This is a genomic window from Aeromonas sp. S41-2, from assembly GCF_027705845.1.
Lineage (GTDB): Bacteria > Pseudomonadota > Gammaproteobacteria > Enterobacterales > Aeromonadaceae > Aeromonas > Aeromonas hydrophila.
Genome location: NZ_JAPDCG010000005.1, coordinates 170,330 through 226,031, shown reverse-complemented (window position 1 = coordinate 226,031; position 55,702 = coordinate 170,330). Strand labels below are relative to the sequence as shown.

General features: G+C 63.4%; 54 protein-coding genes (2 of these 54 cut by a window edge). 18 read left to right on the top strand and 36 right to left on the bottom strand.

Annotated features, from left to right (window positions below):
• From truB to OKC44_RS13845, 4 genes are all read left to right on the top strand, one after another.
• Positions 1–617, top strand: the 3' portion of a protein-coding gene (gene truB / locus OKC44_RS13860) for a tRNA pseudouridine(55) synthase TruB (RefSeq protein ID WP_016351717.1). It extends 343 nt beyond the left edge of the window; the window shows 617 of its 960 coding nt (coding positions 344–960); its start codon lies beyond the left edge, outside the window; the stop codon is at positions 615–617.
• 144 nt (positions 618–761) lie between these two features.
• Complete coding sequence (gene rpsO / locus OKC44_RS13855) at positions 762–1,031, top strand: 30S ribosomal protein S15 (protein ID WP_005298162.1); 270 nt, start codon at positions 762–764, stop codon at positions 1,029–1,031.
• A gap of 167 nt (positions 1,032–1,198) precedes the next feature.
• On the top strand, positions 1,199–3,337 hold the full coding sequence (pnp, locus tag OKC44_RS13850; protein ID WP_011707071.1) for a polyribonucleotide nucleotidyltransferase: 2,139 nt from the start codon (positions 1,199–1,201) through the stop codon (positions 3,335–3,337).
• A gap of 48 nt (positions 3,338–3,385) precedes the next feature.
• Entirely contained in the window at positions 3,386–4,681 is a 1,296-nt protein-coding gene (locus OKC44_RS13845; protein ID WP_270813489.1) for an MFS transporter, read from the top strand.
• Positions 4,682–4,684: 3 nt separating this feature from the next.
• Here the strand turns inward: OKC44_RS13845 and OKC44_RS13840 are convergent, their stop codons facing one another.
• Both OKC44_RS13840 and OKC44_RS13835 read right to left on the bottom strand, forming a co-directional pair.
• The gene (locus OKC44_RS13840) at positions 4,685–5,767 is read right to left on the bottom strand and encodes a protoglobin domain-containing protein (protein ID WP_043121007.1); all 1,083 of its coding nucleotides are present in this window, start codon (positions 5,765–5,767) and stop codon (positions 4,685–4,687) included.
• 134 nt (positions 5,768–5,901) lie between these two features.
• The gene (locus OKC44_RS13835) at positions 5,902–6,255 is read right to left on the bottom strand and encodes a DsrE/DsrF/TusD sulfur relay family protein (protein ID WP_049048204.1); all 354 of its coding nucleotides are present in this window, start codon (positions 6,253–6,255) and stop codon (positions 5,902–5,904) included.
• Between the two features lie 178 nt (positions 6,256–6,433).
• Between OKC44_RS13835 and OKC44_RS13830 the strand changes: the two genes are divergently transcribed.
• On the top strand, positions 6,434–6,808 hold the full coding sequence (locus tag OKC44_RS13830; RefSeq protein ID WP_045789162.1) for a DUF1090 domain-containing protein: 375 nt from the start codon (positions 6,434–6,436) through the stop codon (positions 6,806–6,808).
• A 69-nt stretch (positions 6,809–6,877) separates the two neighbouring features.
• On the opposite strand, the gene fumC is transcribed toward OKC44_RS13830, so the two are convergent.
• The 6 genes from fumC to OKC44_RS13800 form a co-directional block, all read right to left on the bottom strand.
• Positions 6,878–8,272 (bottom strand): class II fumarate hydratase, encoded by a 1,395-nt coding sequence (fumC, locus tag OKC44_RS13825; protein WP_270813488.1) that lies wholly within the window; start codon positions 8,270–8,272, stop codon positions 6,878–6,880.
• A gap of 72 nt (positions 8,273–8,344) precedes the next feature.
• Positions 8,345–9,073: a dipeptidase PepE gene (pepE, locus tag OKC44_RS13820; protein WP_219253771.1), complete on the bottom strand. Its 729-nt coding sequence runs from the start codon at positions 9,071–9,073 to the stop codon at positions 8,345–8,347.
• 192 nt (positions 9,074–9,265) lie between these two features.
• The gene (locus tag OKC44_RS13815; protein WP_270813484.1) at positions 9,266–11,074 is read right to left on the bottom strand and encodes a carbon starvation CstA family protein; all 1,809 of its coding nucleotides are present in this window, start codon (positions 11,072–11,074) and stop codon (positions 9,266–9,268) included.
• 203 nt (positions 11,075–11,277) lie between these two features.
• Positions 11,278–12,015: a two-component system response regulator BtsR gene (btsR, locus tag OKC44_RS13810; RefSeq protein ID WP_270813480.1), complete on the bottom strand. Its 738-nt coding sequence runs from the start codon at positions 12,013–12,015 to the stop codon at positions 11,278–11,280.
• Entirely contained in the window at positions 12,009–13,703 is a 1,695-nt protein-coding gene (locus tag OKC44_RS13805; RefSeq protein ID WP_270813477.1) for a sensor histidine kinase, read from the bottom strand. The genes btsR and OKC44_RS13805 overlap by 7 nt, the downstream gene beginning before the upstream one ends.
• 203 nt (positions 13,704–13,906) lie before the next feature.
• Positions 13,907–15,271, bottom strand: coding sequence for an endonuclease/exonuclease/phosphatase family protein (locus tag OKC44_RS13800; protein WP_270813474.1), 1,365 nt, complete (start codon positions 15,269–15,271; stop codon positions 13,907–13,909).
• Between the two features lie 141 nt (positions 15,272–15,412).
• Here OKC44_RS13800 and OKC44_RS13795 point away from each other — a divergent pair, with 141 nt between their 5' ends.
• The 5 genes from OKC44_RS13795 (at position 15,413) to OKC44_RS13775 (ending at position 21,154) form a co-directional block, all read left to right on the top strand.
• Positions 15,413–16,249 (top strand): patatin-like phospholipase family protein, encoded by an 837-nt coding sequence (locus OKC44_RS13795; RefSeq protein WP_270813472.1) that lies wholly within the window; start codon positions 15,413–15,415, stop codon positions 16,247–16,249.
• A gap of 556 nt (positions 16,250–16,805) precedes the next feature.
• On the top strand, positions 16,806–17,780 hold the full coding sequence (locus tag OKC44_RS13790; RefSeq protein ID WP_011707054.1) for an L-tyrosine/L-tryptophan isonitrile synthase family protein: 975 nt from the start codon (positions 16,806–16,808) through the stop codon (positions 17,778–17,780).
• Between the two features lie 10 nt (positions 17,781–17,790).
• The gene (locus OKC44_RS13785; RefSeq protein WP_270813470.1) at positions 17,791–18,666 is read left to right on the top strand and encodes a TauD/TfdA dioxygenase family protein; all 876 of its coding nucleotides are present in this window, start codon (positions 17,791–17,793) and stop codon (positions 18,664–18,666) included.
• Positions 18,666–19,949, top strand: coding sequence for a glycosyltransferase (locus OKC44_RS13780; RefSeq protein ID WP_270813467.1), 1,284 nt, complete (start codon positions 18,666–18,668; stop codon positions 19,947–19,949). The genes OKC44_RS13785 and OKC44_RS13780 overlap by 1 nt, the downstream gene beginning before the upstream one ends.
• A 278-nt stretch (positions 19,950–20,227) precedes the next feature.
• The gene (locus OKC44_RS13775) at positions 20,228–21,154 is read left to right on the top strand and encodes a L,D-transpeptidase family protein (RefSeq protein ID WP_270813465.1); all 927 of its coding nucleotides are present in this window, start codon (positions 20,228–20,230) and stop codon (positions 21,152–21,154) included.
• 75 nt (positions 21,155–21,229) lie between these two features.
• Here OKC44_RS13775 and OKC44_RS13770 read toward each other — a convergent pair whose 3' ends face one another.
• The 4 genes from OKC44_RS13770 to fldB form a co-directional block, all read right to left on the bottom strand.
• Entirely contained in the window at positions 21,230–21,622 is a 393-nt protein-coding gene (locus tag OKC44_RS13770) for a VOC family protein (protein WP_270813463.1), read from the bottom strand.
• Between the two features lie 175 nt (positions 21,623–21,797).
• Positions 21,798–23,138 (bottom strand): TldD/PmbA family protein, encoded by a 1,341-nt coding sequence (locus OKC44_RS13765; protein WP_270813460.1) that lies wholly within the window; start codon positions 23,136–23,138, stop codon positions 21,798–21,800.
• A 106-nt stretch (positions 23,139–23,244) separates the two neighbouring features.
• A complete protein-coding gene (locus OKC44_RS13760; protein ID WP_130631837.1) occupies positions 23,245–24,645 on the bottom strand; it encodes a TldD/PmbA family protein in 1,401 nt (466 codons plus the stop codon).
• 313 nt (positions 24,646–24,958) lie between these two features.
• Positions 24,959–25,477 carry a flavodoxin FldB gene (gene fldB, locus OKC44_RS13755; RefSeq protein ID WP_011707047.1) on the bottom strand — a complete coding sequence of 173 codons (519 nt, stop codon included), beginning with the start codon at positions 25,475–25,477 and terminating at the stop codon, positions 24,959–24,961.
• 187 nt (positions 25,478–25,664) lie between these two features.
• Between fldB and xerD the strand changes: the two genes are divergently transcribed.
• Positions 25,665–26,564: a site-specific tyrosine recombinase XerD gene (xerD, locus tag OKC44_RS13750; protein ID WP_039215876.1), complete on the top strand. Its 900-nt coding sequence runs from the start codon at positions 25,665–25,667 to the stop codon at positions 26,562–26,564.
• Here xerD and OKC44_RS13745 read toward each other — a convergent pair.
• A complete protein-coding gene (locus OKC44_RS13745; RefSeq protein ID WP_270813456.1) occupies positions 26,561–28,099 on the bottom strand; it encodes a sensor domain-containing diguanylate cyclase in 1,539 nt (512 codons plus the stop codon). The genes xerD and OKC44_RS13745 overlap by 4 nt on opposite strands.
• 196 nt (positions 28,100–28,295) lie before the next feature.
• A complete protein-coding gene (mscL, locus tag OKC44_RS13740; protein ID WP_017409264.1) occupies positions 28,296–28,703 on the bottom strand; it encodes a large-conductance mechanosensitive channel protein MscL in 408 nt (135 codons plus the stop codon).
• A 260-nt stretch (positions 28,704–28,963) separates the two neighbouring features.
• On the opposite strand from mscL, the gene OKC44_RS13735 reads away from it, so the two are divergent.
• The 6 genes from OKC44_RS13735 (at position 28,964) to nqrE (ending at position 34,634) form a co-directional block, all read left to right on the top strand.
• On the top strand, positions 28,964–29,680 hold the full coding sequence (locus OKC44_RS13735) for a disulfide isomerase DsbC N-terminal domain-containing protein (protein ID WP_029304260.1): 717 nt from the start codon (positions 28,964–28,966) through the stop codon (positions 29,678–29,680).
• Positions 29,646–31,376: a single-stranded-DNA-specific exonuclease RecJ gene (gene recJ, locus OKC44_RS13730; RefSeq protein ID WP_016351690.1), complete on the top strand. Its 1,731-nt coding sequence runs from the start codon at positions 29,646–29,648 to the stop codon at positions 31,374–31,376. Before OKC44_RS13735 ends, recJ begins: the two co-directional genes overlap by 35 nt.
• Positions 31,377–31,526: 150 nt before the next feature.
• Positions 31,527–32,708, top strand: a complete 1,182-nt coding sequence (locus OKC44_RS13725) for a MerR family transcriptional regulator (protein ID WP_130631840.1) — start codon at positions 31,527–31,529, stop codon at positions 32,706–32,708.
• Positions 32,709–32,747: 39 nt separating this feature from the next.
• Entirely contained in the window at positions 32,748–33,251 is a 504-nt protein-coding gene (locus OKC44_RS13720) for a GNAT family N-acetyltransferase (protein ID WP_270813451.1), read from the top strand.
• A 218-nt stretch (positions 33,252–33,469) separates the two neighbouring features.
• Positions 33,470–33,880, top strand: coding sequence for a hypothetical protein (locus OKC44_RS13715; protein WP_162901822.1), 411 nt, complete (start codon positions 33,470–33,472; stop codon positions 33,878–33,880).
• Positions 33,881–34,034: 154 nt separating this feature from the next.
• The gene (gene nqrE, locus OKC44_RS13710; RefSeq protein ID WP_270813449.1) at positions 34,035–34,634 is read left to right on the top strand and encodes an NADH:ubiquinone reductase (Na(+)-transporting) subunit E; all 600 of its coding nucleotides are present in this window, start codon (positions 34,035–34,037) and stop codon (positions 34,632–34,634) included.
• A gap of 44 nt (positions 34,635–34,678) precedes the next feature.
• On the opposite strand, the gene OKC44_RS13705 is transcribed toward nqrE, so the two are convergent.
• The 18 genes from OKC44_RS13705 to leuS form a co-directional block, all read right to left on the bottom strand.
• Positions 34,679–35,248 carry an RBBP9/YdeN family alpha/beta hydrolase gene (locus tag OKC44_RS13705; RefSeq protein WP_270813446.1) on the bottom strand — a complete coding sequence of 190 codons (570 nt, stop codon included), beginning with the start codon at positions 35,246–35,248 and terminating at the stop codon, positions 34,679–34,681.
• 138 nt (positions 35,249–35,386) lie between these two features.
• Positions 35,387–35,884, bottom strand: a complete 498-nt coding sequence (locus tag OKC44_RS13700; protein WP_270813443.1) for a GNAT family N-acetyltransferase — start codon at positions 35,882–35,884, stop codon at positions 35,387–35,389.
• Between the two features lie 153 nt (positions 35,885–36,037).
• Entirely contained in the window at positions 36,038–37,003 is a 966-nt protein-coding gene (gene lipA, locus OKC44_RS13695; protein ID WP_011707035.1) for a lipoyl synthase, read from the bottom strand.
• Positions 37,004–37,088: 85 nt separating this feature from the next.
• The gene (gene lipB / locus OKC44_RS13690; protein ID WP_029304254.1) at positions 37,089–37,793 is read right to left on the bottom strand and encodes a lipoyl(octanoyl) transferase LipB; all 705 of its coding nucleotides are present in this window, start codon (positions 37,791–37,793) and stop codon (positions 37,089–37,091) included.
• 96 nt (positions 37,794–37,889) lie between these two features.
• Positions 37,890–38,153 (bottom strand): DUF493 family protein YbeD, encoded by a 264-nt coding sequence (ybeD, locus tag OKC44_RS13685; protein WP_005298227.1) that lies wholly within the window; start codon positions 38,151–38,153, stop codon positions 37,890–37,892.
• A gap of 292 nt (positions 38,154–38,445) precedes the next feature.
• Positions 38,446–39,636 carry a D-alanyl-D-alanine carboxypeptidase family protein gene (locus tag OKC44_RS13680; RefSeq protein WP_011707032.1) on the bottom strand — a complete coding sequence of 397 codons (1,191 nt, stop codon included), beginning with the start codon at positions 39,634–39,636 and terminating at the stop codon, positions 38,446–38,448.
• A 195-nt stretch (positions 39,637–39,831) separates the two neighbouring features.
• Positions 39,832–40,803, bottom strand: a complete 972-nt coding sequence (locus OKC44_RS13675; RefSeq protein WP_270813439.1) for a septal ring lytic transglycosylase RlpA family protein — start codon at positions 40,801–40,803, stop codon at positions 39,832–39,834.
• The gene (gene mltB, locus OKC44_RS13670) at positions 40,745–41,743 is read right to left on the bottom strand and encodes a lytic murein transglycosylase B (protein ID WP_041216677.1); all 999 of its coding nucleotides are present in this window, start codon (positions 41,741–41,743) and stop codon (positions 40,745–40,747) included. The genes OKC44_RS13675 and mltB overlap by 59 nt, the downstream gene beginning before the upstream one ends.
• Positions 41,743–41,880: an FtsW/RodA/SpoVE family cell cycle protein gene (locus tag OKC44_RS13665; RefSeq protein WP_011707029.1), complete on the bottom strand. Its 138-nt coding sequence runs from the start codon at positions 41,878–41,880 to the stop codon at positions 41,743–41,745. Before OKC44_RS13665 ends, mltB begins: the two co-directional genes overlap by 1 nt.
• The gene (gene rodA / locus OKC44_RS13660; protein ID WP_016351680.1) at positions 41,877–42,980 is read right to left on the bottom strand and encodes a rod shape-determining protein RodA; all 1,104 of its coding nucleotides are present in this window, start codon (positions 42,978–42,980) and stop codon (positions 41,877–41,879) included. Before rodA ends, OKC44_RS13665 begins: the two co-directional genes overlap by 4 nt.
• Positions 42,973–44,895: a penicillin-binding protein 2 gene (mrdA, locus tag OKC44_RS13655; RefSeq protein WP_044800587.1), complete on the bottom strand. Its 1,923-nt coding sequence runs from the start codon at positions 44,893–44,895 to the stop codon at positions 42,973–42,975. The genes rodA and mrdA overlap by 8 nt, the downstream gene beginning before the upstream one ends.
• A gap of 156 nt (positions 44,896–45,051) precedes the next feature.
• Positions 45,052–45,519: a 23S rRNA (pseudouridine(1915)-N(3))-methyltransferase RlmH gene (gene rlmH / locus OKC44_RS13650; protein WP_005298242.1), complete on the bottom strand. Its 468-nt coding sequence runs from the start codon at positions 45,517–45,519 to the stop codon at positions 45,052–45,054.
• A gap of 22 nt (positions 45,520–45,541) precedes the next feature.
• Positions 45,542–45,883, bottom strand: a complete 342-nt coding sequence (gene rsfS, locus OKC44_RS13645; RefSeq protein WP_011707026.1) for a ribosome silencing factor — start codon at positions 45,881–45,883, stop codon at positions 45,542–45,544.
• Positions 45,884–46,068: 185 nt separating this feature from the next.
• Complete coding sequence (nadD, locus tag OKC44_RS13640; RefSeq protein ID WP_270813429.1) at positions 46,069–46,713, bottom strand: nicotinate-nucleotide adenylyltransferase; 645 nt, start codon at positions 46,711–46,713, stop codon at positions 46,069–46,071.
• A gap of 41 nt (positions 46,714–46,754) precedes the next feature.
• Positions 46,755–47,786, bottom strand: coding sequence for a DNA polymerase III subunit delta (gene holA / locus OKC44_RS13635; protein ID WP_270813427.1), 1,032 nt, complete (start codon positions 47,784–47,786; stop codon positions 46,755–46,757).
• Entirely contained in the window at positions 47,786–47,929 is a 144-nt protein-coding gene (locus OKC44_RS13630; protein ID WP_045789187.1) for a hypothetical protein, read from the bottom strand. Before OKC44_RS13630 ends, holA begins: the two co-directional genes overlap by 1 nt.
• Before the next feature lie 27 nt (positions 47,930–47,956).
• A complete protein-coding gene (locus tag OKC44_RS13625) occupies positions 47,957–48,439 on the bottom strand; it encodes an LPS-assembly lipoprotein LptE (RefSeq protein WP_016351676.1) in 483 nt (160 codons plus the stop codon).
• 117 nt (positions 48,440–48,556) lie between these two features.
• A complete protein-coding gene (gene leuS / locus OKC44_RS13620; RefSeq protein WP_270813425.1) occupies positions 48,557–51,136 on the bottom strand; it encodes a leucine--tRNA ligase in 2,580 nt (859 codons plus the stop codon).
• Positions 51,137–51,281: 145 nt separating this feature from the next.
• Here leuS and OKC44_RS13615 point away from each other — a divergent pair, with 145 nt between their 5' ends.
• The gene (locus OKC44_RS13615) at positions 51,282–51,770 is read left to right on the top strand and encodes a zinc ribbon-containing protein (RefSeq protein WP_270813423.1); all 489 of its coding nucleotides are present in this window, start codon (positions 51,282–51,284) and stop codon (positions 51,768–51,770) included.
• Positions 51,771–51,985: 215 nt separating this feature from the next.
• Here the strand turns inward: OKC44_RS13615 and lnt are convergent, their stop codons facing one another.
• The 4 genes from lnt to OKC44_RS13595 all read right to left on the bottom strand — a co-directional run.
• Positions 51,986–53,530, bottom strand: a complete 1,545-nt coding sequence (lnt, locus tag OKC44_RS13610; RefSeq protein WP_039215572.1) for an apolipoprotein N-acyltransferase — start codon at positions 53,528–53,530, stop codon at positions 51,986–51,988.
• Positions 53,531–53,740: 210 nt separating this feature from the next.
• On the bottom strand, positions 53,741–54,625 hold the full coding sequence (gene corC, locus OKC44_RS13605) for a CNNM family magnesium/cobalt transport protein CorC (protein WP_011707019.1): 885 nt from the start codon (positions 54,623–54,625) through the stop codon (positions 53,741–53,743).
• Positions 54,626–54,720: 95 nt separating this feature from the next.
• Positions 54,721–55,185 carry an rRNA maturation RNase YbeY gene (gene ybeY, locus OKC44_RS13600; protein WP_254201014.1) on the bottom strand — a complete coding sequence of 155 codons (465 nt, stop codon included), beginning with the start codon at positions 55,183–55,185 and terminating at the stop codon, positions 54,721–54,723.
• On the bottom strand, positions 55,182–55,702 hold the 3' end of the coding sequence (locus OKC44_RS13595) for a PhoH family protein (RefSeq protein ID WP_270813411.1). 523 nt of this gene lie beyond the right edge of the window; 521 of the gene's 1,044 nt are visible here — the last part of the coding sequence; the start codon falls outside the window, past its right edge — the gene reads right to left on this strand; the stop codon is at positions 55,182–55,184. The genes ybeY and OKC44_RS13595 overlap by 4 nt, the downstream gene beginning before the upstream one ends.

The window sequence follows — 55,702 nt, the reverse complement described above, 5'->3', positions numbered from 1 at the left end:
AGTTCCGCGGCCCCATCATGCAGGTGCCGTCCATGTACTCAGCCCTCAAGCACAACGGTCGCCCACTCTACGAGTACGCCCGTGAAGGCATCGAGATCGAGCGGGAAGCCCGCCCCATCACGGTGTTCGAGCTCAAGCTCATCAGCTTCGAAGGGGATGAGGTCAAGCTGGAGGTGCACTGCAGCAAGGGCACCTACATCCGCTCCCTGGTGGACGACTTGGGGGAGGTGCTGGGCTGTGGCGCGCACGTCACCCAGTTGCGCCGTACCCAGGTGGCCAGCTATCCCTATGAGCGGATGCTGACCCTGGAACAGCTCGAGTGCATCTTCGAGCAGGCCAAGGCCGAAAGCATTCCGCCGCGCGAGCAGCTGGATCCGCTGCTGCTGCCGATGGACACCGCCGTGGCAAGCCTGCCCGAGGTGAACATGCTGGCTGCCGTGGCCGCCTATGTGAACCAGGGCCAGGCCGTGCAGGTCGCCGGAGCGCCGCAGAGCGGTCAGGTGCGCATGACGGTCGGTCCGGAGCGCGAGTTCATCGGCGTGGGCGAGATCGACGACGAGGGGCGCGTGGCGCCCAAGCGTCTGGTGCGTTATCACGACGAACACGACGAGGAGTGATCCTCAGGCGGTATCGACGGGTGTTGGCCGTTGTGGCTCTTTCCCGTTGCGAAAAGTGACGGGGACGATTATGATACCGCCCTCATTTCACGGCTGAATTAGAGATTGGCTGTGAACCTTTAAACACTCTACTGGAGTAATACCATGTCTCTAAATGCTGAGATCAAAGCTCAAATCGTTGCTGACAACGCTCGTTGCGCCAACGACACTGGCTCCCCCGAAGTGCAAGTTGCCCTGCTGACTGCCCAGATCAACCATCTGCAAGGTCACTTCAAGGAGCACTCCAAGGATCACCACGGTCGTCGCGGTCTGCTGCGCATGGTTTCCCAGCGTCGTAAGCTGCTGGACTACCTGAAGCGTAAAGACGTTCAGCGTTACGCTGCTCTGATCGCCAAGCTGGGTCTGCGTCGTTAATCGACCATCAGATTTCGCGAAAAAGGGGAACCTCCGGGTTCCCCTTTTTTATTGCGCGTCAGGCTGTTGCCGCCCTCACAGAATTTGTGTCGCTGCTTACCTTTTGCATCGAATCAAGTATACTTGCACGCGAATTTAAAGCGCCAAATTGTAAAAAGGAAATTCACGTGAATCCTATTGTAAAGTCATTCCAGTACGGTCAACACACCGTCACTCTGGAAACCGGAGTGATGGCCCGTCAAGCCACTGCGGCCGTCATGGTCAGCATGGACGATACCTGCGTATTTGTGACCGTGGTTGGCAAGAAAGAGGCCGATCACGGCCGTGATTTCTTCCCGCTGACCGTCAACTACCAGGAGCGTACCTATGCTGCTGGTCGTATCCCGGGTGGTTTCTTCCGTCGTGAAGGCCGTCCGAGCGAAGGCGAGACCCTGATCTCCCGTCTGATCGACCGTCCTATTCGTCCGCTGTTCCCGGAAGGCTTCCTCAATGAGGTTCAGGTGGTTGCCACCGTCATGTCCGTGAACCCGGCCGTTTCTCCCGACATCGTTGCCATGATCGGTGCCTCCGCGGCGCTGGCCATCTCCGGTATCCCGTTCGGCGGCCCGATCGGTGCAGCCCGCGTGGGTTACATGAACGGTCAGTACGTGCTGAACCCGACCACTACCGAACTGCCGCAGAGCGATCTGGACCTGGTAGTGGCCGGTACCGCCAACGCCGTGCTGATGGTTGAATCCGAAGCGGCCATCCTCTCCGAAGAGGTGATGCTGGGTGCCGTGGTGTTCGGTCACGAGCAGATGCAGGCCGTTATCAACGCCATCAACGAATTCGCTGCCGACGTCGGTACCAAGCCGTGGAACTGGACTGCTCCTGCCGTCAACGAAGCGCTGAAAGCCAAGGTTGCCGAGCTGGCGACAGCTGAGCTGGGTGAAGCCTACCGCATCACCGAGAAGGCCGTGCGTTACGAAACCATCGGCGCCATCAAGGCTCGCGTGGTTGAGCAAGTCATCGCTTCCGGCGTGGAAGAAGATGCCAAGAAGATCGGCGAAGAGTTCCACAGCCTGGAAAGCCGCATCGTCCGTGGTCGCGTCGTCCGTGGCGAGCCGCGCATCGATGGTCGCGATCCGGAGATGATCCGCGCCCTGTCCGTCGCCACCGGCGTACTGCCGCGTGCCCACGGCTCCGCCCTGTTCACCCGTGGTGAGACTCAGGCCATGGTCGTTGCCACCCTGGGTACCGAGCGTGACGCCCAGAACATCGACGAGCTGACCGGCAACCGCGCCGATCGCTTCATGCTGCACTACAACTTCCCGCCATACTGCGTCGGTGAGACCGGCATGATGGGTAGCCCGAAGCGTCGTGAAATCGGTCACGGTCGTCTGGCCAAGCGCGGCGTTGCTGCCGTGATGCCGAGCGCCGACGAGTTCCCGTACGTGGTACGCGTGGTGTCTGAAATCACCGAATCCAACGGCTCCTCCTCCATGGCCTCCGTCTGTGGTTCCTCCCTGGCGCTGATGGACGCCGGTGTGCCGATCAAGGCCTCCGTTGCCGGTATCGCCATGGGTCTGGTGAAGGAAGAAGAAGGTTTCGTCGTGCTGTCCGACATCCTGGGTGACGAAGATCATCTGGGCGACATGGACTTCAAGGTTGCCGGTACCACCGAAGGTGTGACCGCACTGCAGATGGACATCAAGATCGAAGGCATCACCAAAGAGATCATGGAGATTGCCCTGAAGCAAGCTCGTGGTGCTCGCCTGCACATCCTGAAAGTGATGGACGAAGCCATCCAGGCACCGCGTGCCGAGATCTCCGATTTCGCCCCGCGCATCCACACAATCAAGATCAACCCGGAGAAGATCAAGGACGTCATCGGTAAAGGTGGCTCCGTGATCCGTGCGCTGACCGAAGAGACCGGCACCAACATCGAGCTGGATGATGACGGTACCGTCCGCATCGCCGCCGTTGACGGTGATGCCGCCAAGGAAGCGATTCGCCGTATCGAGGCCATCACCGCCGAGATCGAAGTGAACCGCATCTATGAAGGCAAGGTTGTCCGTCTGGCTGACTTCGGTGCCTTCGTCAACATCCTGCCGGGCAAAGACGGTCTGGTGCACATCTCCCAGATCACCGATGCACGCGTGCAGAACGTGGCCGACTATCTGAAGATCGGTGACGTGGTGAAGGTGAAGGTACTGGAAGTGGACCGTCAGGGCCGCGTGCGTCTCTCCATCAAGGAAGCGAACGCCCCGACTGAAGCCGCCGCCGAGCCGGCTGTTGCCGCCGTCGAAGAGCCGGCCGCCGAATAAGCCGCCGAGCCGTGAAAAAGCCGACCTCAGGGTCGGCTTTTTTTATATTTGTGGCTTGATGTTGTCTCTTTTGAGACCTCTTGTTATAACGAAAGGCTTCCCGCGCGACGGGCAACAAGGAGCAGTGTGATGTCGTGGGCCCTCCTCAGGCAGTTTCCTCCCCTGGTCTGGACCGTGATCCTGGGCACCTTCATGGTGCGCACCAGCTATTACATGGTTTGGCCGTTTCTCTCCATCTTGCTCTATCGGGAGTATGGCCTCTCGGCGACCGCCATCGGCGCCATGCTGGGGGCGACTGCGGCCATCTCCACCCTGGTCAGCTTCTATGGCGGCTGGCTGTCCGACAAGCTGGGGCGGCGCAACATCCTGCTGGCGGGTTGTCTGGTCTCGGTGCTCTGCTACGGCCTGCTCGGCTTCTCCCATTCGGTGCTGTGGCTCGGACTAGGGGTACTCGGCAGCGGCCTCTCCTCCGGGCTCATCGATGCGCCCGGCAAGGCGCTGATGGCCGACAGCCTGGCCTCGGCCAAGGCGCGCGAGCTGGCGCTGCACCTGCGTTACTTCCTGCTCAACTTGGGGGCGGCTCTGGGCCCCCTGCTGGGGGTGACCCTCGGCATCAGTGCCCAGCAGCAGACCTTCCTGCTGCTCAGTGGCAGCTATCTGCTGCTGGGGGCTGCCTTCCTCTGGGGATTTGCGCAAAGCAGGGTAATAGCGACCCACGGCAGCGAGCTGGGCTTGCGTGCGGCCATCAAGGTGCTGTGGCTGGACCGGGGCTTCTTGCTGCTGGTGCTGGCCAATCTGCTGATGAACCTGGTCTATTCCCAGTTCCACTCACCGCTGGTGCAGTATCTGACTAGGGCCGGGACCCCAGAGGTGGCGAGCCTCATCGCCCTTCTGGTGGCCACCAACGCCCTGACCGTGGTCTTGCTGCAATTCCCGCTGCTGCATCTCCTGGCCCGCTGGCCGGGCAAGGTGCGCCTGCAGGTCGGCATCACCCTGTTCTTGGGGGCTCAGGTGCTGTTTGCACTGGGGGATCCGCTGCAGTGGTCGCACTGGGTCGGGGCGGTACTGATGCTGAGCGTGGGGGAGACCATACTGTTTCCGCTGCTCAACGTGCTGATCGATCAGATGTCACCCTCGCACCTGAAGGGGAGCTACTTCGGCGCCGGTGCGCTGGCCGGGCTGGGGGGCGCCATCGGTGCTCTACTGGGGGGCTGGATCCTTGCCGTGTGGGGTGGTCAGGCGCTCTACGTGCTGATGGCGGTGCTCTGCCTGTTTACCTTCCTGCTCTATGAGTGGGGCGCCCGCATTGCGCGCCCGGAGCGGATTCGGGTCAGGCAGGATTGAACCTCAGTGGGTACTGTTCTGGTTGACCAGCTTCATCGCCTTCTTGGCGGCATACATGCGCTCGTCGGCCAGCCGGATCAGGCTGTTGCCCTCGTCGAACTGGACCGGCCCGGTCTGTACCAGACCGATGCTGAGGGTGACATCACTGATCTGCTCGGCCAGAGCGTTGGTCAGCCGCTGCAGGTAGACGTCTCTGGCCTGCTCTTCGTTGCAGTTGGGCAGGATCAGGCAGAACTCGTCCCCACCGTAACGGAAACAGCAATCCTCCGCTCGTGAGACCTTGCGAATGCAGTCGCCGACGATGCGCAGGATCTCGTCCCCGCGCTGATGGCCCTGGCTGTCGTTGATCTGCTTGAAGTCATCGATGTCGAGATAGGCGATGACTACCGGCTCTGAGCGGCGCTGGCAGGTACGCAGGGTGCGAGTCAGGTTCTCCTGCAGATGGCGCACGCTGAGCAGGCCGGTGAGGGCATCGGTCCGGCTCATCTCCTCCAGCTGCTGGGTGCGCTCGCGCACCTTCTCCTCCAGCGACTTGGCGTAGATCTCCGATTTCTCCTTGGAGGACTCGATCTCCGACACCAGGCTGCGAATATAGGTCTCGAACACCAGGGTGATGTCGAACAGGAACAGCTTGTCGAGGGCGGTCAGCATGGTGATGCGGTCCGGCTCATGGTCTATCTGGGTGAAGATATCCTCGATGAGCAGCCCCTTGAGGGTGTTGATGGCGGCCAGATAGAGCTTGGGTTCCACTCCAATCCGCTTGTGCACCAGTCCGATCCGCAGCCGGTTGTTGACGTACTCCAGGTCGTACAGGCCGCTGAACAGGTCGAGAATGTAGCGGCGCTGGGCGGCCCGCAGCCGGGTGAGGGTGTCGGCGTCGCCGATCAGCAGGGCAATTTCGGTGATCCCGGTCTGCAGGGTGTAAAACTTGTCGACCAGGGCGTCGATGTGGGGTTCGATTTTGGGACGGTAGCTGGCGAGCAGGGCGAAATCCCGTTCATCCAGCAGCAACAGCTCCTTGCGATGAGCGATTTCGAACTCGGTGATCCGCATTTGTTCCAGCAGAGTCTGTTCGGTTGGATTCATGGCAGTTCCCTGAACGAAAATGAAAGCGCGCACGTTGTTATCTAACTGACAGTGTAGACATTAACAGCTGTGAACAGGTTTTCAAATGGCGCAGGATTGTTGCAGATCAATGCCTGCGCCCGGTTCTCGCACCGCTAGAAGGTCAACACCTTGTCGGCCGCCAGTGTCCACTGGGCCAGCAGCGGCAGGGTGCCTACCTCGATCCCCTCGATGAGCGGCAGCGCCGTGATGCCACGGGCATCGGTACAGGTCTTGCAAAGGCGGATGCTGATCCCCTGAGCCAGCAGGATCTCCAGCATCTGGCGCAGATTGTAGCCCTCGGCCGGGGCCTGGCCCGCCAGTGCGGCGCTGACCGCATCGGACATCAGAAATAGTTTCAGGTTGGCACCGCCCTGTTCGCGCAGGGCGATGGCCAGGCGCAGGGCATTGAACAGGGATTCGCTGCCGTAGGGGGCGCCGTTGGCGATGATGACAATCTCTTGATTCATAACAGACTCCTTCATGAAAGTAGCCATTGTAGGCCCATCGGCACCCGGTTGGCGTGATGTCGCACAAACTCTGTCGTAGCGGTTTGCCCGCGCCTTGACCCGGCTGGCCGAGTACGGTCTGATAGGCGGCCATCAAACATGACAGGGGAACGAGGTCGTTATGTGGAAGGTTTTCGGAATGAGCATGCTGCTGTTGGCCGGCCAGGCCTATGGCAGTGAGGCCGTTGGCTGCAAGGCGCGCCAGCAGGCCGTCAAGGATCAGCTGGTGTTTGCCAAGGCGCACGGCAATGCGGATCAGGTCGCCGGGCTGGAGCGGGCTCTGCGCAATATCGAGACTCACTGTACCGACGCCGGCTTGTTCAAGGAGCAGCAGCAGCGGGTGGCCGAGCTCAAGGAGCAGGTCAACGAACGGTTGGTCGAGCTGCAAAACGCCAGGGTGACGGGCAAGCCCGACAAGATCGCCAAGAAACAGGCCAAGCTGGAAGAGGCCCAGACCAAGCTGCTGGCCGCCCAGCGCGAGCTGGATGCCCTGAGCAAGCTTGCCAAACCCTGACTCATTGATGAAAAAAGAAGCCGGCGCAGTCCGGCTTCTTTTTTATCTCGAGTTTCCCGCCGGACTGGCTCAGCCGCTGCGCCGACCCACCATGTCGGCCGGCACCACCCAGGCATCGAACTGCTGCGCCGTCAGATGGCCGGAGGCGATGGCCGCCTCCCGCAGGCTGAGCCCCTCATGGTGGGCCCGCTTGGCGATCTCTGCCGCCTTGTCATAGCCGATATGGGGGTTGAGCGCCGTCACCAGCATCAGGGAGCGGGCCAGCAGCTCGTCGATGCGGGGCTGGTTCGGGGTGATGCCGACGGCGCAGTGGTCGTGGAAGCTCTGCATGCCGTCCGCCAGCAGCCGCACGCTCTGCAAAAAGTTGTGGGCGATCATCGGCCTGAACACGTTGAGCTCGAAGTTGCCGCTGGCGCCGCCGATGTTGATGGCCACGTCGTTGCCCATCACTTGGGCGCACAGCATGGTGAGCGCCTCGCACTGGGTCGGGTTGACCTTGCCGGGCATGATGGAGGAGCCTGGCTCGTTTTCCGGGATGAGCAGCTCTCCCAGCCCGCTGCGGGGACCGCTCGCCAGCCAGCGCACGTCATTGGCGATCTTCATGAGGGAGGCGGCCAGCGTCTTGAGGGCGCCGTGGCCATGGACCAGGGCATCGCTGGCGGCCAGCGCCTCGAACTTGTTGGGGGCGCTCACCAGCGGCAGGCCGGTCTGCTCGGCCAGGGTGGCGGCCACCGCGTCGGCGAAGCCGGGCGGGGTGTTGAGGCCGGTGCCGACGGCGGTGCCCCCCAGCGCCAGCTCGCACAGATGGGGCAGGGCGGCCCGGATATGGCGCTCCCCCTGCTCGAGCTGGGCGACCCAGCCGGAGAACTCCTGCCCCAGGGTGAGCGGGGTGGCATCCTGCAGATGGGTGCGGCCTATCTTGACGATGTCGTCGAAGGCCGCCGCCTTGCCGGCCAGGGTGGTGCGCAGGGTGGTCAGGGCGGGCAGCAGGTGCTGGGTGATGGTCGTGACGGCCGCCAGGTTCATGGCGCTCGGGAAGACGTCATTGCTCGACTGGCTCTTGTTCACCTCGTCGTTGGGGTGTACCAGCCGCCCCTCGCCACGGGTGCCGCCGAGCAGCTCGCTGGCCCGGTTGGCCAGCACCTCGTTGAGGTTCATGTTGGTCTGGGTGCCTGAGCCGGTCTGCCATACCCGCAGCGGGAACTCCTCATCATGCTGGCCGCACAGGATCTCGTCGGCGGCACTCATGATGGCCTGCGCCGTGCGGGCGGGCAGCAGCCCGTTGGCGTGGTTGACCCGGGCACAGGCCGACTTGATGCGGGCCAGGGCGTGGATCAGCGCCATCGGCTGGCGCTCGCCGGAGATGTCGAAGTGTTGCAGGGAGCGCTGGGTCTGGGCTCCCCACAGCCGATCGGCCGGCACGGCGATTGCGCCGAAGCTGTCGTGTTCAGTCCTGCTCTTCATCTCATCCTCCCTTCATTGCGAAAAAGGGGCGACATCCTGCGCCCCTGTGGGGTTTCAGCCGGTCAGCGCCATTCAGCTGCGCGGGTGAAACGGCGTCAGCTCGGCCAGCGGCGTGGCTGTGCTGAACTCCTGGGTGGTCTCGGCGTGCTTGAAGATTTTGAAGCCTTCGCCGCGGGCGCTCCAGTATTCGATGTGCTCGCCGCTTATCTGGAGCAGGCTCGCCTCGCGCAGAGCCACCACGTGTTCGCTCGGGTTGATGGCGCAGAACTCGGCCAGGCGCTCGTCGCGGGTCTCCCCCATGTGGCCGCTGATGCTGGCATCCAGATAGTGCGGATTGATCTGCAGCGGGAACAGCCCCAGTGCAGGCAGCACGGCGGCGCTGCAGACCGGCATGTCGTTGGTGGTGCGGATGCTGGGGGTCGCCACGTTGCAACCTGCGCTCCAGCCCACATAGGGCACGCCCCGCTCGCGCACGGCGCGCTGGATGGGCACCACCAGGCCGTTTTCGTGCAGCAGCTGGTTGAGGCGCCAGGTGTTGCCGCCGCTGATAAAGATGGCATCGGCATGGTTGATCGCGTCCACCGGGTCATCGAACTGATGGATGCTGATGGCCTCCACCCCCAGGCTCTCGCTGAGCTCCAGGGCGCGGGCATCCCAGTCGCTGCGGATCACCGCGTAGGGGATGAGCAGGATGCGCTTGACCTGTTTGCGGGCGAGCAGGGTCTGCACCCGATCCCGGGCCCAGCCGAGCAGGCCCGGGCATTCGGTGGCTTTGCCGTTGCTGAGAAGAAGCAGTTCCATGAAGCGTGTCCTCGATAAGTGAAAGCGCGAAGAGGTCACCGGCCCCAGGCCGGGTGACGGAAGCCCCCATTCTAGCCCGATCGCTGCTCGGGTTCTGTGATCGATGGCGCCATGTACCCTGATGAGGCCGTTTTTTGACCGCCAGATGCAACAAACCCCGGCATGCCGGGGTTTATTGTTGCAGCGGATGGGTCAGCTGGCGCTGGCTGGAGCAATCTGGAACTCGGGCTGCTGGCGCAGCTTCCACAGCTCAATCCACTTGCGGATGGCCGACACCAGGATGACGGCGCCGAGCCCCAGCATCAGCAGCGAGATGCCGCCGTTGAGCAGGTTGTAGCCCTTGGCTTCGGGGTTGAAGTAGACGTGGCTGACCATCCAGTAACCGGCGTAGTTGACGGTGACGAACAGGTAGGCCAGCGGGATCAGGCAGGTCAGCATGTAGCGGTGCTTGCTGGCCAGTCGCAGGATGATGGTGGCACCGATGATGAGACCCACCGAGGCCATCAGCTGGTTCGAGACCCCGAACAGCGCCCACACAGATCCGATATCGCCGGACATCAGCAGATACCCCCACATCACGCAGGCGAGCACGCTGGCCCCGATGGCGCCCGGCATCCAGTCGATGCGCTTGAGGGGCGGATAGAACTCGCCGAAGAAGTCCTGAATGAGGTAGCGGGAGACCCGGGTGCCGGAGTCGACGGCAGTCAGGATGAAGACCGCTTCAAACATCACCACGAACTGGAAGAAGTAGGAGGCGAGGTTACTGAACCAGGGCACCTTGGTGAAGATGTAGGACATGCCTACCGCCAGGGTGACGGCGCCGCCGGTGCGACCGTTCAGATCCATGCCGATCTCCTGGGAGAGGAACGGCAAGTCCACCACCTGCATCCCCAGCTTGGCGAAGGCCTCCGGGGTGGCGTTGATGGCAAAGTAGTCGGCCGGGTGCAGGGCGGTGGCGGCGATCAGCGCCATCACGCCCACCACGCACTCGGCCAGCATGGCACCGAAGGCGACCGGCAGGATGTCGCTCCACTTGTCCACCAGTTTCGGGGTGGTGCCGGAGCCGATGAAGGCGTGGAAGCCGGAGATGGCGCCGCAGGCGATGGTGATGGAGATGAAGGGCCAGACCGGGCCGCCCAGCACCGGGCCGCCGCCGTGGACGAACTGGGTCATGGCGGGGAACTGGATCTCCGGGTTGATGCAGATGACACCGATGACCAAAGCGCCGAACACACCGATCTTCATAAAGCTGGAGATGTAGCCGCGCGGGGTGAGCAGCAGCCAGACCGGCAGCGCGGTGGCGAAGAAGGCGTAGACCGGCAGCGCCAGACTGATGGTCTCGGCACGCAGGGTCAGCCAGGCACCGAAGGCGCTCTCTTGCACGTAGGGGCCGAAGAAGACACAGGCCAGCACGGCGATGAAGCCCACCCAGGAGGCGGCTTGCAGGTTGCCGGTCAGCTTGTGCCAGATCCCCACCACCATGGAGATGGGGATGGTCATGAACACCGCGAACACGCCCCAGGCGTTACGCTCCAGCGCGTGTACCACCACCATGGAGAGACCCGCCATGGTGATGGTGATGATGAACAGCATGGCAAGGCCGGTACACCAGCCGGCGATGGGGCCGAGCTCGGCCTTGGCCACCTCGGAGAGGGACTTGCCCTGATGCTTCATGGAGGCGAACAGCACGACTGTGTCGTGCACCGCGCCGCCGATGACGCAGCCGATCAGCAGCCAGAGAAAGCTCGGCAAGTAGCCGTACTGGGCGGCCAGGACCGGGCCCACCAGCGGGCCGGCGGCGGCGATGGCCGCGAAGTGCTGGCCGAAGTTGACCCACTTGTTGGTCGGCACGTAGTTTTTGCCATCCTCCAGCTGGTGGGAGGGGGTGACCAGCTTGTCGTCGGCCATCAGTACCTTGCGCACAAAGAACACGCCGTAGAGGCGATAGGCGATGGCGAGGATGCAGAGGGCCGCAATGACGAAGGTGATTGCGTGTTGCATGACGGAGTTTCCTTTTCCTGCGGCCAATCCGGCCGGGCTCAGGCTGCACTCTACGCAGGCGGCAGGGAAAGGGGAGCGCAGAAAAGGTCAGTGGCAGAGGGCCGCCTGCGAGCGGCAGAAAAGCGGCCCCGAGCGGTTTGAGGTGTAAGCCGGCGGGGTGAGTGGTAACGGGCAGAGCAGGAGCGGAGTGAGTGGCCCGCTCCTCAGGGGATCTCCAGCAGCTCCTTGAGGGGCTTGAGGTAGCGGCGGCTCACCGGCACCTTGTGGCCGCCCTGGGTCACCACCTCCGCCAGGCCGCCGTCGAGCAGCAGGATCTCGCGGATCTGGCCCGGGTTGAGCAGGTACTGGCGGTGACAGCGCACGAAGCCGGTCTTCTCCTCCAGGGTGCGCAGGGTCAGCTCTGTGGTGCCCTGCTGCTGGGCGCTCACCACCTTGTTGCCGGCCAGATCGCTGTGGACGAACTCCACCTCGCCAAGGGGCAGCAGCAGGATGCGGTTGTGGCCGCAGCAGGGGATGCTGCGCAGGGGCTGGGCGATACGGGTGGGATCCGGCAGCGGCTGGCCCGCCAGCTCACCCTTTGGCGAGAGCAGCCGCTGGATGCGCTCCAGCGCCTTGTTCATCCGTTCGCTGGTGACCGGTTTGAGCAGGTAGTCGAGGGCGTTCTCTTCGAACGCGCGCAGGGCAAACTCGTCGTAGGCGGTGATGAAGACGATGTGGGGGCGCAAGTCCGGATCCAGCATGCTCACCAGCTCCAGCCCGCTGATGCGCGGCATCTGGATGTCGAGAAACAGCAGGTCGGGTTTGAGGCGGTGGATGGCGGGCAGCGCCTCCATGGCGTGGGCACACTCCCCCAACAGGCGGATGTTGCCCGCCTGCTCCAGCAGCAGCCGCAGCTCCTCGCGGGCGAGGGGTTCATCGTCGACGATAAGGGCGGTCAGCATGGGCTCTCCTGCAGGGGAAGGGTGATCCTCACCCGGGTGGATTGATGGGGCTCGCAGTGAATGGCGACCCCGTACTCGGCGCCGTAACGGGCCTTGATGCGCCGGTCCACTATGTTCATGCCAAGGCCGCTCTCCTCCCGTTTGGCCTGATAGAGGCCGGCGTTGTCACAGACCTCCAGCACCAGCTGCTCACCCTCCTGCCGCGCCGTCAGGGTCAGCCGGCCCGGCTCGAACATTTGGGAGATGCCGTGCTTGATGGCGTTCTCGACGATGGGTTGCAGGGAGAAGGTGGGCAGCCGGTACTCCAGCAGCGGATCGGGGATGTCGATCTGCACGCTCAGGTGCTCGGCGAAGCGGGCCTGCTCGATGTGCAGGTAGGCGTTCACGTGCTCCAGCTCGTCGGCCAGGGTCACCTCGTCCCCTTGGCGCTTGAGGTTCTTGCGAAAGAAGGTGGAGAGGTGATGCACCAGGGTGCGGGCATCCTCGGGGTCGCGCCGGATCACCGCCGCCAGGGTGTTGAGGGCGTTGAACAGGAAGTGCGGGTTGATCTGCGCCTGCAACAGCTTGATCTCCGACTGGGCCAGCAGCCGCTTCTGCTCGTTGTATTTGCCCGCCAGGATCTGGCCGGAGAGCAGCCGGGCAATCCCTTCCCCCAGGGTGCGGTTGATGGAGGAGAAGAACTTGCGCTTGGGCTCGTAGAGCTTGATGGTGCCCACCACGGAGCCCTCTTCCCCCCGCAGCGGAATGACCAGCGAGGAGCCGAGCCGGCACTGGGGATGCAGGTTGCAACTGTAGGGGATCAGGTTGCCGTCGGCATAGACCACCTCGTTGTGCTGGATCGCCTTGAAGGTGTGGGCCGAGTTGATGGCGGTGCCCGGCAGGTGGTGATCCTCGCCTATGCCGATGAAGGCGAGCAGCTTCTCCCGATCGGTGATGGCCACCGCGCCCACTCCGGTCTCCTCGTAGAGGATGCGTACCATCTGCTGGCACGCCTGCTGGGTGAAGCCCTTGTCCAGCACCCGCATTGCCCGCTCGGCGATCTTGAGGGCGCGGGCGGAGAAGGCGACCGAGTACTTCTCCAGCATGGCGCGGTGATCGAGGATCATCCGCATGAACATGGCGGCCCCCAGGGTATTGGCCACCAGCATGGGGGCGATGATGTTCTCGATGAGGTGGACGGCGTCGTCAAACGGGCGGGCCACCAGCAAGATGATCCCCATCTGCATCAGTTCGGCGATGAGGGCCACAGATCCCACTACCCAGGGGCTGAACAGCAGGTCGAGCCGGTGGCGGGCGACGAAGTGGCGGTGCACCAGGCCGCCGAGCAGCCCTTCGGCGATGGTGGAGAAAGTGCAGGCGAGCGCGGTGAAGCCCCCCAGCGAATAGCGATGGATGCCGCCGGTCAGCCCCACCAGCAGCCCCACCACAGGGCCGCCGACGATGCCCCCCAGCACGGCGCCGATGGCGCGGGTGTTGGCGATGGAGTCCTCGACTCTCAGGCCAAAATAGGTGCCCATCACGCAGAAGCCGGAGAAGATGAGGTAGCAGAGGATCTTGTGGGGCCAGCTCAGGGTCACCTGAGTGAGCGGCATGAACAGCGGCGTCTTGGAGAGCAGCCAGGCGATCACCAGATAGACGCACAGCTGCTGGAAGAGAGATATCACGAGCGCGAATTGTTCGAAAGCCACGGCACACTATCTCGAAAGGGGATGCTCATCCAATGGACGCGGAGTATTAGCAAACCCCGATTTGCGCTGCAAGCCGCGGGCGCCGGAATAGCGCGCCTGCGCACAGATTTGCCGGCACCCTGAGCCAAAGGCATCCCTCTGAATGGCACTATGACCACAAACACAAGGGCCCGCAGGCCCCTTGTGTGTTGTGCAGCACACTGTCAGTCGAGTTTGAAGTCGACCCACACCAGGCGGTGATCCGAGCTGACGCCCTTGGCGATGCCGAGCTTGGCGTCATACACCAGGTGGTAGCCCGGCTCGAAGCTGGCCGGCCAGAACACGCCGGAGGCGACCGTGTTCAGGTTGGCGGAGGGCAGCACGTGGTCGAGCTGCAGGCCGCTGCTGCTGGTGATGCGCTCCGGGGTGGGACGGTTGTTGTTGCGCTTGCACTGATCCGGCTGGCTGGCGAGGCACTCGGGGCCGCCCTGGCTGACCGGGATCAGGGCGCCGTTGGTGACGGCCTGGTTGACCAGCACATGGTTGTGCAGATCCTGAATGGCGGTGAGATCCCCATCGCCAATCTGGGGATCGGCGTTGAGATCGCCGGCGATGACGAACTTGGCACCCGCGGGCAGGCCACCGGCCTTGCCGGCGTCATCCACCATGTAGCTGGCGGTCTCCACGTAATCCTGCCAGAAGGCGACTTCGGCCCGGTTGTGCTTGACGTTGTGGCGCGCCGCGTTGCCGAAGATGGGCGGGGTCGGGTGGGAGATGAGGAAGTGGATCACCTCCTCCTTGTTACCGCGCTTGATGCGCACCGGCACGTCGGCGTGGTTCTTGGACGAGAGCGGGAAGGCCTGCCAGGCGGCGTCGTCATACCAGGCATCGCCGCACTGGCGGCCAGCCGGGATCGGCGCCTTGGCATTGTTGCAGTCGTCGATGACGGGGTTCACTTCGCCCGGCATGTCCTTCCACTTGAATTTCTGGAAGGTGCGGATCTGCTTGGTATCGATGGGGTACTGGGACATCACGGCGAAGGCGTACTGGCCGTGGTAGTTGCCAAAGCCCCAGGCGTCGTCCGGCCCGTTGTTGACCTTGCCGTCCAGATTGAGGTCATGGCCGCTCATCAGACCGGTGTTGGTGGCGAAGTTCTGCAGCACCGGGTAGCTGATGGCCTTCACCTCGTCGTGTTGGGCGTGGGCCAGGTAGTTGTCGTTGAAGGCTTTGAGGTCCGTGGTGTCGCTGCCCTTGCCGTCATTGTCGAATTCGTTGAGCAGGAACACGTCCGGCCGGGTGCGCTGGATGATTTCGGCGATGTTGCGGATCTGCTGCACGTCAAGGGCCTTGGTCTTCTCGGCGCCGCTCAAGGTGCCGTCGGCGAGGCGGGCCAGCAGGGCATCCTGCTCGGTGCGACTGAGGGCCAGTTCACCGGCGAGCATGCCGGCGGCGGTGCGATCGAAGGAGAGGTTGAAGGTAGCGAAGCGAACCATGGGGGTCGGGGTCTCGGAGTCATTTTGGCTGTTACAGCCTGCCATCAATCCGAGGGAAATGGCAGCGGCCAGTAGGGATTTGCTGATATTTTTCATTGTAATATTCCGTAGCATCAATAAGTTATACCTTGCTCATGGGGAGCAAAGGCGTGCCCATTATAGGGATCCCGGCCAGCAGCCGGGCTCTGAATGGGCCAAAGTGTGAGACCATTCACAGAGCAAAAACGGGGAGGCGAGATGAGTCGGCGACAGACGGCCCTGGTGGTCGAGGGGGGCGCCATGCGCGGCATTTTCGCCGCCGGGGTGTTGGATGCGTTTCTGGCCAAGGGCCGCACGGCGTTTGATCACTGCATCGGGGTATCGGCCGGGGCGGTCAATCTGGCGGCCTTTCTGGCCGGTCAGCAGGGGCGCAACCACAACGTCATCACCGACTACTCCTGCCGCCCCGAGTTCATCAACCTGGCCAAGTTCTTGCGCGGCGGCCACTGGCTCGATCTCGACTGGCTGTGGGCGATCACCATCCGCGAGTGCCGGCTCGATCTGGCGCGCTTTGCCGCCAACCCGGTGCCGCTGACCGTGGTGACCACCCGGGTCGCGGACGGCCAGGCCGCCTACCTCAAGGCCAATGCCGCCGAGCTGGAGCAGCAGATCAAGGCCTCCTGCTCGGTGCCGCTGGTCTACCGGGATTTCGTGCGCATCGACGGGGAGGCCATGACGGATGGCGGGGTGGCCGACTCCATTCCGGTGCGCCACGCCTATGAGCAGGGGGCGCGCGACATCACTGTGGTGCTCTCCCGGCCGCTGGGCTATCGCAAGCGGGCGCCGCGCCTGCCCGCCCTGCATCGCTACCTGCTGCGCGAGACGCCGGCCCTGGCTCGCGCTAGCCTGTCGCGTCATCAAAGCTACAACGATGCCATCGACTTCATCCGCCAGCCGCCGGCCGATTGCTGCATCCGGGTCATAGTGCCGCCGGCGGGTTTTCGGGTCGGCCGCATGACCACCGACCGGGGGCGGCTGGAGCAGGGTTACCAGATGGGCTGGCAGGCGGCCCTCGACTATCTAGGGAGCGCTTAGGCGCGCTTTGCACACCATTGCGGCCCCGAACGGGGTCGCCACCATGAAAGCGCATGGCGATGGCGCAGCAGATCTGCGACGCGTCATTTCGCCCGGTCATTCCCCCTCTTGCGCGGCGGTGGCTGCACTCTGTTCGTCTGCTTAATATGTAGCTGGATAATTATTTGCGATATTTACAGCGAAATGGTCAGGATTGCCGCCATGAAAAAATATCACTATTAAGTTGTGCTAAATAATCCACGAGTCAATTTGTGACTGAATAATAAAGCGGTTGGGGAACTTTTCTGGTTGGTGATATTTGATACGCATCAATTTAAATAAAATCTGTTTCTATTCATATGTATAGTTCAACATAGCTTATGCGAAATAGATTATTCGCTGCGGGTTGAATCTGTTTACATCAATGGCGAATTGATAGCCTGACTTCATCTCGGCTACTGTCCCCTCTCGATTCGTTTGGGTAGCAAACGGATACAAAAATAATAACGACAGAGACTGGACGCATTGATAAAGAGTCATCTTTATTGATTTTAATCCTGCCAAAGGAGCCGGAATAATGAGTGGTTTATCTTCCCATCATATTGCCCAAAATATATTTGCCGAGCTGTTGCCTTATCGTCGCCGCTTCCCCGATCCCATTCTGGATCGGCAGCAGGAGGAAGCAGAGGTGGCCGCCATCCAGATCCCCCGTCTGCAGGCCTTCATCGAGCGGGGCGAGACCATCACCTGCGTGCTGCCCGCCTTCCCCACCAAGTCGCCCAATCCGAACAAGGTGCTGGGCACCCTGCCGGACATGGCGGAGCGGCTCTCCCTCAGCTTTCTCAATCACCTCTGCCAGCGCATCCAGCTGCACTACGCGCCCGGCATGCGGATCCTCATCTGCTCGGACGGCCACGTGTTCGGTGACCTCATCCGGGTGGCGGACCCGGCCATCGACGCCTATCAGGCCCATATCGAGCAGCTGATCCTGGAGCTGGGGGCGACCCACCTCGGGGTTTTCCACCTGGGCATGGTGGCGGGCATGGCCGAGTTTTGTGCCAGCCGCGACTTCGACACCCTGCGCGAGCAGCTGGTGGAGCGCTATGCCGAGCCGCTGGCACAGATCACGGAAGAGGTGAGAAGCACCGAGGAGGGCATTCGCCTCTATCGCGCCATGACCCGCTTCCTCTATGAAGACAGCCAGCTGCCCGACACCCCGCTCTCCAACACGGCGCTGCAGCGGGATGCCAAGGCGCGCACCCATGCGGTGATCCAGCGCAGCCGCGCCTGGGGCAACCTGCTGGCGGAGCGCTTCCCCGAGGCGATCCGTCTCTCCATCCACCCCCAGGCGAGCCACAGCCTGAAGATGGGCATCCACATGCTGCCGACCCGGGATGACTGGCTCACCCCCTGGCACGGGGTGGCGGCCAATCTGGATGGCCAGTTCGTGCTGATGAAGCGGCGCGACGTGCTGGCGATGGAGCATGAGCTGGTCCATATCCACGGCCGTCCGAGCCACTACCTGATCAACGGCAAGCAGGCCGCCGCCTGAGGAGTTTCCCATGACTGCATCCATCGTTACCCTCGGCGGCGAGCGTTGCCGCATCCTGCCACAGGCCCCGTTCGGCCTGCTGATTGAACCGGCCCGCAGCGCCCAGCCGGTGCAGAGCCTGGCTATCGAGGCGCTGCGTGAACTGGCCCGCCGCCACGGCGTGCTGATCCTGCGTGGGTTCGAGTCCGGCTTCACCGATCCCGAGCGGCTGACCCGCTACGGCGAGGGGTGGGGCGAGATCATGATGTGGCCGTTCGGCGCCGTGCTGGACGTGAAGGAGCACGAGAACGCCACCGACCACATCTTCGACTCCAGCTATGTGCCGCTGCACTGGGATGGCATGTACAAGCCGACCCTGCCCGAGTTCCAGCTGTTTCACTGCGTGCACGCGCCGGCGGCGGACGAAGGGGGTCGCACCACCTTCATCAATACCCGCCAATTGCTCAGCGAGCTCGACGGCGAGCGGCTGGCCCGCTGGGAGCGGGTGCACATCACCTATCGCATCAAGCAGGTGGTGCACTACGGCGGTCAGGTGCGCTCGCCGCTGCTGGTGCCCCATCCGGTGAGCGGCGAGACGGTGCTGCGCTACAACGAGCCGCCGCGCGAGGGGGTGCGTTTTCTCAATCAGCATGCCCTCGAGATTGAGGGGGTGGCACCCGGTGAACAGGCCGCCTTCCTGCAGGATCTGCACCAGCGGCTCTACGATCCGCGCTACTTCTATGCCCACCAGTGGCAAGGGGGGGACGTGGTGATCGCCGACAACCTCGGTCTGCTGCACGGCCGTGAGGGGTTCACCGCCCGCTCCGCCCGCCACATCCAGCGGGTTCACATCCAGGCCAGCCCGGTCTGTCTCAACCCGGCGCTGGCGCCGCAAGGGGCGGCGTGATGGCGACCCTGTTGCTGGCGGCCACCGCCACCCCGGGCCATGTCAATCCCATGCTGGCGGCGGCCCGCCTGCTGGTGGAGGAGGGGCATCGAGTGCTGATGCTGTGCGGCGCCCTGTTCGAGCAGCGCATCCGCGCAGCCGGCGCTGAATTCGTGCCCTTCGCTCCCGAGGTGGACTTTGACTACCGGGCGCTGGAGCGGCATTTTCCCGAGCGGGCCAGCCTGAGCGGCACCGCCCAGATGGCGCTGGCGCTCAAGCGCTTTTTTGCCGCCCCCATGGCGCAGCACGACAGCCATCTGCGGGCGCTGATCGCGGCGGAGGGGGTGGATCTGCTGCTGGTGGAGAACGGCTTCTACGGCGTGCTGCCGCTGTTGCAACAGGGGGACGGGCGGCGCCTTCCCATCCTGATGCTGGGGGTGAACCCGGTCTCCTTCTCGAGCCCGGATGCCATCTTCTACGGCCCGCGCATTCCTCCCGAACTGCGCCGCTCCCTTGGCGAGCTGCCCTGGCTCGATGAGCCGACCCGGCAACTGCAAAGGGAGGTACAGCAGAGCTTCGATGCCGCGCTGGCCGAGGCGGGGGCGCCGCCGCTGGCGGCCCCCTTCACCGATGTGATGGTGACGGCCCCCGATGCCTTTTTGCAGCTCTCCTGCGCCGGCTTTGAATACGAGCGGCCGGAGCTTGAGGGGGTGATCCGTTATGTCGGCCCGCTGCTGCCACCCCGGCTTGAGCTGACGCCACCGCCCTGGTGGGAGCGGCTCGATGAGCGGCCGCTGGTCATCGTCAGCCAGGGCACCCTGGCCAACGTGGATCTGGGGCAGTTGCTGCTGCCGGCCCTGCAGGGGCTGGCCGGCGACGAGCTGCAACTGCTGCTGACCACCGGCGGACGGGATCCGGCGCGGCTGGACGCCGCCGTTCCGGCCAATGCCATCGTCACCGAACACGTGCCGTTCGAGCTGGCGCTGCCCCGCGCCGCCGTGCTGGTGACCAACGGTGGTTATGGCTCGGTGCAGGCCGCGCTGGCGCACGGGGTGCCGCTGGTGGTGGCGGGCACCGGGGAGGACAAGGCGGAGGTGGCCACCCGGGTGGCGTGGAGCGGTGCCGGCATCAATCTGCACAGCAACGAGCCGACGGCAGACGCGGTGGCGGCGGCGGTGCGCAAGCTGGTGCACGAGCCGCGCTATCGGGCCAGGGCCCGGCTGCTGGCCGACGAGATGGCCACGCTCGATGCCCGCGCAGCCATCGCCGGGGCAGTGACGGCCCTGCTCGGCGGCCAAGGGTGATCCCGTGATGAAACAGGGGGGCTCGATGGCCTCCCTGTTGTTCAGCTTGCGCTCAGTTTGTGGCTGCTAGGGTGGCAAGGGTGACAAGAGGCGGCGTCAGCGGCGTCGGATGCGCTTTTTCATGCAAAAAGAGCGATCCCGACGTTGAATTTTTGGCCGACTCAGGAAAGAATGCGCGCTCGGTAATCGACCTCGGACGCAAGGTGACTCGTCACGGGCCAGACCGAGGATGAAATGGCCGTCGGCCAACTTGGTACAGGAAACCACACAGGAATTTTATGAATCCCCTTCGCACTGCCGCTTCGGCTCTTTTATGTACTCTGGCGCTGGTCAGCCAGCAGGCCGCCGCCGTTGAATACCAGCTGCCTGCAGCCAACAGCCGTCTGATCGGTGAGAACCAGGAGTACGTGGTACCCGCGGACAATCGTCCGCTGGAGCAGATCGCCTCCGACTTCCAGTTGGGTCTGACCAACATCATGGAAGCCAACCCGGGTGTCGACCCCTACCTGCCCAAGGCGGGCAGCAAACTGGTCATCCCCCATCAGCTGATCCTGCCCAACGCTCCCCGCGAAGGGATCGTCATCAACGTGGCTGAGATGCGTCTCTACTACTACCCGAAAGGCAAGAACGTGGTGCAGGTGCTGCCCATCGGCATCGGCCAGCTGGGGGTCAACACCCCGGAGAACTGGATCACCAAGGTGGAGCGCAAGCGCGCCAACCCGACCTGGACCCCGACTGAAAACATCCGTCGCCGCTACGCCGCCCAGGGCAAGACCCTGCCGGCAGTCTGGCCGGCCGGTCCGGACAACCCCATGGGCCTGCACGCGCTCTACATCGGCAACCTGTACGCCATTCACGGCACCAACGCCACCTTCGGCATTGGTCTGCGGGTGAGCAGCGGTTGCGTGCGTCTGCGCGCCGACGACATCAAGTACCTGTTCGACAACGTGCCGGTCGGCACTCGCGTCCAGTTCGTCAACCAGCCGGTCAAGACCACGGTCGAGCCGGATGGCGGTCGCTACATGGAAGTGCACGAGCCGCTGTCACGCAACGAGGAGGAGTTCAACTCCACCGCCTCCGTGCCGCTGCCCATGACCCAGGCCACCACCCGCTTCATCGCCCACATGGACAGCGACGCCAATGTGGTCAAGCAGGTGCTGGAACAGCGTACCGGCATGCCGACCCGTCTCAACCCGCAGGTCTGATGACCGGGGAGACTGGCTAATGCACAACGGCGACCATGAGGTCGCCGTTGTTGTTTCTGGCACAGCCACCGGTTATCAGCTGGCGGGAGGCGCATAGAGGGCCAGCCAGTTGCCCTCGGTATCTTCGATGATGACCCGGCAGCCATGGCCGCTGCCGATGCTGTGCAGGGGCTCGAGCACCCGTCCGCCGATGCTGGGCACCAGCTGTTCGGCCTCCTGCAGGCGCTGGCCAAGGGCGAGGTAGATGAGGGGGCCCGTGTGCCCCGGCTGGTGGTACTTGTCCATGGGGCCGAGACAGGCCGCCGCGTTGTTGCCATCGTGGCGCAGCATGGCGAAGCGGATCTCCTCCTGTATCGGCGTGACCGGCACGTCGAGCAGAACCGAGTAGAAGGCCATTGCACGATCCAGATCCCGTGTCGGAATGTCGGCCCAGACCAGGGTATTGTCCATCTTGGTGATCTCCAGCATGTTCCGGCCGATGCGACCGGCGGCGCTGTTCCTTGCTGACGGCCTCTCGCGGCAGCTCGCAGGCAGCTTCCTAGAGGTTAGGAGCAGCCCATGAGGGGCGCCAGAGCTAAAAAAGCGGCGCCTGATGGCGCCGCTTTCGGGTGGGGAACTGGAGGTTTTTTCCCTCGATATACAGTTACTTGCCGGCGATGCTCAGACCGCCGAAACGAATAAGAGGCGCATAGAAGCTCTTGCCGTCGTCGTGGTGCAGCACGTTGGCGACCGCTTCCAGCTCACCCAGCAGGCGATAGAAGTTGCCCGCCACCGTGATGCCGCGCACCGGTGCCACCCGCACGCCGTCCCGGCACAGGAAGCCGGAGGCGCCGAACGAGAAGTCGCCGCTCACCGCATCGGCGCCGGAGTGCAGGCCGTCCAGCTTGACCAGCTCCAGGTACTCGCCGCCTTGCGCCTCGGCCTCGCTGTGGGGGCCGAGCCCGAACACCAGGTGGCGCGGGCTGACGTCCAGCGCACTGCGGGCGCTGCGCGCCGCCGAGCCGTTGCTGGCCAGGCCGAAGTGGTGGGCGGTGGCGCTGTTGTGCAGCAGGGTTTTGAGCTCCCCTTCGCCGATCAGCAGCAGATCCCGGGTGGGGGCACCCTCGCCATCGAAGGCCTTGATGTGCATGCCGCCCGGCATATAGGCCCGGCTCTCCAGGGTGAGCCAACGGGAGGCCACCGACTGGCCCAGCTTGTCGCGCCAGGGGTTGATCCCCTGCTGGGCCCATTTGCCTGACAGTGCGGCCTGGAAGCAGCCGAACAGGCTGGCCAGGGCATTGGTGTCGAAGATGGCGCTGTAGTGGCCGCTCGGCACCGCGTCCCCCGCCAGCAGGCCGTCGGCCACGGCGTGGATCTGGCGGATGAGGGTCTGGCTGTCCAGAACATCGAAGCGGCGCTCATACTGCCCCTGAGAGAACATGGACTGACGGCCGTCGCGCTCGATGAGGGCGGAGCTGTAGCAACCGACGCTGAACGCCTGATGCTGGCAGAGGCTGCCCTGGCTGTTGGCAAGCCACAGCCGGCCCTCTCCCTCGAAGAAGCTGTTGTAGGGAGCGCCGGTCACGTCCGGCAGCGCCAGCATGTCCGACTCGAGGCGCAGGGCCAGGGCAATCTTCTCCTCCACTGGGGTGGTGTCGGGCTGATTGATCTCGGCGCAGTCGGTGGTGAGCCGGCTCTGCTGCACGGCGATGGTCTGATCCGGGTCCACCTTGGCGAAGCGGCTGGCATCCAGCGCATCCTGCAGCATGGCGGCCAGTGCCGACTCGTCGAGGGACTCCGAATAGGCGATGCCGACCCGGCCCTCTTTTATCAGCCGAATGCCGATCTGCTGGCTGCTGGTGACCTTGTATTCGCTGAGCTCGCCCTTGTCGGCCTTGAGGGAGAAGGCCTTGTCCTGGTTGGCGATGATGTCCGCCTCGGCCCCAAGATCGGCGACCTGGTCCAGCAGACGGGCAAGCAGTTGGTTCATATCGAGTTGGCTCATCAGGCGTTCCCTCCGACCAAAATGCTGTCAACCTTGAGCGGCGGCTGGCCGACTGAAACGCGAATGAGGCGGGTGATGGAACCGCACAGAGTGTAATGGATGTTCATCAGGCGTTCCCTCCGACCAGAATGCTGTCAACCTTGAGCGGCGGCTGGCCGACCGAGGCGGGAATGGAGCCTGAGACCGAGCCGCACATGCCGGCGGAGAGGGCCAGATCGCGCCCTACCATGGAGATCTCCTTCAGTACCTGCGGGCCGGTGCCGATCAGGGTGGCCGACTTGAGCGGCCTAGTGATCTTGCCCCCCTCGATGAGGTAGGCCTCCTGCACGTTGAAGTTGAACTCGCCGGTGCCGGGCTGCACCGAGCCGCCCCCCATCCGCTTGGCATAGATGCCGTGCTCCACGGTCGCCAGCATCTCGTCCAGGCTGTGATTGCCCGGCTCTATGTAGGTGTTGCGCATGCGCGAGGCCGGCGCGAACTTGTAGGATTCGCGCCGCCCTGAACCGGTACGGGCGTAGCCGGTGCGCAGCGCCCCCATCCGGTCCACCAGGAAGCCGGTCAGCACGCCATCCTTGATGAGCTGGGTGTGCTGGGTCGCCATTCCCTCGTCATCGACGTTGATGGAGCCCCAGGCGTTGCCCTGCAGCCCCTCGTCCACCGCGCTGACCGCCGGATTGGCGATGAGCTGGCCCATCTTGTCGTGGAACACCGAGGCCTTCTTGGCCACCGAGGTGGTCTCCAGCAGGTGGCCGCACGCCTCGTGGAAGATGACGCCGCCAAAGCCGCTCTCCATGATGACCGGCAGCTTGCCGCTCGGGCAGGGGGCGGCCCCCAGCTTCACCAGCGCCTGGCGGGTGGCGGTGAGGGCCAGCTCGCGGGGATCCACGCCGGCGGCGTGTTCCCAGCCCATCATGGCGCCGGGGGCTTCGTAACCCACGCTCTGTTCGCTGCCAAGGGCGGCGATGGTCTGGGCCATGATGCGGTTGTAGTGACGGCGATCGCTCACCTGCACCCCTTCGCTGTTGAAGATCTCCACCTCCTGCTCCCAGCCCAGCACGTTGCCGGCAAACTGGCTCACCTTGGTGCTCTCGGCGCGGGCCGCGGCATCCATGGCGTGCAGGTAGGCGATCTTCTGTTCCAGCAGCTTGTCGGCCGACAGCGGCAAGGCCACCGGGTTGCGATCGCTCAGGCGACTGAAATCGAAGGCGGTGGCGGTCACCACGGGATCACGCCGGTCCTTGGCCGCCAGCAGGCTGACGATGCGCAAGAGCTCATCACGGCTGGCCAGGTTGGTGTAGCCATAGAGCACCTTGTGGCCGTAGCACAGGCGCACGCCGATGCCGAAATCGAGGCCGCCGCTGATGTTTTCTATCTGGCTGGAGAGCAGGCTGAGCTGGCTGCGGCGCTTGCGCTCCACAAACAGCTCGGCGAAGTCGGCACCCAGCGCCAGCGCGTGATCGAGCACGTCGCGGGCGATGGCAGGGGCCAACAGGGAGAATGGGGTCATAGAATTTCCTTATTCTGGTCTGTCCGTTTGCTTCCGATACCCGGCTGTGATTGTTATGGGGTACCGTTTCCATTGTTGCAGACCAGCACAAAAAAGTCGCTATAGCGTCATGCGATGATACCGATTGAGAAAATCGGAGCGATTTATGCGCCCGGCAGCCCGAAACCCGGCCGCCGGTAGTCAGGGAAGCGTCGCCGCTGAGGTTTGTTCAAGGGGGCCTTTCAGCAGGTCTTTTTCGTCATGACGTGCGGGGAGAGGGCGATGGCCGGGGGCCATCGCCAGTTGTATCAGGCAACCCTGCGTGGCTGCTGGCTCACAGCAGCTCGTGGATTTCGCTCAGGATCTGGTCGACCCACTGCTCGATGCGGGATTCGGTCTGGTCGTACTGGTTGGCGTCGTCGAGCGCCAGCCCGACGAAGTGACGGCCATCGTCGATCAGTGCCTTGGAGGCATCGAACTCGTACCCCTCGTTGGGCCAGTAGCCCACCAGCTTGACTCCCTTGGGGACCAGCTGATCGTGCAGCAGGCCGAGGGCATCCTGATACCATTCGCCGTAACCCAGCTGATCGCCCATGCCGAACAGGGCGATGATGCGGCCTTCCAGCTCGACATCCTGAATGTCTTCCCAGCGGGATTCCCAGTCTTCCTGCAGCTCGCCGAAGTCCCAGGTGGAGATGCCCAGGATCAGGATGTCGTACTCCTGCATGAGGGTGAGGGGCACATCCTTGATGTTGTGGAGATCAACCAGCTCGGGGCCAATGAGGGCGCGGATCTTCTCGGCGGCCATCTCGGTGTAGCAGGTGGTAGAGCCGTAAAACAAACCTATCTTCATCGCTCTTCTCTTGATCGCAGTCGGCAATGGGAGCGGGCAACCGCAGGGTGGCGCCCGGGGGAGGGCGTCAGTCTAGCAGATTGGCCGGCGCGCTTCACCGCCTGGCGGGCGATGGACAACGGCAACTTGCGGCCGCGGTGGGTCGGCACGTTACAATGGGCCATGTTTCCCCTGAGCGCGGCGCACCATGAGCAAGTCTGAATCCCATCCCCTGATCGAGCCGTTTCTGGACGCCCTCTGGCTGGAGCGGGGTCTCTCCGACAACACGGTCAGCTCCTATCGCACCGATCTGGAAAAATTCTCCCTCTGGCTCGACGAGCAGGGTGGCTCCCTGCTGCTGGCGGGGCTGGACGACATCCAGCACTATCTCGCCTGGCGGGTGGACCAGCAGTTCGCGGCCAGCAGTACGGCCCGCTTCCTGTCGGCCCTGCGCCGTTTCTATCAGTATCTCAACCGGGAGAAGCTGCGCAGCGACGACCCCACCGTGCTGCTGGAGGGGCCCAAGCTGCCCAAAAAGTTGCCATCGGATCTCAGCGAAGCCGAGGTGGAGGCGCTGCTGCAAGCGCCGCTGGTGGACGAGCCGCTGGAGCTGCGGGACAAGGCGATGCTTGAGCTGCTCTACGCCACCGGGCTGCGGGTCTCCGAGCTGGTGGGGCTGACTGCCGAGCATGTCAGCCTGCGCCAGGGGCTGGTGCGGGTGGTCGGCAAGGGCAACAAGGAGCGGCTGGTGCCGATGGGGGAGGAAGCTGTGCACTGGCTGGAGCGCTACTACCGGGAGGCGCGTACCCTGCTGCTCGGCGGCACCAGCTCGGACGTGGTGTTCCCCTCCAAGCAGGCGCGCATGATGACCCGTCAGACCTTCTGGCACCGCATCAAGCTCTATGCCCAGCGCGCCGGCATCCAGGGCGAGCTCTCCCCCCACACCCTGCGCCACGCCTTCGCTACCCATCTGCTCAACCACGGCGCCGATCTGCGGGTGGTGCAGATGCTGCTGGGTCACGCGGATCTCTCCACCACCCAGATCTACACCCACGTGGCCAACGAGCGGCTCAAGGCGCTGCACGGCCAGCACCATCCGCGCGCCTAGGCGAGAGAGAGGCGGTCCTTCCCTTCCTGCTTGGCGCGATAGAGGGCGGCGTCCGCCTGGGCAAGCACCTGGGCGGGGGGCGCGTCCAGCGCCTCGGCCAGCCCGCCGCTGAAGGTGACGGTCAGGCCGGGCTCGCGCCAGTTCTGCTTGCCCATGGCGCGGCGCCACTGCTCCATCTGCTGATGGGCCTCCTTCAGCCGACCCTGTTCGAAGATGGCGACCAGCTCCTCGCCGCCAAAGCGGCAGAGGGTAGCCTTGCCTTCCAGCAGCTTGCTGCCGAGGGAGGCGGTACGCCTGAGCACGCTGTCGCCGGCGGGGTGACCATATTGGTCGTTGATCTGCTTGAAGTTGTCGATGTCGATGATGGCCAGCACATAGGGGGTATGCTGTTGGTGCAACTCGGCCAGCAGGGTGTCCATGTAGCGGCGGTTGTAGAGCCCGGTCAGGACATCGCGCTGGGCTTTTTCGCTCTCGGCCTGCATCTGGTCGGAAATCATGGTGATCTCCTCTTCCAGCTCTTCGATACCCGGAATGCGAGGGATGATGAGGGGCTGGCCCGGCGGGGTGATCCGCAGCTGGCGTACCACCTGCACCAGCATGCCGATGGTGTTTTCCAGGCGCTGATGGAAGATGACGGCCACCAGTATGTACATGGCGAGCGAGAGGAGCAGCCCGACCATCATGGTGGGCAGCAGCTCCTTGATGACGAAGGAGTTGCTGAACGGGTAGATGATGATGACCCGCCAGTTGGGGTTGTTGGTCAGGGTGTAGTAGGCGATCAGTTCATCATTGTCGCTCAGCAGGGAGCCGCTGCGTCCCTTGAGCTCGGCCAGCCGCTCGTCATCAAGCGGGGCGCCGTTCTTGAGGGGATCGCTGTGGGCTACCACGCTGTGGTTTTTCATGTCGTACAGCAGATAGCTTATCTGGCGCCCTCCCTGCAGCAGCCGGCCAATCCGTTGCGATATCTCCGACAGGTCGATATCGATGCCGATCACCGCCAGCAGCTCCCCTTGCCGGTTCAGTACCGCCCGTGACAGGGTGATGACGGGGACGTGCTGAATGGCGTCGAGGTAGGGGGCACTCCAGACGTTGATACCGGGGGTCTTGATCGCCGCCTGATACCAGTTGCGCCGGCTGGCATCGAACGAACCGGGAATGGGCAGATGGGCGAAGTTGACCAGCTTGTTGTCCCGCTGCACATAGTAAAGCCCCTTGAGCATGCTGCCGGTGCGGCTCAGTTGCTGCCACACCTGATGATGGCGCTGGCTGAGCACGGGGGGCAGGATGCCGTCATTGAGCTCGAGATCCGCCGCCAGAATGTTGATCTGTGCATCGACGGAGGCCAGTGCGCCATCCCACTGCTGGGCGGAGCTGTTGCTGAAAAACTCGAACCGGTTGCGCATCGTCTCCTGCTGCTTGGTGACGAACAGATAGCCGCTGCCGGCAGTCAGCAGCAGCAGTGGCAGGGCGAGCAGCAGCAGATATCGCAGGATGAAGCTGTGATGGGGCCTGGCTGTCACTGTGAGGGGGGGCATGATGGCGACTCCGGTAGCGAATGCGGTTCGGTTAGGCTCGATATTACGCCCGTTCTGTCGGGCGGGGAGGGTGGGCGGCCCATTTCGTGATGGCAGGGGCCTTCATGCGTCTTGCTGGTTGCCCTCAGTCTAACTTCTGGTATCAAAAAAACCGCCAGAAGGCGGTTTTTTTCGAATACACGACAGGAGCTGGCGCTTATTTTCCCTGCTGGGATTTGAGCAGATCGCGGATCTCGGTCAGCAGCTCCTGATCCTTGGTCGGGCCGGCCGGGGCCGCTTCCTCTTCCTGCTTGCGCTTGAGGGTGTTGATGGCCTTCAGCCCCATGAAGATGGCGAAGGAGATGATCAGGAAGTCGATGATGGTCTGGATGAACTTGCCGTAGGCGATGACCACGGCCGGGGTGCTCCCCTCGGCGGCCTTCAGGGTCACGGCGAGGTCGCTGAAGTCCACGCCTCCCAGGATCAGGCCGATGGGCGGCATGATCACGTCCCCGACGAAGGAGGAGACTATCTTGCCGAAGGCGGCACCAATGATGATACCGACCGCCATGTCGATCACGTTGCCTCTGGACGCAAAGGCCTTGAACTCTTGAATCAGACTCATTTTCCCCTCCAAAAATGGGCAGGGTACGGCCAGCGCCGCACCGGTATTTGAATAATTAAAGCTTCAGGAAAACAGAGGATGACCATCGTGTTTCCTGTCGTCCCGGTTAGCTTGCTGGGCCTTTGCCCGATTGGCAACCTGTCAGATCGGGATTTTTTTGCGGCCCTCGCTATTAATCAATCAGTAATTAAGCGGTTGAGGAGAGAATATTCACTGAGTTACCTTGTGAGTCCATTCGTTCATGCCAAGTGAGTAAAAGAGTGAAGTATTTACTGTTGGGAATGATGCTGCTGGGCTCTTTTGCCGCCAGCGCGGGGATGGATCCCCAACAGTTGAAGCAGACCATAGAGCAACGGCTCGGGGTACAGGTCTATCTGGTGGACGAGACCCCCATGCCCGGTCTCTACATGCTGGGCACCGCCCAGGGGCTGCTCTATACCGATGCCAGGGGCGACTATGTGCTGCAGGGCACCATGCTGGATCTGGCCCACGACATGAAAAACCTCACCATGCTGGGGCTGCGTCAGCAGCGGCAACTGGCCCTGGCGCAGATCGGCGAGCGGCGGGTACAGCTGCGGGCCGAGCAGGAGCGCCATCGCGTCACCCTGTTCACCGATCTCGCCTGCAGCAGCTGTCGCACCACCCTGGCAGAGCTGCCGGTCCTGCAGGCGAGAGGGGTCAGCGTGCAGTTGCTGCCGGTGCTAGGCACCTTTGCCGATCTGGCCGAGGCGCAGGCGCGCTGGTGCGATCCCCGGCAGTTCGGCGCACTGGATCTCAGTGATCGTTTGCCTGAGACCGGCTGTAATGAGATCCTTGCCCATCATATCGGCCTGAGCCAGTGGCTCGGGATCAAGGCGCTGCCGAGCTGGGTCCTGCCAAATGGCGACCTGGTGCGCGGTTATCAGAGCCCTGAACAACTGCTCAAGATACTGGATCACATCAATGCCCCTGCAAATCCGTCGTCGTCCGCGAGTTGATGATTCCCATCTGCCCGCCACCCTGCACCCGCTGCTTCGTCAAATCTTCGCCAGCCGCGGGGTCGAAGATCCCGCTCTGCTGGAGCGCAGCGCCAGCCAGCTGCTGCCGCCCCAGCGTCTGTTCGGCATGGCGCAGGCGGTGCCGCTGCTGGCCGAGGCGCTGACGGCGCAAAAACGCATTCTCATCGTCGGTGACTTTGACTGCGACGGCGCCACCAGCTCGGCGCTGTGCGTGCTGGCCCTGCGCGCCATGGGTGGCCGCCACATCGATTTTCTGGTGCCCAACCGCTTCGAGTTTGGCTACGGCCTCACCCCGGAGATCGTCGAGCTGGCGGTGGCCCGCGGCGCCGAGTTCCTGATCACGGTGGACAACGGCATCTCCAGCATCGCCGGGGTGGCGGCGGCCAAGGCGGCCGGCATGCAGGTACTGGTTACCGATCACCATTTGCCGGGCCAGGAGCTGCCTGACGCCGACGCGATAGTGAACCCCAACCAGCATGGCTGCGACTTCCCCTCCAAGTCGCTGGCCGGGGTCGGGGTGGCCTTCTATCTGATGGCGGCCCTCAACACCCAGCTGCGCCAGAGCGGCTGGTATGAGCGCCAGGGGCTGCGCGCCCCCAACGTGGCGGATTACCTCGATCTGGTGGCGCTCGGCACCGTCGCCGACGTGGTGGCGCTCGATGGCAACAACCGCATCCTGGTCCATCAGGGCTTGCAGCGGATCCGGGCCGGCCGCTGCCGTCCCGGTATCCAGGCGCTGGTGGACGTGTCGGGCCGCGACGGTCGTCGCCTGTGCGCCGCCGATCTCGGCTTTGCGCTGGGGCCGCGCCTCAACGCGGTGGGCCGGCTCGACGACATGTCGCTCGGGGTCGCCTGCCTGCTGAGTGAGGACATCAACCTGGCACGCCAGCTCGCATCCGAAATGGACAGTCTCAACCAGGAGCGCAAGGAGATCGAGCAGGGGATGCAGCAGGAGGCGCTCGCCACCCTGGAGCAGATCCGGTTTCGCGACGGCGAGGTGCCCTCCGGCATAGTGCTGCACCGGGACGAGTGGCATCAGGGGGTGGTGGGGCTGGTGGCCTCCAAGGTGAAGGAGAAGTACTACCGCCCGGTCATCGCGTTTGCCGAGAGCAGCGAGACCGAGCTCAAGGGCTCCGGGCGCTCCATCCCCGGTGTGCACCTGCGCGATGCGCTGGAACTGCTCGACACCCGCCACCCCGGCTTGATGGGCAAGTTTGGCGGTCACGCCATGGCGGCCGGGCTGACCCTGCCCAAGGCCAATATCGAGGCCTTCGGCCGGGCCTTCGAGGCGGTCATCAGCGAGCTGGTGACCCCTGAGCTGTTGACCGGGGTACTGCTCACCGATGGCGAGCTGCTGCCCGATGAGCTGAGTCTGGAGCTGGCGGAGCTGATCCGCGCCTCCGGCCCCTGGGGCCAGGCCTTCCCCGAGCCGCTGTTTGACGGCGAGTTCGTGCTGGTGCAGCAGCGGCTGGTGGGGGAGAAGCACCTCAAGATGATGCTGACCACGGATTCCGGCCACGCGGTGGATGCCATCGCCTTTGGCGTCGACTTGCAGCGCTGGCCCGATGCCTCGGTGAAGCGGGTGCGGCTGGTCTACCGGCTCGATGTCAACGAGTGGCGCGGCAACCGCAGCGTGCAGCTGCTGGTGGAGCATCTGGAGGCCGCCGGCCTCTGATCCCGCGAGTCTCTCTTGCTGCCGATGACGGCCACCTCAGGGTGGCCGTTTTTTTATGGTGTGAACCCGGATTTTGCCGTTGACCCGTCTATTGCTTCACAGTTTAAGCTTCCCTTCATCGGGTCACAGATCCCTCAGCGAGTAGCTGTCATGAAAATATCTGAACTGGCCCGGCGCTGCGGCCTGGCCCGCTCCACCCTGCTCTATTACGAAAAGCTGGGGGTGATTGCGGGCACGAGGGCCGCCAACGGCTATCGCCACTACGACGATGAAGATCTGCAGCGGCTGCGGATGGTACAGGCCCTGCAGGCCGGCGGCCTCAGCCTCAAGCAGTGCCTCGCCTGTCTGGCGGGTGAGCTGGAGCTGGCAACGCTGCAGGCCCGGGTCAGGGAGCTGGATGAGGAGCTGGCGCAGATGCAGCGCGCCCGGGATCTGCTGGCGGATCTCGCCGGTTTGCGTGCGCACTCCGGCGACGAGTTCAAGGGCTGGCAGCGGCAACTGCAGCATCAAGCCCCGCAGGCCTACTTTGCCTGGGTGATGAAGCAGGGATTCAGTGAAAAAGAGCGTTACCACCTGCAGTGGCTCAGCAAAGACATGAACGAACATGAGCGCTACATAAGGGATTTCAAGCTGCTGCTGGATGGAATGAGTTATTGGGGGCCGGGGGATAGCCTCTTCACCCAGCAGCAGTTTGCCGCGCTGCCCAGCCAGCCTCGCCGGATCCTCGACATGGGCTGCGGGCGCGGCGCCGCCACCCTGGCGCTGGCACAGGTGACGGACGCCACCATAGTGGCCATCGATCTGGACGAGGAGGCGCTGGCCGCCGTGGCCCGCAGCGCCAGTGCGGCGGGGCTGAATCAGGTCACTACCCTGTGCGCTAACATGGCGGCGCTGCCGGCGGACTTGGCCCCCGCCGATCTCATCTGGGCCGAGGGGAGCGCCTACACCATCGGGGTGGCCAACGCCTTGCAAGCATGGCGGCCGTACCTTGCCGGCCCTGCTGCCTGCCTGGTGCTGAGCGACCTGGTATGGCTGACGGACACGCCGCCAGAGGAGGCGCTGGCGTTCTGGCAACGGGATTATCCCGCAATGCAGACGCTGACGGGCTTGCTTAAGACGGTGCAAGAGGCGGGTTATCGCTGTCTGTCGCACACCCCGTTGCCGCAAAGGGCCTGGCACAACTATCTGGACCCCATCGAGCGCAATCTGGCGCGCCATCGTGCCGAGCTGGGGGATAGCCCCGCCTGGCAGGATCTGAGCCGGGAAGTGGCCATTCACCGCCAATACCTGGGCAGCTACGGCTATGTGATCTGCTGCCTGCAGGCCGCCTGATCAGGCCATCCATTGCAAGAGAACAAACGGAGAAAACCTATGAACATCCTCATTCGGCCCGAAACAGGCGCCGATCACGACGCCATTGAGGCGCTGACCGTGGCCGCGTTCCTCAATGCCCCCCATACCGATCACAACGAGCAGCTGATCGTGCGCGACCTGCGCCAGGCCGGGGCACTCAGCCTGTCGCTAGTGGCGGAGCAGGAGGGGCGGGTGGTCGGCCACCTCTGCTTCTCGCCGGTGACCATCAGCGATGGCAGCCCGCACTGGTATGGTCTTGGTCCTATTTCGGTCTCTCCTGCCCTGCAAGGCAAGGGGCTGGGTTCACGGCTGATGGACGCGGGTCTGGCCGAGCTCAAGGGGATGGGGGCGGCCGGCTGCGTGGTGCTGGGGGATCCCGGTTTCTACGGCCGTTTCGGCTTCGTGTCCGAGCCGGGGTTGACGCTGCCCGGCGTGCCGGCCGAGTACTTCATGGCCTGTTCGTTCGGCGCCGCCATGCCCCGTGGCGAAGTGTGCTACCACCCGGCCTTTGTGCAGGCGTGAGGGGCACCGTGAGGGCAAAGAGGATGCTCCTTGCGCTCATTGTGGTTTTTAATTGCCGGCTTTATTGATAACGAGGGTTTTTAGTATCAATTCGTGGGTGTTTGCAGGGTTTCAAATTCAATAAAAAGATGAATTGTGATATATTCGGCCTCGCTGAATCCTCTTTTAAAGAAGGGACTCCCCGCTTGTCACCCTCTGGCCGACGCTCGACCTGGCCGATGGCCCTCGCCATCGCCTGCCTTCTGTGGCTTGCCGCCTTCGCCGCGGCAGAGGTCGGTGCAGCCGTACGTCAGGCCGCGGTCGGCCAGGGCGCCTCGATGCAGTTGCATGAGCCGGCCGATCCCGGGCTGGTCAACAGCGTCAGCCTGCCGCCGGGCGGCCAGTGGCGGCTCAGCTTCGAGCAGGGGCGACGGCTTGAAGGGGCCGCTCAAGCCGAGCTCTATCAGGTGCTGCTGGCCTGGTTCCAGCACGATATCCTCGGCCTGCTCTGCGGCCTGTTGTTCTTCCTGCCCCTCATCTACCTCAGACAACTGAGCGACTACTTCGGTTATCTGCACCGGTGGCGCTTGAGCTGCCATCACCTGCAATTTCGTTTCTGCCACAGCGACTCGCGTCCAGCTGCTTGCTGAGCGCCCGTCCGCCCAAGGCTTGCTCCCTCGCTGATTGATCTCAGCCGCGAAGGCATGCCCGTGCGGTCCGGTGCCCTCCTTGCACCGTCTTCCTGCCTGCCCGCCGGTGAGCACGAAGGCGGCTCCCGCCCCGTACACGTTGTGAGCCGACCCGATGGATTATTATGTAAACCTGTTTATTCACTCGATTTTTGTCGAAAACCTGGCGCTGGCCTTCTTCCTTGGCATGTGCACCTTCCTGGCTGTTTCCAAGAACATCAACACCGCCTTCGGCCTTGGCATGACGGTGCTGGTGGTCATGGTGATCGCCATCCCCCTCAACAACCTGATCTACCGCCATATCCTGCGTCCCGAGAGTACCTTCCTCGGCGAGTTTGATCTGAGCTTTCTCGATTTCATCGTCTATATCGGGGTGCTGGCGGCGCTGGTGCAGGTGATGGAGATGGTGCTGGACAAGCACTTTCCGTCGCTCTATCACGCGCTCGGCATCTATCTGCCGCTGCTGACGGTGCATTGCGCCATCTTCGGCGGGGTGATGTTCATGGCCCAGCGGGATTACGACTTCATCGAATCCGTGGTGTACGGGGCGGGCTCAGGGCTGGGCTGGCTGCTGGCCATCGTCGCCATCGCCGGTCTGCGCCAGAAGATGAAGTATTCGGATGTGCCAGAGGGGCTGCGCGGTATCGGCATCACCTTCATCGTGGCCGGGCTGATGTCGCTGGGCTTCATGTCTTTTTCCGGCATCTCGCTCTAGCCGAATGGGTGTTACAACGGCCACGCAAGTGGCCGTTTTGCCATCTATTGGTCCTCGATCATCCCCAGCAGCCGGTCGTGTACCAGCGGTAGCGCCAGAAAACCGTCCCGATCGAGGAAGTGACCGCCATGCTCCAGGCTGTAGAGTGGGGCGGCCAACTGTTCGCTCAGGTGCTGGCAGTAGCGATAGGGCACGATGGTATCGTCGCGGGAGGCGACCACGACCCGTCGGGGCGCCAGCGCCATGATGTGGGCCGGGTCGTAACCCTGGGTCATGAAGGGATCCAGCTCAGGCAGAGTGTGCAGCGGCTGATCGAAGCCGGATACCAGCAGGATCCCGCCCACCCGGGAGGAGGCGGGCAGGCGGCTCAGCTGGCGCAAGATGGTGATGCAGCCGAGGCTGTGGCCCAGCAAAAAGGTCCGTTCATCGTGATCGCGTACCAGGCTGTCCATGGCGGCGTCCCAGGCGGCGGGTTGCGGATGGTGAGGGTCAGGCATGGCCAGCACCTCGACCCGGATATCGCGGGCTTCAAGCCGTGCCTTGAGCCAGGGGAACCAGTGGGAGTGGGGGGAGGCGGTATAGCCGTGCACGATGAAGACGCGGGTGTGTGACATAAGCAGGATCCTGAAACGGGGCGACAGGGAACAAACAGGGCGTGCGCAGCGACGCAGGCCGGGGCGGCCTCATCATATCAGCGCCAGCCGGGTGGTGGCACGCCCCTGTCCGGGTGGTACAAAGGCGGGACAAGGCGTTCAACCCAGCCGTTTGGCCATGTTGTAGCCGGTGATGGCGAAGCCCGCCTCCTGGTAAAGCGCCAGGGCGCGCGGGTTGTCATGGGCGACCCGCAGGGTGATCTGGCGGATGCCGCTGCTTCTGAGTTCGGCTTCCAGCAGTGCCATGGCGGCCTTGCCTATGCCAAGGCTGCGGTGGGCTGGTGCGACATAGAAGTCATAGATAAAGGTGGCGGCGCCGTCGCTGTCGATGGCGTGCCAGAGATAACCCAGTGGCTCCTCCTCAGCGGGGGCAACTGCTCCCTCTGCGGGCAGGATGCAGAGCAGGCTGTGGCCGGCGCTGGCCACCCCTTGCGGCAGATAGCGCTGCAGGGAAGCCTCGGCCTTGTGGCGGGCGGTGGCGAGATCGTGGCCCTGGTTGCTGGCGAGATCCTGCGCGTACTCCTCGATGAAGCAGGCGCAATAGGCGGGGTAGTGCTGCTCGTTCATGGGCAGCAAGCGGATAAGCGGTGTCGGCATCCTGCAGATCACTCAAGGGGAGAAGGGAGGCTCACGTTAACCCGGCGGCGAAGTGAGTGCAAACGGCGCTGGTCGTGGTCGGCAACCGGAGCTGCGGCCGGCCCATAAAAAAGAGCGCCCAAGGGCGCTCTTTTTTGACCAGGGGGAGCGAGGTTATTTCACCTCTTCGCCCTTGGCTTGCAGGTCCGCATGGTAGGAGGAGCGGACGAAAGGACCGCAGGCGGCGTGGGAGAAGCCCAGCCCCATGGCCACGTCTTTGAGCTCGTCGAACTCTGCGGGCGGCACGTAGCGCTTCACCGGCAGGTGATGGCGGCTCGGCTGCAGATACTGGCCCAGGGTCAGCATGTTGACGCCGTGCTCGCGCAAGTCCTTGAGTACCTGCACGATCTCTTCGTTGGTTTCGCCCAGACCCATCATGACGCCGGACTTGGTCGGCACATGGGGGTGCATCTCCTTGATGCGGCGCAACAGCTCCAGCGACCACTTGTAGTCGGCACCCGGACGGGCGACCCGGTACATGCGCGGGGCGGTTTCCAGGTTGTGGTTGAACACGTCAGGCGGGGTCTCGCGGAACACTTCCAGCGCCTGCTCCATCCGGCCGCGGAAGTCCGGGGTCAGGATCTCGATGCGGGTCTGCGGGCTGTGCTCGCGGATCTGCTTGATGCAGTCGGCGAAGTGCTGGGCACCGCCGTCGCGCAGATCGTCGCGGTCCACCGAGGTGATCACCACGTATTTCAGCCCCATCTCCTTGATGGTCAGCGCCAGCTTCTTCGGCTCGTCCGGATCGAGCGCCAGCGGGCGGCCGTGGGCCACGTCGCAGAAGGGGCAGCGACGGGTGCAGATGGCGCCCATGATCATGAAGGTGGCGGTGCCGTGGTTGAAGCACTCCGCCAGGTTGGGGCAAGAGGCCTCCTCACACACTGAGTGCAGCTTGTTCTTGCGCAGGGTGCTCTTGATGTGCTCGATCTTCTGGCTCGACGGCGGCAGCTTGATCCGCATCCAGTCCGGCTTGCGCAGCACTTCCTCGTTGGGATCCGGCATGAATTTCACCGGGATCAGGGCCATCTTGTCGCCATCGCGCAGCTTGACGCCCGGCTCCATACGAACGGGTTTGCTCATGATTCACTCTCGGTGTTTGTTATTGTCTGGTTGATAGCCACCAGGGTCATCTCGGTGCCCTCATGGCCAGGCAGCATGGACTTGCTCATGCCGCCTCTTCGGTATTCGTGATTGTCTCATAGCCGATCAGGCTGGCCAGTTCGGCCACCAGCATCGCTTGCGCCTCGGCCACGCTCTGCGGGCCGCCCAGGGCGCTGGTCTGGGTCATGGCCATGCCCGCATAGCCGCACGGATTGATGCGCAGGAAGGGGGTCATGTCCATGTTGACGTTGAGGGCCAGGCCGTGGAACGAGCAGCCCTTGCGGATGCGCAGGCCCAGGGACGCCAGTTTGGCTTCTGTCTGCAGCGCGGCGCCGAGCTGGTTCTTCACGTAGACGCCGGGGGCGTCGGGTTTGGCATAAGCTTCAATCCCGCTCTTGGCCAGGGTGTTGATGATGGCGGTCTCGAGGCAGGTCACCAGCTCGCGCACCGTCAGCTTGCTGCGACGCACATCCACCAGCACGTAGAGCACCAGCTGGCCGGGGCCGTGATAGGTCACCTGGCCACCGCGATCGCTCTGCACCACCGGGATGTCGCCGGGGGCGAGCAGATGTTCGGCCTTGCCGGCCTGACCCTGGGTGTAGACGGGGTCGTGCTCCACCACCCAGAACTCGTCCGGGGTGTCGGGGGTACGGCTGTCGGTGAAGGCCTTCATGGCATCCCATACCGGCTGGTAGGGACGGCGGCCCAGCTGTCTGACCAGCAGCCGGGGGGCTGACGATGGTGATTCGGCGGGGGTTTGGAGTGACATCTTTCCTCACTGACAGGCGCTGGGGTCGGCCAGCGCGGCCACGACAGCCGGCTGGCAAATAATCAGTCGCCCCGGTGGCGGGGCGAGAGAGGCGACTTACAGGACGTAGCGAACCAGCTCTATGTTACCGAGTGCGGTATACATGGCTTCGATATGTTCCTTGCTCTGGGCGGTCACAGTGACCCGGACCGAGTGGTAGTTGCCTTTGGAGCTGGGCTGCACGGTCGGGCTGTAGGTACCGGGGGCGTGCTGCTGCAGTACTTCCACCACCATGTCCGGCAGCGCCGGGTCGGCAACGCCGAGCACCTTGAACGGGAACTTGCAGGGGAACTCCAGCAGTTCATCAAACTTGGTATTCATTTACTCACCTTTTGGTGTCGTCACGGGACGACTTCATCGCTTGTGGCTAGTGGCCGATGGCCCATCAGGGCCGCCATCTACCCGTCTGTGGCGGGCACTGCTCAAGTGTATATGGGCATTGCCCAGGCCGGGATCAAGGTCCGGTCTGGCAGACGAGGCATGGAGGTGCTGCTTTTTACCACAAATCGTCAGTCGGCGGAACCTGCAGATTGCAGGGTTATTGACTGGCCCGACCGCAAAAGACAGCAGCGGCGCCTGTTGGCGCCGCTGTTTGGTCAGGTTTGTGCGCAGGTTACTTGAACCAGCTGGAGACCAGCATCACCAGGTAATCCCACAGACGGCTCATCAGGCCACCCTCTTGCACCTCTTCCAGGGCGACCAGCGGAACCTGCTTGATCTCTTTGTCGCCTTGCTTGAGGAACACGGTACCGACCCGTTGGCCCTTGGCCAGCGGTGCCTTCAGCTCGCTTTCGAGCTGGAAGTCGGCCTTGAGGTTGTTGCCCTGGCCACGGGTGACCAGCACGGAGACGTCCTTGTCGACGCCCAGTTTCACTTCAGACTTGTCGCCCATCCAGATCTTCTGGGTCACCAGCTCGGTGCCGGCCTTGTACGGGGTCAGGCTCTGGAAGAAACGGAAACCGTAGGTGAGCAGTTTCTTGCTCTCGGCGGCGCGGGAGGCTTCGCTGCTGGCGCCCAGCACCACGGCGATCAGGCGCATGCCTTCGTTGTTGGTGGCGGAGGAGACCAGGTTGTAGCCGACCTGGCTGACGTGGCCGGTCTTGATGCCGTCAACTTGCAGGGATTGATCCCACAGCAGACGGTTGCGGTTGTGCTGGGTGATGCCGTTGAACACGAAGGACTTCTGGGCGTAGATCTTGTACTCGTCCGGCAGGTCGCGGATCAGGGCCTGGCCCAGGCGCGCCATGTCGTGGGCGGTACTGTAGTGACCTTCCGCATCCAGCCCGTGCGGGTTCATGAAGTGGCTGTCGTTCATGCCGAGCTTGGCGGCCCAGCTGTTCATCAGGCTGGCGAAGGAGTCTGTGCTGCCGGCCAGGAATTCGGCCATGGCGACGCAGGCGTCGTTGCCGGACTGGATGATGATGCCCTTGTTGAGATCATCGACCGAGACCTGCTTGCCCACCTCGATGAACATCTTGGAGGAGTCGGAGTAGTTCTTGGACCAGGCGTTCTGGCTGATGGTCACCATGTCGGTGCGCTTGATGTTCCCCTTCAGCAGCTCCTGGCCGATGATGTAGGAGGTCATCATCTTGGTCAGACTGGCGGGCGGCAGACGCTCTTCGGCGTTCTGCTCGGCCAGCACCTGACCCGAGTAGTAGTCGATCAGAATATGGGCCTTGGCGGAGATCTCCGGCGCGGCGGGAACGACCACGGGGTTGGCGTTCGGGGTCGGTACAGGCGTGTTGGCCTGAGCGGTGGCGCTTATCAGGGAGGCCAGAATAACTGAACGGGCAAATTTGGACATCTTGAAATTCCTGGAGCCTGGTTGGGGTAACCCAAGTTAAAAATGCGGGCTTCACTATACCAGAAGCGACCGTCGGTCAAAGCCCGACGTGCCATCTGGCCTGGTTTTTTATCCATCCGTTGCCGCCATCACGCCGGGAAACGACGTGATGGCGGGCGGTTGGCGGTGGTTCATGCTGGCTGAGCCACTCCGTGATCAGGGGACGATGAAGGCTTGCTCCAGCCCTCCCTGACGGATCTGTTCGAGCAGGGCGGTCTGCTGAGCGGCGGGGACCGGCCCCAGCAGGACCCGGAAGATGGCACCGTGGGCCGCCACCTGGTAGGGCACCCCATGGCGCTGGGTCATCACCTTGCCCATGGCCTCGGCCCGCGCCTGCGATCCGCTGGCCAGCACCTGGATCATCTTGCCCTCGCCGCTGCTGGCGGGCGCGGCCGCTTTGGCCGCTGCCGGTTTGGCGGGTTTGGCGACCGGAGCCTTGACGGGGGCCGGTTCGGCGGCGGCCGGTGTAGCCATGGCCAGTTCGGTGGGCTGACCGACGAAGCCGTCCTGAGCGGCGGAGGCCGTGGTAGCCACTGCCGGCGTGGTCGGCGTCATCTCGATGGGCTTCATGGGGGCCATGATCACCATCTGGTCCGGGGTGTCGTTGATGAGCTCGACCCGCACCCGAGCCTCGCCTCCTTCCACCATCTCCAGCTGCTTGGCCGCCGCATGGGAGAGATCGATCAGCCGGTCGCTGCCGAAGGGGCCGCGATCGTTGACGCGCACTATGGTCTCCAGCCCGTTGTCCAGGTTGGTGACCCGCACATAGCTTGGCAGCGGCAGGTTGCGGTGGGCGGCGCTGAACAGCTTGCTGTCCTGCACGTCGCCGTTGGCGGTCTTCTGGCCGTCCAGATCCTGCGCCAGCCAGCTGGCAGTCCCCTCTTCGCTGTAGTGCTTGATGTCGCGCCACACCTCGTTCTTCTGCTTGCCTATCCAGTAATCCCGGTTGCCGCTGGCGCTCAGGGGCTCGGGGCGCGGGATGGCGCCGGTGGCCTGCGGGATCTCGATGACCTGGGGTTTTTCCGGCTGGATCGGTTCGGGAGGCGGGGGAAGCTGCTCCGGCTGGCTGCTACAGGCGGCCAGCAACAAGGTCAGGCTGAGCGGGAGAAGTTTGTGGCTGTAATGCATACGCGTCCTGGATTGCTTGACTGAGTTGATGCACCGCCATCGCATAGAGCGGGCTGCGGTTATAGCGGGTGATCACATAAAAATTGTGGCGCGCGACCCAGTATTCCGGTCCATCGGCCTGTTCCAATGCCAGCAGTTTCACCGGCGTGTCGGGTGCCAGCGGGGTGGCGAGTTCAATGCCTGCGGTGGCCAGCTCGGCCCAGGTCTGGGTTAGCTCAGGGGCAGGCCCCAGCAGGGTACCCACTGGTGCCAGCCCGATCAAGGCGGGTTCGACCGGTGACTCCCCCCAGCGCCACTGGTGCTCGGCAAAATAGTGGGCAACGCTGCCGATGGCATCCACCGGATTGGCGAACAGATCACGCTTGCCGTCGCCGTCGAAGTCGACCGCGTAGTGGCGATAGCTGGAGGGCATGAACTGGCCCATGCCCATGGCGCCGGCATAGGAGCCCTTGAGAAGGGTGAGTGGCCACTTCTCTTCCCGGGCAAGCAGCACCAGCTGGGCAAACTCCTTGGCGAAGAAATCTGCCCGTTCGGGGTAGTGGAAGCCCAGGGTATAGAGGCTGTCGAGCACCGGATGGCGGCCCATCTGACGGCCGTAGAAGGTCTCGATGCCGATGATGGCGACGATGAGGGAGGCCGGCACCTGATAAGTCTGTTCGGCCCGCGCCAGGGTGGCGGCGTGGCGTTGCCAGAAGTCGACACCATCCCGGATCCGCTCCGGGGTGATGAACAGCGGCCGGTAGCGATGCCAGGGTTTGGCCTCCCAGGGGCGGCTGATGGTGTCGAGCACCTCCTGGCGCAAGCTGGCCTGGGCCGCGGCGGCCTGCAGCTCGGCCAGCGGCACCTGTTGCTGCTCGGCGAGCCGGGCGAGCCCCGGGGGCTCGACGGCCGCCGTTGCAGTGAGGGCAACGAGAGAGAGCAGCAAACCGGCCAGTCGCATCAGGCGAGCAGCCTTCTGTGGGTCTGGATGGACATCAGGATGCCGAAGCCGGCCATCAGGGTCACCATGGAGGTGCCGCCGTAGCTCACCAACGGCAGGGGGCCCCTACCACCGGCAGAATATATCCACCTCATCATGCCAGCAGCCTTCTGTGGGTCTGGATGGACATCAGGATGCCGAAGCCGGCCATCAGGGTCACCATGGAGGTGCCGCCATAGCTCACCAGCGGCAGGGGGACCCCCACCACGGGCAGGATGCCGCTCACCATGCCCATGTTGACGAACACGTAGACGAAGAAGGTGAGGGTCAGGGCACCGCCCAGCAGGCGCTCGAAGCTGTTCTGGGCTTGCATGGAGATAAACAGGCAGCGACTGATGATGTAGAGATAGATCACCAGCAGGAGGGCCACGCCCACCAGGCCGAACTCCTCGCTGAACACCGCGAAGATGAAGTCGGTGTGGCGCTCTGGCAGGAACTCGAGCTGGGACTGGGTGCCCTGCAGCCAGCCCTTGCCGAACACGCCGCCGGAGCCGATCGCTATCTTGGACTGGATGATGTGATAGCCGCGACCGAGCGGGTCCTTCTCCGGGTCCAGCAGCATCAGCACCCGCTGGCGCTGGTAGTCGTGCATCAGGAAGAACCAGAGCACCGGCATGAAGGCGCAGATGAGCAGCACCGCCAGCCCGATCAGCCACCAGCTGATCCCCGCCAGGAAGATCACGAAGAAGCCGGAGGCGGCCACCAGGATGGAGGTGCCAAGGTCAGGCTGGGCCGCGATCAGCAAGGTGGGCAGCAGCACCATGATGAGACTCAGCACCAGGTGGCTGAACTTGGGTGGCAGCGAGTGGCGGCTGAGCCAGGCGGCCACCATGATGGGCATGGAGAGCTTCATCACCTCGGAGGGCTGAAACTTCATGAAGCCGAGGTCCAGCCAGCGCTGGGCCCCCTTGCCGATATGGCCGAACACGTCCACCGCGACCAGCAGCAGCACCACCACCACGAACAGCGGCACCGACCAGCGGGCATAGAGGGAGGGGGGCAGCTGGGCCATGCCGATCATCAGGGCGAACGCCAGCCCGCCGCGCACCAGCTGGCGCACGATGGAGTCGACGTCCTGGCCGGAGGCGGAGTAGAGCACCACCATGGAGAGGGACATCAGGGTCAGCAGGCCGAGCAGCAGCGGCAAGTCGATGTGCAGCTTGTACCAGATGCTCTGCTGGCGAGCGGAATTACTCATGAGGAGCGACCTCTTCAGATTGGGGCTTCTTGGCCGGCGCTGGCGGCAGTTGCGGCTCCGGTGGTAGCAGGTAGGCGTCCAGCATGTTGCGGGCGATGGGCGATGCGGCCCGGCCGCCGCCGCCGCCAATTGAGTTCTCCAGCACCAGTGCAACGACCGCTTTAGGTGCCTCGAAGGGGGCATAGGCGACGAACAGGGCATTATCGCGATGCTCTGCCTTGACGGTTTTGATGTTGTAAACCTGATTTTCCTTCAGGCCGACAACCTGGGCGGTGCCTGACTTGCCGCCTGAGGAGTAAGGGGCCTTGGCAAATGAGTGGCGACCACTCCCTTCATTGCCATGGTTGACTCGCCACATCCCGTCCTGCGCTACTTTCCAGTAGCTGTCGTTCTTGAGTTTGAGGGCGATGTTGGGGTTGACGGGAGCATCGACGATTCCTTCCTGAGAGGCGGTACTCTTGAGCAGGTGCGGTGTCACGTCGTGGCCGTTCTGGGTCAGAATGCTGATCGCCTTGGCCAGTTGGAGCGGGGTGGCGCTCCAGTAGCCCTGGCCGATGCCGATGGAGATGGTGTCACCCTGATACCAGGGCTGGCGCCAGCGGGCCATCTTCCAGTCGCGCGACGGCATCACACCCTTGGTCTCCTCGTACAGATCGACGCCGGTGTACTGACCGAAGCCGAACTTGGTCATGTAGCTGTTGATCTTGTCGATACCGACCCGGTAGGCGAGATCGTAGAAGTAGGTGTCCGCCGACACTTCGATGGCGCGGTAGACGTCGAGCCAGCCGTGACCCCAGCGGCGCCAGTCGCGAAACTTCTTGGTGGTGCCGGGAATGGAGAAGCTGGGCCCGCCGAAGTAGCGGTAGTTGGGGGTGATGGCACCCTCGTTGAGCCCCATCACCGCCATCATGGGCTTGACGGTGGAGGCGGGGGCATAGATGCCCTGGGTGGTGCGGTTCACCAGCGGCCGTGCTGGATCGTTGAGCAGCGCCGAGTAGTTGGCGCCGGAGATGCCGGTCACGAACAGGTTGGGGTCATAGCTCGGGCTCGACTCCAGAGCCAGAATGGCGCCAGTCTTGGGATCCATCATCACGATGGCGCCCCGCTGTCCAGCCAGCAACTCCTGCGCTTTGAGCTGTAGACGGATGTCGATGTTGAGGTAGATGTCCTTGCCGGGTTCGGGCGGCTGGAACTTGAGGGTACGTACCACCCGGCCGCGGTTGTTGACCTCGACCTCCTGGTAGCCCGCCACGCCGTGCAACTGATCCTCGTAGTACTTCTCCACCCCCTGTTTGCCGATGTCCTTGGTGGCGGCATAGTTGGCGAGCTTGTCCTCCTTATCGAGGCGCTCCACGTCGCGGGTGTTGATCTTGGCTACATAGCCCAGCGCATGGGTGAGGGTGTCGCCAAACGGGTAGTAGCGCTTGAGGTAGGCCTCGATGCTGGCGCCCGGGTAGAGGTGCTGGTTGACCGAGAAGAGGGCGACCTGATACTCGGTCAGCTTCTCGAACAGGGCCACCGGTTTGAAGCGGCGCTGGCGCTTGACCTCGGCCAGGAACTTCTCCTTGGTGCCCTCCGGCAGCTTCAGCAGGGCGATCAGCTCGTCGGCGGTCTTCTCCAGATCCTTGGTCTCTTCCGGCACTATTTCCAGGCTGTAGACCGGGCGGTTCTCCGCCAGCAGCACGCCGTTGGCGTCATAGATGAGGCCGCGCGGCGGCGCCACCGGCACCACCCGGATGCGGTTGTCGTTGGAGCGGGTCTGGTAGGTGTCGTAAGACTCTACCTGCAGGTAATAGAGGTTGCCCAGCAACACCAGCATCAGCACTATCATGCCGATGTAGGCGACCAGGGTACGTCGGAAGAAGAGGCGACCCTCGGCGCTGTGGTCGCGCATCTCGATGCGATTCTTCAGCATGCCGCTACCTTATGACTGTCGAGCAGGTGAGAAACGGGGTGCAGATGTACATGCTCACGCTCTGTGATTCTGGGTTGAGAGGGGAATGCTGGAATAGTGCATGTCCCACTCTCTGTGATTCGGGTATGCGAGGGTGATGCTGGAATAGCGCATGGTTCACTCTCTGTGATACGGATGATTGGTGGTAATGCTCCAGGCGCGATAGAGGCTCTCGGCCACCAGCACCCGCACCAGCGGGTGGGGCAGCGTCAGCGGCGACAGCGACCAGCTCTGTTCGGCGGCAGCCTTGCACTCGGGCGACAGCCCTTCAGGGCCGCCCACCAGCAGGGCCACGTCGCGGCCATCCAGCTTCCAGGCTTCCAGCTGCACGGCGAGCTGCTCGGTGGTCCAGGGTTTGCCGGGAATATCCAGGGTCACGATACGCGAACGACCGGCCGCCGCCAGCATGGCTTCCCCCTCTTTTTGCAGAATGCGGGGGATGTCGGCATTTTTGCCACGTTTGCCGGCGCCGATCTCGACCAGCTCGAACGGCATGTCTTTGGGGAAACGACGACGATACTCTTCGAAGCCATGCTCTACCCAGGCGGGCATCTTGGTGCCCACCGCAATCAACTGGATCTTCATCGTTTATTACACTTGTACTCGGTTATTGCGCGTTCACTTGAGCGGTGCCGCTCCAAAGTTTTTCCAGCTGATAGAAGTCGCGATGTTCATCCTGCATCACGTGCACGATCACCGACCCCAGATCCACCAGTACCCACTCGCCGGTGAGCTGGCCTTCCACGCTCAGCAGATCGAGCCCGGCATGGCGGGCCTCGCTGGCCAGATGGTGGGCGATGGCGCTGACGTGACGGCTGGAGTTGCCGGAACAGACGATCATGGTGTCGGTGATGCTGGATTTGCCGCGTACATCGAGGGTGATGATGTCGCGGCCTTTCATGTCATCGATCTTGTCGACGATAAAGGCATGCAATTCTTGACCTTGCAATGAGTCTCTCCTGTATTCCGGCGCGCTTTCACGGCGTGAGGGCGGCGGATTATATCATGGTCACTCCCGTTTCCCAGTGCGGCGAAGGGGAGTGGAACAGGGGCCGTGCCCGCTTGGCAAACTCGCCCCCTGTTGATCACTATAGTGCGCGATCCGTGCCGGACAACCGCCGGCCGCGATCGGGTTCATGCCGGCCGGTACAGTCCCTGCTGGCAGATGTATTGTGCCACCGACGGCGGCAGCAGATAGCGGGGATCCGCGCCCGTTGCCAGCAGCGCCCGCAGGCGGGTGGCCGACAGTTCGACCGGCAGATTGTCCGCCAGCCAGATGCGGCCGTGGCGCAGCCGATGCAAATCTGTTACCTGCTGGCTCTGGTTGCAGGCCAGCAGCTCGGCCACTTCGGCCGGGTAGTCCGGCTGCCAGCCGGGGCGGGTACTCACCACCAGGTGGGCGTAATCAAGCAGCTCCTGCCAGCGATGCCAGCTCGGCAGGCCGAGCAGGGAGTCCATCCCCATCAAAAAGCAGAGCGGGGTATCCGGCAGTTCATGACGCAGCTCGATGAGGGTATCGATGGTCCAGGAGGGGGTGTCCCGCTTGAGCTCCCGCTCATCCACCACGAAGCCCGGGTTTTCCGCCGCTGCCAGGGCGACCATGGCCAGACGCTGCTCGCTGGAGCAGAAGGGGCTGGCCCGGTGGGGCGGAATATGGTTCGGCAGCAGACGCACTTCGGCCAGGCCCAGGGCGTCGCGGGCCTCGATGGCCGGGCGCAGGTGACCGATGTGGATGGGATCAAAGGTTCCCCCCAGAATGCCGATAGGCGGCTGCAACATGGGTCCCCCTCCGGTGACGGCCGGGATGTCGACGGGCTGGATCATGCGTCAGATCCCGCCAGCGGCAAGGGGGTGCCATCGCGAAAACCGAGGGCGAGGGTCTGCAACATCAGCCAGGCCTGCTCGGTATCGAAGCGACGCTGGGCGTCGTCGAGCCTGGCCATCAGCTGCCACAACTGTTGCAGCTTGGCGAAGGGCAGCCGGGTCAGCGCCTGTTGAATGAGCTGCTGGCGGCTCTGCCAGATGCGCAGGCGGGAGAAGTGCTCCACCAGCGGCTGACCGGCCCTGGCCGCCAGCGCCAGCTCGGTGAGCTGCTCCAGCTCGCGGCACAGGGCCCAGGCCAGCATGCCGGGTTCGGTACCCTCGGCGCGCAGGGCCAGCAGGATGCGCTGGGCCCGGTTCACCTTCCCTTCCAGCAGGGTGTCGATGAGCTGGAACGGGGTGAAGTGGGCGTAGCGGATGATGGTCTCCTGCAGATAGGCGACGCTGATGGGCTGGGGCGGCGAGAGCAGGGTCAGCTTCTCTATCTCCTGGCTGGCGGCCAGCAGGTTGCCCTCGTAGGAGTGGCACATGAAGTTGACCGCATCCGGTAGCGCCTTCAGCCCGAAGCGCTGGAAGCGGGCGCTCATCCAGCGCGGAAAGAAGCGGGGCTCGGGGTGATTGACCGGCACATAGGTGCCGCTCTGGCTCAGCTTGTCGAACCAGGCTGCCTTCATCTGGGTCTGGTTGAGGCGATTACCGCTCAGCACCAGCAGCAGGTCGGGGTGCAGCTGTTTGCCGATCTCGCTGATGCGGGCGGCCAACTCCTTGTCGACCTTGGCCGGCAGCTCCAGCTCGATGATCTGGCGGGCCGAGAACAGGCTCATGGCCTGGCAGGCATCGTAGACCTGATTCCAGTCCAGTCCCTGCTCCACCACGAAGCTGTGGCGCTCATCGAAGCCCTGTTTGCGCGCCACCTGGCGCACGGCATCGATGGCCTCCAGCTTGAGCAGGGGCTCGTCCCCAAAAATGAGATAGCAGGGCTTGAGCCCTGCTTTGAGATGGTCCGCGAGTTGTTCAGGGTAAATCCGCATCAGAACCTGGCCTGGTTGAGGGGGAAGGATGCACGGTCGATGGCTTGCTCATTCTTGAACAGGGGATCGTCCCCAAAAATGAGATAGCAGGGCTTGAGCCCTGCTTTGAGGTGATCCGCAAACTGCTCGGGATAGACTCTCATCAACGTACTCTCATCAAGATACGTGCATCAGAACTTGACCTGGCTGAGCTGGCGGATCACCAGGTTGGCGGCCTGCTCCTGCATCTCCTTGCCAAGCTGCTCCTGCTCGCGGGAGGAGGCGAGCGCCGCGTCCGGCTTGTTCAGGAAACTGCGGTTGAAGGCGATGGGGAAGACCTGGGTCGGTTTGCCCGGCATGGAGACGGTGAACTGGGTGTTGTAGCCCAGCACGTATTCACGGGCCTGGCCGATGGAGTCGACGGAGGCGACCTGGCTGGTGCTGCCGACGCCGGACAGGGTCAGCACCGGGATGCCCTCCTTGTCGGCGAGCTGCACACCGGCCGCCTTGAGGCGGGTGGTGACTAGCCGATAGAAATCGCTCTTGTTGTCACCGACCACCTTCATGGTCATCAACTCGGGCGGGATGGCGGTGCCGCGCATCTGAAAACCGCAGGCCTGCAGCAGCAGACCGGTCAGCAGTATGGTCAGCCAGCGAGTGAGGGTGGTGCCCATAGAAAATCCTCTTTGCATGAAGTGAAGAGCGGCGGGCGCAGGGCCCGCCGTTATCATCCGTTTGCTGTTACCGCCTGGCAACCAGACGGTCAGTCTGTATGGCCAGGCGGTATGGCATCAGTTGGCCACGATGTTGAGCAGTTTGCCCGGCACGTAGATCACCTTGCGCACGGTCAGGCCGTCGGTGAACTTCTGTACCGAGGCATCGGCCATGGCCAGCTTCTCGACGTCGGCCTGGCTGATCTCGGCCGGCACGGTCAGCTTGCCGCGCATCTTGCCGTTGATCTGTACCACCACCAGCTTCTCGGTCTCGACCATGGCCGCTTCGTCGGCCACCGGCCAGGTGGCGTGATCCACGTCGTCGCCCTTGCCCAGCATCTTCCACAGCTCGAAGCCGATGTGCGGGGTGATGGGGTAGAGCATGACCACGACCGCTTCCAGCGCTTCCTGCATCAGGGCGCGATCCTGCTCGTCGCTGCCCAGCTTGGCCAGGTTGTTCATCAGCTCCATGATGGCGGCGATGGCGGTGTTGAAGGTCTGACGGCGACCCACGTCGTCGCTCACCTTGGCGATGGTCTTGTGCAGCTCGCGGCGCACGGCCTTCTGGTCGCCGCTGAGTGCCGCCACATTCAGTGCGGGAGCTACGCCGGCACTGACATGCTCGAAGGTGATGCGCCACAGACGGCGCAGGAAGCGCTGGGCACCCTCGACGCCGGAGTCGGACCACTCCAGGGTCATCTCGGCGGGCGAGGCGAACATCATGAACAGACGCACGGTATCGGCGCCGTAACGCTCCACCATCAGCTGCGGGTCGATGCCGTTGTTCTTGGACTTGGACATCTTGGTCATGCCGGAGTGAATCACTTCACGGCCTTCGTTGTCGACGGCCTTGGTGATGCGGCCTTTCTCGTCACGCTCCACCTTGACGTCGGTCGGGCTGACCCAGACGTTGCCGCCCTTCTCGTCTTTGTAGTAGAAGGCGTCGGCCAGCACCATGCCCTGGCAGAGCAGGCGCTTGAACGGCTCGTCGCTGTTCACGAGGCCAGCGTCACGCAGCAGCTTGTGGAAGAAGCGGGCGTAGAGCAGGTGCATACAGGCGTGCTCGATGCCGCCGATGTACTGATCCACTGGCAGCCAGTGGTTGGCAGCAGCCGGATCCAGCATGCCCTTGTCGTAGTCCGGGGAGCAGTAGCGGGCGTAGTACCAGGAGGACTCCATGAAGGTGTCGAAGGTATCGGTCTCGCGGAACGCTTCCTGACCGTTGTAAGTGGTCTTGGCCCACTCGGCGTCGGCCTTGATCGGGCTCTGGATGCCGTCCATCACCACGTCTTCCGGCAGCAGTACCGGCAGTTGATCTTCCGGGGTCGGCACCACGGTGCCGTCGGCCAGGGTCAGCATCGGGATGGGGGCACCCCAGTAGCGCTGACGGGAGACACCCCAGTCGCGCAGACGGAAGTTGACGGTACGCTTGCCGCAGCCAAGGCTCTCCAGCTTGCTGGCGATGGCATCGAATGCCGGCTGGAACTCGAGGCCATCGAACTCGCCGGAGTTGAACAGCACGCCCTTGTCGGTGTAGGCGGCGTCGATCACGTTCGGCAGCTCGCCATCGACCGGCTTGATGACCGGCTTGATCTCGAGACCGTACTTGGTGGCGAACTCATGGTCGCGCAGGTCGTGGCCCGGTACCGCCATCACGGCGCCAGTGCCGTAGTTCATCAGCACGAAGTTGGCGACCCAGACCGGCACCTTGCGGCCATCCAGCGGGTGAATGGCGTAGAGGCCGGTGGCCATGCCCTTCTTCTCCATGGTGGCGAGCTCGGCTTCGGCCACCTTGGTGTTCTTGCACTCTTCGATAAAGGCGGCCAGTTCCGGATTGGTCTGGGCTGCTTGCAGCGCCAGCGGGTGGCCGGCGGCGATACCGACATAGGTCACGCCCATGAAGGTGTCCGGACGGGTGGTGTAGACCTCCAGATGCTCAGTCTGACCCTCGATGGCGAAGCTGATGTTGACCCCTTCGGAGCGGCCAATCCAGTTGCGCTGCATGGTCTTGACCATCTCCGGCCAGCCTTCCAGATTGTCGATATCGTTCAGCAGCTCTTCGGCATAGTCGGTGATCTTGATGAACCACTGGGGGATCTCTTTCTGCTCCACCGGGGTGTCACAGCGCCAGCAGCAGTTGTCCACTACCTGCTCGTTGGCCAGTACGGTCATGTCGTTCGGGCACCAGTTGACGGAGGAGGTCTTCTTGTAGACCAGCCCCTTCTCGTAGAGCTTGGTGAAGAACCACTGCTCCCAGCGGTAGTAGTCCGGCTTGCAGGTGGCCAGCTCGCGATCCCAGTCATAACCCAGACCCAGCATCTTCAGCTGGTTCTTCATGTATTCGATGTTTTCGTAGGTCCAGGGCGCCGGTGCAGTGTTGTTCTTGATGGCGGCGTTTTCCGCCGGCAGGCCGAATGCGTCCCAACCGATGGGTTGCAGCACGTTCTTGCCATTGAGGCGTTGATAACGGGAGATCACATCACCTATGGTGTAGTTGCGAACGTGCCCCATGTGTAGACGACCAGACGGATAGGGGAACATGGAGAGGCAGTAGAACTTTTCCTTGTCTACTTTCTCCACCGCCTTGAAGGTTTTCTTGGCATCCCAGTGCTTTTGCACTGCTGGTTCTATGGATTGGGGAACGTATTGCTCTTGCATTGGTGACATCCGGATCTGTGAAATGGATAGATAAATCAGCTGGGAAATCGCAATAGAATACCCATATCCTGCGGCGGCAACAACCGCCAGCGTCCCTCGGGCCTTAAGCCGGGCCTGATCAGGGTTCAGTAGAGGAGTAACGGCCATGGACAAACGTCAAAAAGGGTACGAAGCCTTCATTGCCGAGCTGCAAAAGCAGTGGCAAGAGACAGAACAGTTCCAGGGGGAGCGCCTCAACCGGATGATCGCCAAGGTGCAGGCCTATCTGGAGGCAGCCGGGGATCTGACCCAGGACGAGCTGGCGCTGATCGCCGAGTATGTGAAGCGGGATCTGGGCAACTATGACGAGGGGCGCAAGGATGAGCAGGTGGAGGAGTCCGCCTTCATGCTGGCGCTCAAAGACACCGCCTGGTCCTGGCTGGCGGACGTGACCGACCGCACTCAGGTGGAGTGGCAGGAGCTGGCGGACGAGCTGGAGCACAAGGGGGGCTACCGGGCCGGCGACTGGGTGGGGCTCGGGGTATTGGTGTGCGATCATTGCGAGTGGCGCCATACCGTGCTGCACCCCGAACAGCTCGGCACTTGTCCCGAGTGCGGGGCCGATGAGTATCACCGTGAGCCGCTCTCCCCCTGAGAACCTGCCCACGCTCTTGCTGCGAGGCCGTGATCAAGGCTCATGTGCTGCTCGGAATCCTCACGTATATCTATACGCTCCGGTTCCTGCGCTGCTCTTCACCTTGCTGACGACCTCTCGTTACAGAGCCTGAACAGGTTTTGATCGGGTATCAGACTGAACAGAAGAGAGGCGCCCTTGGGCGCCTCTCTTATTTATCGGGTTATACGACTGGGTCAGCCCTTGCGCGCCCAGGGGTGGGCGCGGGGGCGCAGCCCCAGTCCCAATGCCAGCAGCAGGGCGGCGATGCCATACATGGGCCAGCTACCAAAGCGCAGGTAGGGGGTCTCGCCGTGGGCGGGACGCACCTCGGTGCGCAGCACGCCGGCCTCAAACTGCGGGATCTGGGCGATGATGCTGCCGTCAGTCTCGGTGACGATGGTGATGCCGGTGTTGGTGTCGCGCAGCAGCGGGCGGGCCAGTTCGAGGGCGCGCATGCGGGCGATCTCCATGTGCTGCCAGGGGCCGATGCTGGTGCCGAACCAGGCGTCGTTGGAGACGGTCAGCAGGAAGTCGGTATCCGGCTGCACGTTGCGGCGAACCTCGTCCGGGAAGATGATCTCGTAGCAGATGGCGGCGGCAAACTTGAGCCCCTTGGCGATCAGGTTCGGTTGCACCTCGTCACCGCGGCTGAAGGAGGACATGGGCAGATTGAAGAAGGGAGCGATGGGACGCAGCAGATCTTCAAGGGGCACGAACTCACCGATGGGCAGCAGGTGGTATTTGTAGTAACGGTTCTTGTGCTGGTAGTAGTAGGACTCCTTGCCTTCCGCATCCTGCACCCCCATGCCGAGCACGGTATTGAAGAAGCGCTGCTGCTCGAGATCGTAGTGGATGATCCCCGCCAGCAGGCCGGTATCGTTCACCTTCATCGCCTTGTCCAGGCTCTCCAGGTAGTTGCCCATCTCCTTCTCGATGGCCGGAATGGCCGATTCCGGCCAGACGATGATGTCGGCGTCCTGGTTCTCGCGGCTGAGATCCTGATACTTGCGCACCGTCGGCACCAGCGCCTCCGGATCCCACTTGAGGGACTGTTCGATGTTGCCCTGCACCAGCGCCACCTTGACCGGTTCACCGCGGGTCACCCAGTTCAGCTGCATCAGCCCCTGGGCGGCGCCCACCAGGGCCACCGGCACCAGCAGCCAGGCCGGCTTGCGGCTCTGCCACAGCAGCCATAGGGCGGAGGCGGTCAACAGTAGTGCCAGGGTGATGCCCTGCACGCCGAGGATGGGGGCAAAGCCCTTGAGTGGCCCGTCAATCTGGCTGTAGCCGAACCAGAGCCAGGGGAAGCCGGTCATCACCCAGCCGCGCAGCCAGTCGGCCATCAGCCAGAGCGCCGGGAAGGCGAGCAGCCAGCGGCTCCAGTGGCGACCGCTGAAGAAGCGGGCGAAGGCCCAGCAGGCCAGGGTCGGGTAGAGCGCCAGATAGGCCGACAGCCCGGCCAGCAGCACGAAAGCCACCGGCAGTGGAATGCCGCCGAACATGGTCATGCTGACGTGGATCCACCACAGCCCCGGCAAAAACAGCCCCATGGCGTAGCCAAAGCCGCGCCAGGCCGCCTGCTTGGGGTTGGCCTTGTCCAGCAGGGCGTAGAGACCGAGCAGGGAGGGGATCACCAGCGGCCAGTAGTTGAAAGGCGAGAAGGCGAGCACGGCGATGGCGCCAGAGGCCATGGCAAACAGGCTGGTCAGGAGTTTTGATTTCACGGGCTGTAATTTCACGGGCGATAAGGCTCGGATTGAACTGCAATGGGTTGAGTGGCCGGTATCTTAACCCGTAAAGGCGGTCAACGGCGAGCCTCCCGGCCGATGGCCCGAAGCGAGGGGATAAAAGGGCGATGACGGGCTCTGTGACCGGGGAGAAGCAGAGGTGGCGTGCGCTCAAACGAACAGCGCCCCGACGGGCGGGGCGCTGTTGGCAAGGACCTGGGCTTATTGTGCCTCGGACTGGGCTGCGACATGGTTGTCGGGGATCTTCACCTGCAGCTGCTGCAGGCGGCGCTTGTCGGCGTGCATCACCTTGAACAGGTAGCCTTCCAGCTCGATCTCCTCGCCCTTCTTGGGCAGGTGGCTGAAGGCGTGCATCACCAGACCGCCCACCGTATCCACCTCTTCATCGCTGAACTGGGTGCCGAAGAAGTCGTTGAAATCTTCGATCTCGGTGAGGGCGCTGACGGCGAACACCCGCTTGCTGATACGGCGGATCTCGTCCGGCTCATCCTCGATGTCGTCGAATTCGTCGTCGATCTCGCCGACGATGAGCTCGAGGATGTCCTCGATGGTCACCAGACCCGAGACGCCGCCGAACTCGTCCACCACGATGGCCATGTGGTAGCGCTCTTCACGAAACTCTTTGAGCAGACGGTCAACCCGCTTGCTCTCGGGGACGATCACCGTGGGACGCAGGATCTTCTCCAGCTGCAGCGGCTCGCTGGCGTGGTGGCCGCCAAACCCGAACGGCAGCAGATCCTTGGCGAGCAAGATGCCCTCCACGTGATCCTTGTCTTCGTTGATCACCGGGAAGCGGGAGTGACCCGACTCGATGATCACCGGCAGGATCTCGTCCACCGGCTGGGATTTCTCGATGGTCACCATCTGGGAGCGGGGGATCATGATGTCGCGCACGCGCAGCTCGGCAATTTCGAGCACGCCCTCGATCATGTCCTTGGTGTCCTGATCGATGAGATCGCGCTCTTCGGCGTCGGCTATCACTTCCACCAAATCGTTGCGGTCTTTTGGCTCGCCCTGGAAGAGTTGGCTGAGTTTGTCGAGCCAGGTTTTCTTCGGCGAGCCGGTACTAGGGTGATCGTCGGTCATTTTCTCTCTTGGTTACTCGTATGAACACACTTGAAATCGTTGTGGCTATATGAGGATGGGCGTCGGCTGTTTCAAGACGATGACCATCCGGTTCTTTACTCTTCGTCGTTCAGGTAAGGATCGGCGAAACCGAGCTCCTGCATGATGTCGCGCTCGAGCGCTTCCATCTCTTCGGCCTCGTCATCCTCGATATGGTCATAACCTAGCAGATGCAGACTGCCGTGCACAACCATGTGGGCCCAGTGGGCCATCAGCGGCTTGTCCTGTTCGGCGGCTTCGTGCTCCACCACCTGGCGGCAGATCACCAGATCGCCGAGCAGCGGCAGCTCCAGGCCGGGTGGGGCCTCGAACGGGAAGGAGAGCACGTTGGTGGGCTTGTCCTTGCCGCGATAGGTGAGGTTGAGCTCGTTGCTCTCCGCCTCGTCGACGATGCGCACCGTCACTTCGGCCTCCTGCTGGAAGCCGAGAATGGTGCCGTCGAGCCAGCCCTGCAGCTGGGCCTCGCTCGGCAGGCCGTCGGTGCTGGCACTGGCTAGTTGCAGATCCAGGGTCACGCTCATTGGGCACTCTCTTTACTGGTGTGGGGGGCGGCTTTATCGGCCGCCTGTCTGGCATCGAACGCCTCGTAGGCCTGCACGATGCGGGCCACTACCGGGTGGCGTACCACGTCCTTGGATTCGAAGAAGTTGAACGACAGGCCGTCGACATCCTGCAGCACTTCCAGCGCGTGGCGCAGACCCGACTTCTGGTTGCGGGGCAGGTCTATCTGGGTGATGTCGCCGGTGACCACCGCCTTTGAGTTGAAGCCGATGCGGGTCAGGAACATCTTCATCTGCTCGGTGGTGGTGTTCTGGGCCTCGTCCAGGATGATAAAGGCGTCATTCAAGGTTCTGCCTCGCATGTAGGCGAGCGGCGCCACCTCAATGATGTTGCGCTCCATCAGCTTCTCCACCCGCTCAAAGCCCAGCATCTCGAACAGGGCGTCGTAGAGCGGGCGCAGGTAGGGATCCACCTTCTGGGAGAGATCGCCAGGCAGGAAGCCGAGCTTCTCGCCCGCTTCCACCGCCGGGCGGGTCA

What these genes read in the sequence shown, in the direction of transcription:
- rpsO (WP_005298162.1), top strand. Translation starts at nt 762, where the DNA reads ATGTCTCTAAATGCTGAGATCAAAGCTCAAATCGTTGCTGACAACGCT.
- OKC44_RS13840 (WP_043121007.1), bottom strand. Translation starts at nt 5,767, where the DNA reads ATGAATCCAACCGAACAGACTCTGCTGGAACAAATGCGGATCACCGAG.
- OKC44_RS13835 (WP_049048204.1), bottom strand. Translation starts at nt 6,255, where the DNA reads ATGAATCAAGAGATTGTCATCATCGCCAACGGCGCCCCCTACGGCAGC.
- OKC44_RS13830 (WP_045789162.1), top strand. Translation starts at nt 6,434, where the DNA reads ATGAGCATGCTGCTGTTGGCCGGCCAGGCCTATGGCAGTGAGGCCGTT.
- fumC (WP_270813488.1), bottom strand. Translation starts at nt 8,272, where the DNA reads ATGAAGAGCAGGACTGAACACGACAGCTTCGGCGCAATCGCCGTGCCG.
- pepE (WP_219253771.1), bottom strand. Translation starts at nt 9,073, where the DNA reads ATGGAACTGCTTCTTCTCAGCAACGGCAAAGCCACCGAATGCCCGGGC.
- OKC44_RS13815 (WP_270813484.1), bottom strand. Translation starts at nt 11,074, where the DNA reads ATGCAACACGCAATCACCTTCGTCATTGCGGCCCTCTGCATCCTCGCC.
- btsR (WP_270813480.1), bottom strand. Translation starts at nt 12,015, where the DNA reads ATGCTGACCGCCCTTATCGTCGACGATGAACCCCTCGCCCGCGAGGAG.
- OKC44_RS13800 (WP_270813474.1), bottom strand. Translation starts at nt 15,271, where the DNA reads ATGAAAAATATCAGCAAATCCCTACTGGCCGCTGCCATTTCCCTCGGA.
- OKC44_RS13795 (WP_270813472.1), top strand. Translation starts at nt 15,413, where the DNA reads ATGAGTCGGCGACAGACGGCCCTGGTGGTCGAGGGGGGCGCCATGCGC.
- OKC44_RS13790 (WP_011707054.1), top strand. Translation starts at nt 16,806, where the DNA reads ATGAGTGGTTTATCTTCCCATCATATTGCCCAAAATATATTTGCCGAG.
- OKC44_RS13785 (WP_270813470.1), top strand. Translation starts at nt 17,791, where the DNA reads ATGACTGCATCCATCGTTACCCTCGGCGGCGAGCGTTGCCGCATCCTG.
- OKC44_RS13780 (WP_270813467.1), top strand. Translation starts at nt 18,666, where the DNA reads ATGGCGACCCTGTTGCTGGCGGCCACCGCCACCCCGGGCCATGTCAAT.
- OKC44_RS13775 (WP_270813465.1), top strand. Translation starts at nt 20,228, where the DNA reads ATGAATCCCCTTCGCACTGCCGCTTCGGCTCTTTTATGTACTCTGGCG.
- OKC44_RS13770 (WP_270813463.1), bottom strand. Translation starts at nt 21,622, where the DNA reads ATGCTGGAGATCACCAAGATGGACAATACCCTGGTCTGGGCCGACATT.
- OKC44_RS13765 (WP_270813460.1), bottom strand. Translation starts at nt 23,138, where the DNA reads ATGAGCCAACTCGATATGAACCAACTGCTTGCCCGTCTGCTGGACCAG.
- OKC44_RS13760 (WP_130631837.1), bottom strand. Translation starts at nt 24,645, where the DNA reads ATGACCCCATTCTCCCTGTTGGCCCCTGCCATCGCCCGCGACGTGCTC.
- fldB (WP_011707047.1), bottom strand. Translation starts at nt 25,477, where the DNA reads ATGAAGATAGGTTTGTTTTACGGCTCTACCACCTGCTACACCGAGATG.
- xerD (WP_039215876.1), top strand. Translation starts at nt 25,665, where the DNA reads ATGAGCAAGTCTGAATCCCATCCCCTGATCGAGCCGTTTCTGGACGCC.
- OKC44_RS13745 (WP_270813456.1), bottom strand. Translation starts at nt 28,099, where the DNA reads ATGCCCCCCCTCACAGTGACAGCCAGGCCCCATCACAGCTTCATCCTG.
- mscL (WP_017409264.1), bottom strand. Translation starts at nt 28,703, where the DNA reads ATGAGTCTGATTCAAGAGTTCAAGGCCTTTGCGTCCAGAGGCAACGTG.
- recJ (WP_016351690.1), top strand. Translation starts at nt 29,646, where the DNA reads ATGCCCCTGCAAATCCGTCGTCGTCCGCGAGTTGATGATTCCCATCTG.
- OKC44_RS13725 (WP_130631840.1), top strand. Translation starts at nt 31,527, where the DNA reads ATGAAAATATCTGAACTGGCCCGGCGCTGCGGCCTGGCCCGCTCCACC.
- OKC44_RS13720 (WP_270813451.1), top strand. Translation starts at nt 32,748, where the DNA reads ATGAACATCCTCATTCGGCCCGAAACAGGCGCCGATCACGACGCCATT.
- OKC44_RS13715 (WP_162901822.1), top strand. Translation starts at nt 33,470, where the DNA reads ATGGCCCTCGCCATCGCCTGCCTTCTGTGGCTTGCCGCCTTCGCCGCG.
- nqrE (WP_270813449.1), top strand. Translation starts at nt 34,035, where the DNA reads ATGGATTATTATGTAAACCTGTTTATTCACTCGATTTTTGTCGAAAAC.
- OKC44_RS13705 (WP_270813446.1), bottom strand. Translation starts at nt 35,248, where the DNA reads ATGTCACACACCCGCGTCTTCATCGTGCACGGCTATACCGCCTCCCCC.
- OKC44_RS13700 (WP_270813443.1), bottom strand. Translation starts at nt 35,884, where the DNA reads ATGCCGACACCGCTTATCCGCTTGCTGCCCATGAACGAGCAGCACTAC.
- lipA (WP_011707035.1), bottom strand. Translation starts at nt 37,003, where the DNA reads ATGAGCAAACCCGTTCGTATGGAGCCGGGCGTCAAGCTGCGCGATGGC.
- lipB (WP_029304254.1), bottom strand. Translation starts at nt 37,793, where the DNA reads ATGTCACTCCAAACCCCCGCCGAATCACCATCGTCAGCCCCCCGGCTG.
- ybeD (WP_005298227.1), bottom strand. Translation starts at nt 38,153, where the DNA reads ATGAATACCAAGTTTGATGAACTGCTGGAGTTCCCCTGCAAGTTCCCG.
- OKC44_RS13680 (WP_011707032.1), bottom strand. Translation starts at nt 39,636, where the DNA reads ATGTCCAAATTTGCCCGTTCAGTTATTCTGGCCTCCCTGATAAGCGCC.
- OKC44_RS13675 (WP_270813439.1), bottom strand. Translation starts at nt 40,803, where the DNA reads ATGCATTACAGCCACAAACTTCTCCCGCTCAGCCTGACCTTGTTGCTG.
- mltB (WP_041216677.1), bottom strand. Translation starts at nt 41,743, where the DNA reads ATGCGACTGGCCGGTTTGCTGCTCTCTCTCGTTGCCCTCACTGCAACG.
- OKC44_RS13665 (WP_011707029.1), bottom strand. Translation starts at nt 41,880, where the DNA reads ATGATGAGGTGGATATATTCTGCCGGTGGTAGGGGCCCCCTGCCGTTG.
- rodA (WP_016351680.1), bottom strand. Translation starts at nt 42,980, where the DNA reads ATGAGTAATTCCGCTCGCCAGCAGAGCATCTGGTACAAGCTGCACATC.
- mrdA (WP_044800587.1), bottom strand. Translation starts at nt 44,895, where the DNA reads ATGCTGAAGAATCGCATCGAGATGCGCGACCACAGCGCCGAGGGTCGC.
- rlmH (WP_005298242.1), bottom strand. Translation starts at nt 45,519, where the DNA reads ATGAAGATCCAGTTGATTGCGGTGGGCACCAAGATGCCCGCCTGGGTA.
- nadD (WP_270813429.1), bottom strand. Translation starts at nt 46,713, where the DNA reads ATGTTGCAGCCGCCTATCGGCATTCTGGGGGGAACCTTTGATCCCATC.
- holA (WP_270813427.1), bottom strand. Translation starts at nt 47,786, where the DNA reads ATGCGGATTTACCCTGAACAACTCGCGGACCATCTCAAAGCAGGGCTC.
- OKC44_RS13630 (WP_045789187.1), bottom strand. Translation starts at nt 47,929, where the DNA reads ATGAGAGTCTATCCCGAGCAGTTTGCGGATCACCTCAAAGCAGGGCTC.
- OKC44_RS13625 (WP_016351676.1), bottom strand. Translation starts at nt 48,439, where the DNA reads ATGGGCACCACCCTCACTCGCTGGCTGACCATACTGCTGACCGGTCTG.
- leuS (WP_270813425.1), bottom strand. Translation starts at nt 51,136, where the DNA reads ATGCAAGAGCAATACGTTCCCCAATCCATAGAACCAGCAGTGCAAAAG.
- OKC44_RS13615 (WP_270813423.1), top strand. Translation starts at nt 51,282, where the DNA reads ATGGACAAACGTCAAAAAGGGTACGAAGCCTTCATTGCCGAGCTGCAA.
- corC (WP_011707019.1), bottom strand. Translation starts at nt 54,625, where the DNA reads ATGACCGACGATCACCCTAGTACCGGCTCGCCGAAGAAAACCTGGCTC.
- ybeY (WP_254201014.1), bottom strand. Translation starts at nt 55,185, where the DNA reads ATGAGCGTGACCCTGGATCTGCAACTAGCCAGTGCCAGCACCGACGGC.